This window comes from Flavobacterium psychrotolerans (assembly GCF_003097635.1).
Taxonomy (GTDB): Bacteria; Bacteroidota; Bacteroidia; order Flavobacteriales; family Flavobacteriaceae; genus Flavobacterium; species Flavobacterium psychrotolerans.
This window is the reverse complement of the sequence record NZ_QCZI01000003.1, coordinates 57,672-115,342: the sequence shown is the minus strand read 5'-3', so window position 1 is coordinate 115,342 and position 57,671 is coordinate 57,672. Positions and strand designations below refer to the sequence as shown.

The 57,671-nt window shown below is 36.2% G+C and carries 48 protein-coding genes, 2 tRNA genes and 1 riboswitch (2 of these 51 cut by a window edge); of the genes, 28 read left to right on the top strand and 22 right to left on the bottom strand.

Features of this window, described 5'->3' with window-relative positions; genetic code table 11:
• From murD to DB895_RS03440, 11 genes are all read left to right on the top strand, one after another.
• Positions 1-1,177 carry the 3' portion of a UDP-N-acetylmuramoyl-L-alanine--D-glutamate ligase gene (gene murD / locus DB895_RS03490; RefSeq protein WP_116723967.1) on the top strand. Its footprint begins 158 nt before the window's first position, so only the last 1,177 of its 1,335 coding nucleotides appear in the window; the start codon falls outside the window, past its left edge; the stop codon is at positions 1,175-1,177.
• A 46-nt stretch (positions 1,178-1,223) separates the two neighbouring features.
• The gene (locus DB895_RS03485; protein WP_116723966.1) at positions 1,224-2,519 is read left to right on the top strand and encodes an FtsW/RodA/SpoVE family cell cycle protein; all 1,296 of its coding nucleotides are present in this window, start codon (positions 1,224-1,226) and stop codon (positions 2,517-2,519) included.
• Positions 2,520-2,538: 19 nt separating this feature from the next.
• Entirely contained in the window at positions 2,539-3,630 is a 1,092-nt protein-coding gene (gene murG / locus DB895_RS03480) for an undecaprenyldiphospho-muramoylpentapeptide beta-N-acetylglucosaminyltransferase (RefSeq protein ID WP_116723965.1), read from the top strand.
• A gap of 71 nt (positions 3,631-3,701) precedes the next feature.
• Positions 3,702-5,051, top strand: coding sequence for a UDP-N-acetylmuramate--L-alanine ligase (gene murC / locus DB895_RS03475; protein WP_116723964.1), 1,350 nt, complete (start codon positions 3,702-3,704; stop codon positions 5,049-5,051).
• Positions 5,038-5,760 carry a cell division protein FtsQ/DivIB gene (locus DB895_RS03470; protein WP_116723963.1) on the top strand — a complete coding sequence of 241 codons (723 nt, stop codon included), beginning with the start codon at positions 5,038-5,040 and terminating at the stop codon, positions 5,758-5,760. The genes murC and DB895_RS03470 overlap by 14 nt, the downstream gene beginning before the upstream one ends.
• Before the next feature lie 6 nt (positions 5,761-5,766).
• A complete protein-coding gene (gene ftsA / locus DB895_RS03465; protein WP_116723962.1) occupies positions 5,767-7,158 on the top strand; it encodes a cell division protein FtsA in 1,392 nt (463 codons plus the stop codon).
• A gap of 71 nt (positions 7,159-7,229) precedes the next feature.
• Positions 7,230-9,185, top strand: coding sequence for a cell division protein FtsZ (gene ftsZ, locus DB895_RS03460; protein WP_116723961.1), 1,956 nt, complete (start codon positions 7,230-7,232; stop codon positions 9,183-9,185).
• 321 nt (positions 9,186-9,506) lie between these two features.
• Positions 9,507-9,956 carry a GatB/YqeY domain-containing protein gene (locus DB895_RS03455; RefSeq protein ID WP_116723960.1) on the top strand — a complete coding sequence of 150 codons (450 nt, stop codon included), beginning with the start codon at positions 9,507-9,509 and terminating at the stop codon, positions 9,954-9,956.
• 62 nt (positions 9,957-10,018) lie between these two features.
• Positions 10,019-10,092 (top strand) — tRNA-Arg (locus tag DB895_RS03450).
• A gap of 401 nt (positions 10,093-10,493) precedes the next feature.
• Positions 10,494-14,081: a T9SS type A sorting domain-containing protein gene (locus tag DB895_RS03445; protein WP_116723959.1), complete on the top strand. Its 3,588-nt coding sequence runs from the start codon at positions 10,494-10,496 to the stop codon at positions 14,079-14,081.
• Positions 14,082-14,199: 118 nt separating this feature from the next.
• Positions 14,200-14,622, top strand: coding sequence for a CBS domain-containing protein (locus DB895_RS03440; protein ID WP_116723958.1), 423 nt, complete (start codon positions 14,200-14,202; stop codon positions 14,620-14,622).
• 33 nt (positions 14,623-14,655) lie between these two features.
• Here DB895_RS03440 and rpe read toward each other — a convergent pair whose 3' ends face one another.
• The 7 genes from rpe to DB895_RS03405 all read right to left on the bottom strand — a co-directional run bounded on the left by rpe (position 14,656) and on the right by DB895_RS03405 (position 21,880).
• Positions 14,656-15,318 carry a ribulose-phosphate 3-epimerase gene (gene rpe, locus DB895_RS03435; RefSeq protein ID WP_116723957.1) on the bottom strand — a complete coding sequence of 221 codons (663 nt, stop codon included), beginning with the start codon at positions 15,316-15,318 and terminating at the stop codon, positions 14,656-14,658.
• Positions 15,319-15,852: 534 nt separating this feature from the next.
• Positions 15,853-16,716: a sigma-70 family RNA polymerase sigma factor gene (locus tag DB895_RS03430; RefSeq protein WP_007137700.1), complete on the bottom strand. Its 864-nt coding sequence runs from the start codon at positions 16,714-16,716 to the stop codon at positions 15,853-15,855.
• A gap of 131 nt (positions 16,717-16,847) precedes the next feature.
• Complete coding sequence (locus tag DB895_RS03425; RefSeq protein WP_116723956.1) at positions 16,848-17,543, bottom strand: hypothetical protein; 696 nt, start codon at positions 17,541-17,543, stop codon at positions 16,848-16,850.
• A gap of 155 nt (positions 17,544-17,698) precedes the next feature.
• Entirely contained in the window at positions 17,699-18,397 is a 699-nt protein-coding gene (locus tag DB895_RS03420) for a hypothetical protein (RefSeq protein WP_133242636.1), read from the bottom strand.
• A 325-nt stretch (positions 18,398-18,722) separates the two neighbouring features.
• Positions 18,723-20,873 carry a polyribonucleotide nucleotidyltransferase gene (locus DB895_RS03415; protein WP_116723954.1) on the bottom strand — a complete coding sequence of 717 codons (2,151 nt, stop codon included), beginning with the start codon at positions 20,871-20,873 and terminating at the stop codon, positions 18,723-18,725.
• Between the two features lie 144 nt (positions 20,874-21,017).
• The gene (gene rpsO, locus DB895_RS03410) at positions 21,018-21,284 is read right to left on the bottom strand and encodes a 30S ribosomal protein S15 (RefSeq protein ID WP_116723953.1); all 267 of its coding nucleotides are present in this window, start codon (positions 21,282-21,284) and stop codon (positions 21,018-21,020) included.
• Positions 21,285-21,406: 122 nt separating this feature from the next.
• The gene (locus DB895_RS03405; protein WP_116723952.1) at positions 21,407-21,880 is read right to left on the bottom strand and encodes a GAF domain-containing protein; all 474 of its coding nucleotides are present in this window, start codon (positions 21,878-21,880) and stop codon (positions 21,407-21,409) included.
• Positions 21,881-21,952: 72 nt separating this feature from the next.
• On the opposite strand from DB895_RS03405, the gene xrtF reads away from it, so the two are divergent.
• The 8 genes from xrtF (at position 21,953) to DB895_RS03365 (ending at position 29,063) form a co-directional block, all read left to right on the top strand.
• Entirely contained in the window at positions 21,953-22,510 is a 558-nt protein-coding gene (xrtF, locus tag DB895_RS03400; RefSeq protein WP_116724084.1) for an exosortase family protein XrtF, read from the top strand.
• On the top strand, positions 22,488-22,931 hold the full coding sequence (locus tag DB895_RS03395; protein ID WP_116723951.1) for an exosortase F system-associated membrane protein: 444 nt from the start codon (positions 22,488-22,490) through the stop codon (positions 22,929-22,931). Before xrtF ends, DB895_RS03395 begins: the two co-directional genes overlap by 23 nt.
• Before the next feature lie 57 nt (positions 22,932-22,988).
• Positions 22,989-23,819 (top strand): restriction endonuclease, encoded by an 831-nt coding sequence (locus DB895_RS03390; RefSeq protein ID WP_116723950.1) that lies wholly within the window; start codon positions 22,989-22,991, stop codon positions 23,817-23,819.
• Positions 23,820-23,856: 37 nt separating this feature from the next.
• Entirely contained in the window at positions 23,857-25,212 is a 1,356-nt protein-coding gene (locus tag DB895_RS03385; protein ID WP_116723949.1) for an MBL fold metallo-hydrolase RNA specificity domain-containing protein, read from the top strand.
• Positions 25,213-25,265: 53 nt separating this feature from the next.
• Positions 25,266-25,670, top strand: coding sequence for an HYC_CC_PP family protein (locus tag DB895_RS03380; RefSeq protein ID WP_116723948.1), 405 nt, complete (start codon positions 25,266-25,268; stop codon positions 25,668-25,670).
• A 73-nt stretch (positions 25,671-25,743) separates the two neighbouring features.
• Entirely contained in the window at positions 25,744-27,762 is a 2,019-nt protein-coding gene (locus DB895_RS03375; RefSeq protein WP_116723947.1) for a TonB-dependent receptor plug domain-containing protein, read from the top strand.
• A gap of 19 nt (positions 27,763-27,781) precedes the next feature.
• Entirely contained in the window at positions 27,782-28,186 is a 405-nt protein-coding gene (locus DB895_RS03370; protein WP_116724083.1) for a heavy-metal-associated domain-containing protein, read from the top strand.
• A 166-nt stretch (positions 28,187-28,352) separates the two neighbouring features.
• Positions 28,353-29,063: a DedA family protein gene (locus DB895_RS03365; protein ID WP_116723946.1), complete on the top strand. Its 711-nt coding sequence runs from the start codon at positions 28,353-28,355 to the stop codon at positions 29,061-29,063.
• A gap of 72 nt (positions 29,064-29,135) precedes the next feature.
• Here the strand turns inward: DB895_RS03365 and groL are convergent, their stop codons facing one another.
• From groL to miaB, 7 genes are all read right to left on the bottom strand, one after another.
• A complete protein-coding gene (gene groL / locus DB895_RS03360; protein ID WP_116723945.1) occupies positions 29,136-30,764 on the bottom strand; it encodes a chaperonin GroEL in 1,629 nt (542 codons plus the stop codon).
• A gap of 42 nt (positions 30,765-30,806) precedes the next feature.
• A complete protein-coding gene (locus tag DB895_RS03355; protein ID WP_116723944.1) occupies positions 30,807-31,082 on the bottom strand; it encodes a co-chaperone GroES in 276 nt (91 codons plus the stop codon).
• A gap of 139 nt (positions 31,083-31,221) precedes the next feature.
• Positions 31,222-31,587, bottom strand: coding sequence for a preprotein translocase subunit SecG (gene secG, locus DB895_RS03350; protein WP_116723943.1), 366 nt, complete (start codon positions 31,585-31,587; stop codon positions 31,222-31,224).
• A gap of 2 nt (positions 31,588-31,589) precedes the next feature.
• Positions 31,590-32,558, bottom strand: a complete 969-nt coding sequence (locus DB895_RS03345; protein ID WP_116723942.1) for a tetratricopeptide repeat protein — start codon at positions 32,556-32,558, stop codon at positions 31,590-31,592.
• Between the two features lie 37 nt (positions 32,559-32,595).
• The gene (locus tag DB895_RS03340; protein ID WP_116723941.1) at positions 32,596-33,099 is read right to left on the bottom strand and encodes an LptE family protein; all 504 of its coding nucleotides are present in this window, start codon (positions 33,097-33,099) and stop codon (positions 32,596-32,598) included.
• A gap of 61 nt (positions 33,100-33,160) precedes the next feature.
• The gene (locus DB895_RS03335; protein WP_116723940.1) at positions 33,161-34,411 is read right to left on the bottom strand and encodes a sigma 54-interacting transcriptional regulator; all 1,251 of its coding nucleotides are present in this window, start codon (positions 34,409-34,411) and stop codon (positions 33,161-33,163) included.
• A gap of 262 nt (positions 34,412-34,673) precedes the next feature.
• Positions 34,674-36,119 (bottom strand): tRNA (N6-isopentenyl adenosine(37)-C2)-methylthiotransferase MiaB, encoded by a 1,446-nt coding sequence (miaB, locus tag DB895_RS03330; RefSeq protein ID WP_116723939.1) that lies wholly within the window; start codon positions 36,117-36,119, stop codon positions 34,674-34,676.
• A gap of 580 nt (positions 36,120-36,699) precedes the next feature.
• On the opposite strand from miaB, the gene DB895_RS03325 reads away from it, so the two are divergent.
• Positions 36,700-37,407 (top strand): murein L,D-transpeptidase catalytic domain family protein, encoded by a 708-nt coding sequence (locus DB895_RS03325; RefSeq protein WP_116723938.1) that lies wholly within the window; start codon positions 36,700-36,702, stop codon positions 37,405-37,407.
• A gap of 271 nt (positions 37,408-37,678) precedes the next feature.
• Positions 37,679-37,751 (top strand) — tRNA-Gly (locus DB895_RS03320).
• 292 nt (positions 37,752-38,043) lie between these two features.
• Here the strand turns inward: DB895_RS03320 and DB895_RS03315 are convergent.
• The 5 genes from DB895_RS03315 to DB895_RS03295 all read right to left on the bottom strand — a co-directional run bounded on the left by DB895_RS03315 (position 38,044) and on the right by DB895_RS03295 (position 43,356).
• On the bottom strand, positions 38,044-39,456 hold the full coding sequence (locus DB895_RS03315; RefSeq protein ID WP_116723937.1) for a peptidoglycan DD-metalloendopeptidase family protein: 1,413 nt from the start codon (positions 39,454-39,456) through the stop codon (positions 38,044-38,046).
• A 444-nt stretch (positions 39,457-39,900) separates the two neighbouring features.
• Positions 39,901-40,725, bottom strand: coding sequence for a thymidylate synthase (locus tag DB895_RS03310; protein WP_116723936.1), 825 nt, complete (start codon positions 40,723-40,725; stop codon positions 39,901-39,903).
• Positions 40,726-40,780: 55 nt separating this feature from the next.
• Positions 40,781-41,407 carry a bifunctional nuclease family protein gene (locus DB895_RS03305; protein WP_116723935.1) on the bottom strand — a complete coding sequence of 209 codons (627 nt, stop codon included), beginning with the start codon at positions 41,405-41,407 and terminating at the stop codon, positions 40,781-40,783.
• 121 nt (positions 41,408-41,528) lie between these two features.
• Entirely contained in the window at positions 41,529-42,494 is a 966-nt protein-coding gene (locus tag DB895_RS03300) for an electron transfer flavoprotein subunit alpha/FixB family protein (RefSeq protein WP_116723934.1), read from the bottom strand.
• A gap of 115 nt (positions 42,495-42,609) precedes the next feature.
• Positions 42,610-43,356: an electron transfer flavoprotein subunit beta/FixA family protein gene (locus DB895_RS03295; protein ID WP_116723933.1), complete on the bottom strand. Its 747-nt coding sequence runs from the start codon at positions 43,354-43,356 to the stop codon at positions 42,610-42,612.
• A 270-nt stretch (positions 43,357-43,626) separates the two neighbouring features.
• Between DB895_RS03295 and DB895_RS03290 the strand changes: the two genes are divergently transcribed.
• From DB895_RS03290 to DB895_RS03275, 4 genes are all read left to right on the top strand, one after another.
• Positions 43,627-44,604, top strand: coding sequence for a pyruvate dehydrogenase complex E1 component subunit beta (locus tag DB895_RS03290; protein ID WP_116723932.1), 978 nt, complete (start codon positions 43,627-43,629; stop codon positions 44,602-44,604).
• 132 nt (positions 44,605-44,736) lie between these two features.
• Positions 44,737-47,217 (top strand): DUF5686 and carboxypeptidase-like regulatory domain-containing protein, encoded by a 2,481-nt coding sequence (locus DB895_RS03285; RefSeq protein ID WP_116723931.1) that lies wholly within the window; start codon positions 44,737-44,739, stop codon positions 47,215-47,217.
• A 216-nt stretch (positions 47,218-47,433) separates the two neighbouring features.
• Complete coding sequence (locus DB895_RS03280) at positions 47,434-47,964, top strand: inorganic diphosphatase (RefSeq protein WP_116723930.1); 531 nt, start codon at positions 47,434-47,436, stop codon at positions 47,962-47,964.
• 114 nt (positions 47,965-48,078) lie between these two features.
• Positions 48,079-50,631: a sodium-translocating pyrophosphatase gene (locus DB895_RS03275; protein ID WP_116723929.1), complete on the top strand. Its 2,553-nt coding sequence runs from the start codon at positions 48,079-48,081 to the stop codon at positions 50,629-50,631.
• 72 nt (positions 50,632-50,703) lie between these two features.
• On the opposite strand, the gene DB895_RS03270 is transcribed toward DB895_RS03275, so the two are convergent.
• The 3 genes from DB895_RS03270 to metK all read right to left on the bottom strand — a co-directional run bounded on the left by DB895_RS03270 (position 50,704) and on the right by metK (position 53,498).
• The gene (locus tag DB895_RS03270) at positions 50,704-51,318 is read right to left on the bottom strand and encodes a deoxynucleoside kinase (RefSeq protein WP_116723928.1); all 615 of its coding nucleotides are present in this window, start codon (positions 51,316-51,318) and stop codon (positions 50,704-50,706) included.
• Positions 51,318-52,109 (bottom strand): hypothetical protein, encoded by a 792-nt coding sequence (locus tag DB895_RS03265; protein WP_116724082.1) that lies wholly within the window; start codon positions 52,107-52,109, stop codon positions 51,318-51,320. Before DB895_RS03265 ends, DB895_RS03270 begins: the two co-directional genes overlap by 1 nt.
• 138 nt (positions 52,110-52,247) lie before the next feature.
• Positions 52,248-53,498, bottom strand: a complete 1,251-nt coding sequence (metK, locus tag DB895_RS03260; protein WP_116723927.1) for a methionine adenosyltransferase — start codon at positions 53,496-53,498, stop codon at positions 52,248-52,250.
• Positions 53,499-54,237: 739 nt separating this feature from the next.
• Here metK and DB895_RS03255 point away from each other — a divergent pair.
• From DB895_RS03255 to thrA, 3 genes are all read left to right on the top strand, one after another.
• Positions 54,238-55,518 carry an O-acetylhomoserine aminocarboxypropyltransferase/cysteine synthase family protein gene (locus DB895_RS03255; RefSeq protein WP_116723926.1) on the top strand — a complete coding sequence of 427 codons (1,281 nt, stop codon included), beginning with the start codon at positions 54,238-54,240 and terminating at the stop codon, positions 55,516-55,518.
• 76 nt (positions 55,519-55,594) lie between these two features.
• On the top strand, positions 55,595-55,804 hold the full coding sequence (locus tag DB895_RS03250) for a hypothetical protein (RefSeq protein ID WP_116723925.1): 210 nt from the start codon (positions 55,595-55,597) through the stop codon (positions 55,802-55,804).
• A gap of 170 nt (positions 55,805-55,974) precedes the next feature.
• A riboswitch (SAM riboswitch) is annotated at positions 55,975-56,082 on the top strand.
• An 80-nt stretch (positions 56,083-56,162) separates the two neighbouring features.
• A protein-coding gene (gene thrA, locus DB895_RS03245) for a bifunctional aspartate kinase/homoserine dehydrogenase I (RefSeq protein ID WP_116724081.1) crosses the window boundary here: on the top strand, positions 56,163-57,671 show its 5' portion. The gene runs 1,881 nt beyond the window's last position; the window shows 1,509 of its 3,390 coding nt (coding positions 1-1,509); it begins with the start codon at positions 56,163-56,165; its stop codon lies beyond the right edge, outside the window.

Genomic DNA, 57,671 nt, shown 5'->3' with positions numbered 1-57,671 from the left:
AACCCATACGGAAAACAAGATTTTGAATGCCGACATCGTCATGAAAAGTCCCGGAATTCCAGACAAAGCTCCGATAGTTAAAAAACTATTAGAAAAAAAAATACCAGTAATTTCTGAAATTGAATTTGCAGCCCCGTTCACCAAAGCAATAACAATAGGAATTACAGGAAGCAATGGAAAAACGACAACAACCATGTTAACCTATCATTTGCTAAAATCAGCGGGATTGAATGTAGGTTTGGCTGGAAACATTGGAAAGAGTTTTGCCCAACAAGTTGCTGAAGAACAATATGATTATTATGTGTTGGAATTAAGTAGTTTCCAGTTGGACGGAATCGTAAATTATAAGCCCCACATTGCAATTGTAACCAATATTAGCCCCGATCATTTGGATCGATATGAGTATAAATATGAAAATTATATCGCCTCTAAATTTAGAATAACCATGAACCAAACGCAAGGAGATTTTCTTATCTACGACGCAGATGACGAAGCGATTGCAGAATGGTTCAAGAACAATAAAACAAAAGCCCAATTAATTCCTTTTTCATTGACAAAAACGTTTGAAAAGGGAGCATTTATAAAAGAAAAGAAAATGGAAGTAAACATCAACGACGACGAATTTATCATGGAGACAGAATACATTGCATTAGAAGGGAAGCACAACATGAAAAATGCGATGGCAGCAACGTCTGTAGCTAAATTGCTGCAAATTCGGAAAGCCACCATTCGAGAAAGTTTGTCCAGTTTTCAAGGGGTGGAACATCGTTTGGAAAAAGTGTTGAAGATACAGAATGTGCAATACATTAACGACTCTAAAGCCACTAATGTGAATGCTACCTATTTTGCGCTAGACAGCATGAATACACCCACAGTTTGGATTGTTGGAGGGGTTGATAAAGGGAACGATTATTCGGAATTGATGTCATTAGTGAATGAGAAAGTAAAAGCAATTATCTGTCTGGGTGTCGATAATAAAAAAATAATCGATGCCTTTGGGAATATAGTTGATGTCATGATTGAAGTGGATTCGATGAATGATGCTGTAAAAATGGCGCAGCGCTTAACCGAAAAAGGAGATGCTGTTTTGTTGTCACCCGCTTGTGCAAGTTTTGATTTATTTGAAAATTATGAAGATAGGGGAAAACAATTCAAACAGGCGGTTCAGAATTTATAAAAAACTCAATTAAAATCGAACTAACTAAAACAATAACTCATATAAAATGAAGCAATTAATAAACAGTCTTCAAGGCGATAAAGTAATCTGGTCATTCGTGGCTTTATTAGCCCTTTTTTCGTTTATGCCTGTTTTTAGTGCGAGCAGTAATTTGGCATATATTGGCCACGGAACTGGAAATACGTTGGGTTATTTACTCAAACATTTAGCACACATTTGTATCGGATTTTTAATCATCTATTGGGTTCATAAAGTGCCGTATCATTATTTTAGAGCTATTTCTAAAGTGGGATTACCCGTAGTTTGGATTTTATTGGGTTATACTTTGGTTAAGGGAACTGTAGTCGCTGGTGCAAATGCGAGTCGCTGGATTCAAGTTCCGTTTATTGGGATTACTTTTCAAACATCAACTTTGGCGTCTATCGTTTTATTGATTTTCGTTGCAAGATATTTGTCTAAAAAAAGAGAAACACCAGTCACTTTTAAATCTTCATTATGGGAACTTTGGTTACCCGTATTTGTTACCCTAATGTTTATTTTGCCGGCGAATTTATCTACTTCGGCATTGATTTTCACCATGGTTTTAATGCTGACTTTTATAGGTAATTATCCTTTAAAATATATAGGACTAATCGTTGGTGCCGGAATTGTAAGCCTGACTTTTTTTATTTTTGTTGCTAAAGCTTTTCCCGATGCTTTTCCAAACCGGGTTGATACTTGGATTTCCAGAATAGATAGTTTTACTAGTGACAAACCAAATGAGGACGATTACCAAATAGAAAAAGCAAAAATAGCCATTGCATCGGGAGGAGTTTATGGATTAGGGCCAGGAAAAAGTGTTCAGAAGAACTTTTTGCCTCAATCATCGTCTGATTTTATTTACGCCATCATTGTAGAAGAATATGGACTCATAGGGGGTATTGGTGTTTTGTTGATGTATTTGCTGTTGTTTTTTAGATTTATAGTTGCATCCCACAAGGCAAATTCCCTTTTCGGTAAATTATTGGTGGCAGGATTGGGTTTTCCAATGATTTTTCAAGCCATCGTAAATATGGGTGTTGCGGTAGAATTATTGCCCGTTACAGGGCAGCCGTTACCTTTAATCAGTAGTGGGGGAAGTTCCATTTGGATGACATGTATCGCATTGGGAATCATTATCAGCGTGACCAAAAAAGATGAAGAAATTGCTCAAGAAAAAGCGGAAAAAGAAAGCCGGGATGAAACGTTAAAAAGGATGATTGACGAGCAAATTGCCAAAGAAAATGCTATCGAAGAAGAAGGCCTTTATTCTATTGAGGACAAAACGGCCAATCCAATGGCAGCGGTTTTAAACAAAAAGTAAAATTAGTTTGTTAAATAAAATGAAGAAATTAAAATTCATATTAAGTGGTGGCGGAACTGGAGGACATATTTATCCTGCCATTGCCATTGCAAATGAATTAAAATCGCGTTTTCCTGATGCGGAGTTCCTTTTTGTAGGCGCCAAAGACAAAATGGAAATGCAAAAAGTGCCACAAGCGGGTTACCCAATAAAAGGACTTTGGATTGCGGGCTTACAACGAAGATTGACTTTAGACAACACCCTCTTTCCTGTTAAATTATTCACTAGTCTTTTAAAGTCCAGAACCATAATAAGAGAATTTAAGCCCGATGTTGTTATTGGAACCGGAGGTTTTGCAAGTGGTCCCTTATTGCAAGTGGCAAATATAGCCGGAATTCCAACAGTGATTCAAGAACAAAATTCGTATCCAGGAATTACTAATAAATTATTGAGTAAAAAAGCCAGCAAAATTTGTGTGGCTTACGAGAATCTAGAGCGCTTTTTTCCTTCGTCCAAAATGGTTTTGACAGGAAATCCCGTTCGTCAGGATTTAATTGAAATCGACAACAAAAGAGCAGAAGCAATTCTGTATTTCAATTTGGATTCCAATAAGAAAACTCTTTTGGTGCTTGGTGGAAGCCTTGGATCCAGAAGAATTAACCAATTAATCGCAAAAGAAATTGTTGATTTTGCTTCCCAAAATGTGCAGGTAATTTGGCAATGCGGTAAGTTTTATTTTGAAGAATACAAACGCTTTAATGACAATAAAAACATTCAAGTAGTTGCATTTATTGACAGAATGGATTTGGTTTATGCTGCCGCAGATATCGTGATTTCCAGAGCCGGAGCTTCATCGGTTTCGGAGTTGTGTCTCGTTGGGAAACCGATCATTTTTATTCCGTCTCCCAATGTTGCCGAAGACCATCAGACCAAAAACGCAAAGGCAATCGTTGATAAAAAAGGAGCATTGTTGATAAAGGAAAGCGAGTTGGATTCACAATTCAATACCGTTTTCAATACTTTATTATCCAATGAAGAGCTACAAAAAGAGCTGTCTTTAAATGTCAAAAAATTAGCAATGCCAAACGCAACAAAAGAAATCGTTGACGAAATTATAAAATTGATAAAATAGCAATGTCAATTTAAAAATATTAAATAAAAAACTTTGTGTCTTAGCGCCTTTGTGGCAAAACAATATAAAAAATGAATCTAAATCAAATACATAACGTTTATTTTATCGGAATCGGTGGAATCGGGATGAGTAACTTGGCGCGGTATTTCAAAACCATCGGAAAAAACGTCTCGGGCTATGACAAAACGCAAACCGAACTAACTAAAGAATTGGAAAGCATAGGTATTGTGATTCATTTTGAAGACAATATCAGTTTAATTCCAAAAGAGTTTTATCATGAAAATACGTTAGTCATTATAACGCCGGCCGTACCTACTTCGCATTCGGAATGGAATTATTTCATTGAAAGAGAGTATGAAGTTAAAAAAAGGGCTGAAGTTTTAGGGATTATTACTAAAGACACATACTGTTTCGCCGTAGCGGGAACTCACGGAAAAACAACGACTTCCAGTATTTTGGGACATATTTTGTATGAAAGTGGAGCCGACGTAACGGCTTTTATTGGAGGGATTGTAGAAAATTACAATTCCAATTTAATTGGAAACGGGAAAACAATAACTGTTGTTGAAGCAGATGAATTTGATCGCTCTTTTTTGCACTTGCATCCCAATATTGCTTGCGTGACTTCTACAGATGCAGATCACTTGGATATTTACGGAGATAAAAAAGCTATTGAGGCTTCTTTCCATGAATTTGCCGATAAAGTCTCCGATAAAAGCAAGATGTTTGTTGCAAAAGGTTTGGAGTTAGAAGGGATTACGGTTGCTGTAAATGAAGAGGCCAATTTTAAAGCATTCAATGTTAGAATAGAAAACAGTCAATATGTTTTTGACGTGCAGACTCCAACAGAAATCATAAAAAATTTGCGTTTTGGATTGCCGGGAAAACACAATTTAACTAATGCATTGATGGCTTTAGCAATGGCAAAAACGTATGGTATCCCGACCGAGGCGATTGCTAGTGCATTATTCTCATTTAAAGGAATAAAAAGAAGATTTTCTTACCAGATAAAAACAGAAGGTTTGGTTTATATCGATGATTATGCACACCATCCAACGGAAATAAATGCGGTGCATCAGGCGGTTAGCGAATTGTATCCTGGCCAGAAAGTATTGGCCATTTTTCAGCCTCACTTGTTTAGCCGAACCAGAGATTTTGCCGACGATTTTGCTAAAAGTTTGTCTGCCTTTAGCGAAGTACTATTGTTGGACATTTACCCTGCTCGGGAATTGTCAATGGAAGGCATTACTTCACAATGGCTGATGGACAAAATGACAAATGAAAACAAAAAATTAGTGTCAAAATTGGATTTGATCCCAGCAATTTTGGCAAGCAATGCTAAAATCATTGTGACTATAGGGGCCGGTGACATAGGTGAATTAGTGAAACCCATTAAAGAGGCTTTAAATGAAATTATTTAATTGGACCAATATTAGGTTAGTGTTGATGTTCGCATTGGTTATTTTTCTGTTTTCATTCACTTCCATAAGGAATAATGACAGAAAATTAACTAAATCGAGGGTGGTTTTTCTGGATGCCGACAACCTTTTTGTAAAGAGTGAAACGGTTAATAAATTGTTAATAGAAAATAAAAAAGAGGCGCAAAGCATTCAAAAAGATAAATTAGCTTTGGACAAGCTAGAAAAATCCATTAACGCAAACGCAATGATTGAAAAATCAGAGGTTTTTGTGAGTATTGATGGCGTTTTAAATGCTGTTGTAAAACAAAAGACCCCAATAGCTCGAGTGTTTGATGAAAGTGGTTCTTTTTATATTGACTATCAGGGAAGTGTAATGCCATTGTCAACAGAATTTACAGCAAGAGTTCCAATCGTTTCTGGTGAAATTAGCAAGGAATATAAGGCGGGAATATACAAGTTATTGCGTTTTGTTTATGACGACGATTTTTTGAAAAAAAACATCATTGGAATTCAAGTTTTGCCAAATGGAAGCCTAATGATGATGAATCGAAATTTTAATTATGAGATTGATTTTGGTCGAACTATTAATGTGGAGCTAAAATTCAATAATTATAAGGCCTTTTTTCAAAAGGCAGTTTTAGATAGTTCGTTATACAATTATAAAAGAATAAATCTGAAGTTTACTCAGCAGGTGGTGTGTACAAAATAAAAGAATATGGAAAAAGAGAACATTGCAGTAGGCTTAGATATTGGTACAACAAAGATTGTTGCCATGATAGGCAAGAAAAATGAGTATGGAAAGCTAGAGATTTTAGGTGTTGGTAAATCAAAAAGCTTGGGTGTGGCTCGTGGTGTGGTTAATAATATTACACAAACCATACAGTCCATTCAGCAAGCCATCCAAGAAGCAGAGGATAATTCAGGATATAAAATTAAAGACGTGGTCGTTGGAATTGCTGGGCAACACATCCGAAGCCTTCAGCACAGCGATTACATTAGCAGAGAAAATCCTGAAGAAGTAATTGGAGGTAAGGATATCGACTTGTTAATCAATCAAGTACATAAATTAGCGATGCTTCCGGGTGAAGAAATTATCCATGTTTTGCCACAGGAATTTAAAATCGACGGACAGTCGGACATCAAAGAACCAATTGGTATGTATGGCGGACGATTGGAAAGTAGTTTTCATGTTGTTGTAGGACAAGCCTCTTCTATCAGAAACGTTGGAAGATGTATTCAAAGTTCTGGTATTGAATTGTCAGGATTGACTCTAGAACCATTAGCTTCGGCAGATGCGGTTTTAAGTCAAGAAGAAAAAGAAGCCGGAGTTGCCTTAATTGACATTGGAGGAGGAACAACCGATTTGGCTATTTTTAAAGATGGAATTATTCGCCATACTGCCGTGATTCCTTATGGAGGTAACGTAATTACTGATGATATTAAAGAAGGTTGCTCTATTATAGAGAAACAAGCGGAATTGTTAAAGGTAAAATTCGGATCGGCTTGGCCAGGAGAAAATAAAGACAATGAGATTGTTTCAATTCCAGGATTGAGAGGTAGAGAACCAAAGGAAATTTCTTTGAAAAATTTGTCAAAAATTATCCATGCTCGGGTGGTTGAAATCATAGAGCAGGTGTTTTTAGAAATAAAAGCCTACGGACACGAAGATCCTCGCAGAAAATTAATAGCTGGAATAGTATTGACGGGTGGCGGTGCTCAATTAAAGCATATCAAACAGTTAGTGGAATACATTACTGGGATGGACACAAGAATCGGATATCCAAACGAGCATTTGGCTGGAAATTCAGACGAAGAGATTTCGAGTCCCCTATATGCTACGGCCGTAGGATTGGTAATGAACAGTATTGAAAATAAAACCCAAAGTGCGGTAAAGATTGAAACGGCTGTTGTTCCTGAAAAAACGACTCCCCAAAGAGAACGATTTGTTGAGCCAGTTCCTGAATTTAAGGAGGAAGTGTCCTTTGAGCGGGTAGAGAAAGTTCAGGAAACAGTTTCTAAAGTGGAATCTACGGAGACCAAGATAAGAAGGTCATTTTTTGACAAATATGTAGACAAGATTAAAGATTTTTTAGATAACGCAGAATAATTTATATAAATTAACATTATCTCTGTTCCTTCTCTTTTGGAGAGGGTTGGAGAGAGGAAAAACCAAATATTATGACAAGCAACTCAGATTTTGGAAGTATTTCATTTGATTTACCGAAAAACCAATCGAATGTAATTAAAGTGATTGGAGTAGGTGGCGGAGGGAGTAACGCTATTAATCACATGTTTAAACAAGGAATAAAAGGGGTCGATTTTATTGTTTGTAATACTGATTCTCAAGCATTACAGACAAGTCCTGTCCCAAACAAAATCCAATTAGGTGTAAACCTGACAGAAGGATTGGGAGCTGGAGCAAATCCAGAAGTAGGACATCAATCTGCTATTGAAAGCATTTCCGACATCGAAAAAATGTTAGACAGCAACACCAAAATGGTTTTTATCACCGCAGGAATGGGCGGAGGAACTGGAACGGGTGCGGCACCGGTAATTGCTCAATTGGCTAAAGAAAGAGACATCCTAACAGTAGGAATCGTGACCATACCTTTCCAATTTGAAGGAAAAGTACGTGCGGAACAAGCCTTGATAGGTGTTGAAAGACTAAGGAAACAAGTGGATTCGCTTATCGTAATTAACAACAACAAATTAAGAGAAGTTTATGGGAACCTAGGTTTCAAAGCGGGTTTCTCTAAAGCGGATGAAGTATTGGCGACTGCCTCTCGCGGAATTGCGGAAGTAATTACGCACCACTACACGCAAAACATCGATTTAAAAGATGCTAAAACTGTGTTGTCAAACAGCGGAACGGCCATCATGGGATCCTCGACTGCAATTGGTGAAAACCGTGCTAAAGAAGCGATTGTCTCTGCCTTAGATTCTCCTTTATTGAATGACAACAAAATCACAGGAGCCAAAAACGTATTGTTGCTTATCGTTTCTGGGTCTAATGAAATCACCATTGATGAAATTGGAGAAATCAGTGACCACATTCAGGCCGAAGCAGGTTTCAATGCCAATATTATCATGGGAGTTGGTGAGGATGAAACGCTTGGTGAATCAATAGCGGTAACTATTATTGCTACGGGTTTTAACATAGAGCAGCAAAATGAAATTGTAAATACAGAACCTAAAAAAATAATCCATTCTTTAGAAGGGGAACAAAAATTAGAACGCGAATTAATCAATAAAACAATAGAAACTTTTCAGTTCAATAATGAACAAGTAACTTCAATTTCAGAAGAAAAAATTGTTTTTGAATTGGTAGAAAATAATCCAATCGATAGCCAAAATGTTGAAGTGCCAACGGTTAGCGAGCCTGTAATCAATGAAAACGAATTGATAGTGATTTCTGAATTCATGAAGAGTTTAGACGTAACTTTCGAAATCGTTTCGCCAGAGAAACCAACCGATTTTATTATTTCGGCCCCAATATTCGATGTCAAAGAAATTAAAGTGGCGGATCATACCTTGGTAAAAGAACCACAGCAAGTTGCGTTTTCTTTTGAAATGCCAATAGCCAATGAAATCGAATCAACTATTGATGAAAATACATTGGTATTCGAATTGACCAATGAAACTAAAAACATCATAGTAAACCAACCCGTTCACGTAGTTCCAATGACGGAATTAAATGAAAACGGTGTCATCAAATATTCATTGGAAGAATACATGGAAATCGAAAACGATTTGATGAATTCTAAACCGGCAGATATACCAGTGGTAGAACCTGTGGTTGCAGAATTAAACATCACGATGAAAAAAGTAGAGGAAGTTCCTGCCGCACCATCGGCTTATGAGGACATCTCTCCAATAGAAATGTCAATCGAGGAAACTTTAAAATTCAGAGCTGACGAAAGAAGAAGAAAGTTGAAAGACTTCAACTATAAATTTCACAACAACCCTTCCCGAGTGGATGAGTTAGAGAAAGAACCCGCTTACAAAAGATCAGGAGTTGACCTTTCTAGTCGACAAATGAACAACAATACGTCTCGCACATCTTTAGGAATAGACAGCAATAACGATACCCAGTTGCGGTCTAACAATTCGTTCCTTCATGACAACGTGGACTAATCAAGTCAAATAAACCTGAATAACCCGAAAAGTTCCTAGAAGTTTTCGGGTTTTTTATTTCTCGTTGCCACAAACAAATCAGTTGCAAATTTCAGTAAATTGTATTAGATTTGTCGGGCCTTAATCCAGCTGTTCATTACAAGTTTTTTTTCTAAAATGCTTTTTTCTAATAAACTTCAAAGAGCTCCTAAAGTCGCTTTTTAAGTTCAAGAAAAAATACATTTTCTCTAAAAAAAGCTTTCCATTTCCATCTGGGGCATTCAGGAAATGTTCGATTTTCAAAACGAATCGACAATAATCAAATTAAAGAATCAACAATAAATGAGTTTATCAACACAAATCATGGAGGATATCAAAACCGCCATGAGAGCTAAAGATACCGTTGCCTTAGAAGCGCTAAGAGCCATCAAGTCAGAAATCCTATTGGCGCAAACCGCCACGGGATCAAAGGAAGAAATCACGGCTGCCGACGAAATCAAATTGCTTCAAAAATTAGTAAAAACAAGAAAAGATAGTGCTAAAATCTTCACGGAACAAAACCGTATGGACTTGGCCGAACCCGAGTTGGCACAAATTGCCGTAATAGAAAAATTCTTGCCGGCGCAATTAAGCGAAGCAGAAGTAGAAGCCGTAATCGCAAAAATAATCGCAGAAACGGGAGCTACAGGAATCGCTGCCATGGGTAAAGTAATGGGATTGGCCGCTGCACAACTGGGCGGAACCGCTGAGGGAAAAACCATTTCATCAATAGTGAAGAAATTATTAGTTTAGATTTGTAGTTAACGTTTTAGATCACAAATCTAAAATCGTTAATCAACAATCTAAAATTAATTGGCCTCGTAGTTCAACTGGATAGAATATCAGATTTCGGCTCTGATGGTTGGGGGTTCGAACCCCTCCGAGGTCACAAATAAATGGAAACATTAGAAAAACAGCCAAGCTCGCTTGAGCTGTTTTTTTTGTTTTTATTTTCAAGGCGAAGCTTTGAGGGTTAGACGGAGTCAATCCCTCCGCAGTCACAATTTTTCTAAAACCTTTGTCAAAGTTTCAAACTTTGACAAAGGTTTCTGTTTTTAAGCTCCCATCAAAATCGTAGGAGCTCCTATTAAAACTATAGGACGGTGAGACTGTACGGAATTTTGTGTAAATTCTAAAGAAGAGTTAATATATAATTTTACCCCTGTTTCCAAATATATTAGAAGCATTTATCACTATTGTTGGCTTTATAATTCATAAATAAATTTAACAGGAAATTTTTAACTAAATTTGAAACGTCTTTTAAATCGAAACCCTTAAAATAATAGTTCCATGAAATTAAAATTATTTATTACGCTTGCTTTACTCTGTAATATGCTGTTTGCGAATGCAGTTCCAGATGTTGTTAATAGGAAATACGATTTAAGAGAGGAAGTTGCAGTTAACCAAATTACATGCTCCGCTTCTTCAACTTCACTTTGCCAGGGAACTTCAGTTGCATTAACATTTATAGCAAACGGAACCTATAATACGGGGAATGTATTCACAGCTCAATTAAGTGATGCTTCGGGTTCGTTTGTAAGCCCGGTAAACATTGGTACAAAATCCGCCTTGGTAAGCGGGACTATTCCGGCTATAATTCCATCTAATGCAATTGCGGGAACAGGATACAGGATTAGGGTTGTAGCTTCAAGTTTAGCTACTATAGGATTGGATAATGGGACAAATATTACAGTTTTTCAAGCTCCAATTGCATCCATATCAGGAATGTCAACTATTTGTTCGGGCTCAAGAGGGACAGTTACTTTTACGGGAACACCTAATGCAACAGTAACTTATGCTATAAATGGTGGGCCAAATCAAACCATTGTTTTAGACGCAACGGGAAATGCAACTTTAATGACTTCACCATTATCGGTAAGTAGTACTTATAGCTTAGTCAGTGTAGCTTCAAGTGGTTCGGTTTGTAGTAAGATACTATCAAAAAGTGCAATGATAAATGTTATACCATTGCCTGTAGCTGCTATTTCAACATCAACACCAACTGTTTGTTCGGGCTCAACGGGTACAGTTACATTTACGGGAACACCTAATGTAACAGTGACCTACAAAGTAAATTTCGGAGCAAACCAGACAATATTATTAGGCACAGGAGGAACGGCAACTATAACCACGCCAATAGTAACAGATAGTACCACTTATAGCTTAGTTAGTGCTACTTCAAGTGGTGGGTGTAGTCAGGCATTATCAGGAAATGTTACCATAGCAGTTTATTCGGCTCCAACTGGAAATTCCCTTCAAGGGCCCTGTGTTTCGGATCCCAGTGATGCAACACTTGCCAGTTTTATTCTAGTGGGAACTAACATAAAGTGGTATGATGCCTCCAGTGGAGGATTACTTTTGCCTTTAACCACGGTTTTGACTGATGCTAAAATATATTGGGCTAGCCAAACCAACCCGAATACGGGTTGCGAGTCTTCTAGATGTCCTGTTAAGGCAACGGTTATGTTAGTTCCTGTTCCCACAGGTAATGCGCTACAAATGTTTTGTAACGACCCATTAAATCCGCCAACCGTGGCCAGTTTGGTGGCGAGTGGAAATAACAATTGGTATGCGGTTGCTACCGGCGGATTTCGATTGGCACCAACAACACCATTAGTAGACGGACAAAGTTATTATGCCACTACCGTAAGCTTGCCGTGTGAAAGTACAACTCGGTTTAAGGTTACTGCTCTGGTAACTAATAATGCAGTAACCTTAAGCGGAAATCAAGGTATTTGCGTGGGTTTAACGACTGTGTTTTCACCATCGGCAGCCGGGGGAACTTGGATTTCATCAAGTCCTGCGGTGGCGACAATAAATCCTGCAACAGGTGTAATAACAGGGGTTTCAGCGGGTACTGCTACGATGATTTACTCTGTTACGGGTACTGGTGGTTGTCCAGATGCTACTTCAACTAGAAATGTTACGGTAAATTCAGCTCCAAATGCTGGTAGTAATGCTATAGTAAGTATTTGTTCGAATTCAGGACCGATAGATTTATTTTTATTTCTTGGTGCGACAGCACAACCTGGAGGAATATGGACGCCAGCTTTGGTTAGCGGTAAGGGGATTTTTAATCCTTCAGTTGATGCTGCTGGACAATATGTTTATACAGTTGCGGGGAGCTCTTCTTGTCTTGCTAATACGGCCATGGTAACAGTAACAATCCGTCCAAATGAAATGCCAATATTTACACCAATTGCCCCAATTTGTTCTGGTAGTACTTTAGCTCCTTTACCTACGACTTCAACAAATGGTATTTCAGGAACTTGGTCGCCATCTTTAAATAACATAGCTACAACAACCTATACTTTTACTCCAGATGCAGGACAATGCGCAACAAGAACTTTATTAACTATTACTGTAAGCTCTAATCCTGTAATGGCTACATTTAATTGCGATCCAACTCTAGCTACATCCTCAAATTCAGTTTTTTTTGATTGGAGTAATGTTGTTGGCTATATAAAATACAATTATACCTATTCTATTAATGGAGGAGCATCAATTACTGGTAGTACTCAAGTGTCTCATTATGAGGTATTCGGTGTGTCTGAGGGGCAGAATGTTACTTTTGGAATTGTGTCAGTAGAAGGAGTGCCTTGTTTTTTACCATCTTTAATAACTTGCAGTCTCCCTTGTAAGACCAATGTAACTCCAATATTTCCACCAATTGCCCCAATTTGTTCTGGTGGTACTTTAGCTCCTTTGCTTACGACTTCATTAAATGGTATTTCAGGAACATGGACGCCAGCTTTAAATAATACCGCAACAACAACCTATACTTTTTCGCCAAATGCAGGGCAATGTGCAACATCAAGTACATTAACGATTACTGTAAATTTAAAGCCAAAATTTATTAAACTAACCAATTACTTTTTATGTGATAATGATAATGATGGTTCAGTTTGTTTTAATTCGAGAGCCAAAGATGCTGAAATAACAGGAGGGAATACGAATTTAATAGTTGAGTATTACACCTCTCCCAATGGAGGTAATATTCTTCCGAATACAATATGTATGAAAACAGGTTTTATTCAGTTGTTTTTTGCAAAGGTATATGATCCTTTATTTCCAGATTGTTATTTGATAAATTCTTTTAGCGTAAATGCAATTCCATTGCCAATACCAAAAATCACAACCGTAAATGATATGCATGAAATTTACGTAGATAACACCACAGTGGCTCAACCCTTGTTATTAGACAGCCAACTTTCAGGAATTTATTCCTTTCAATGGTATGAAGATGGTGCTGCAATTATAGGAGCGAACAGTGCCACGTATTTAGTGAATATATTTTCCCCAAATGGAATACGAAATTATACAGTTGATGTCACCAATAGTGCTACCGGTTGTATGGGAACTTCTTTAGTATTTACCGTAAGCCAATCGCCAGTTCCCGCGCCATCGGGTAATCGGTTGCAGTATTTTACGGCTGGGCAAACGCTAGCTAATTTGGAGGTTGCGGGAAGTGGTATTCTATGGCATTCCGGACCTACGAATAGGAGTGCTTCATCCAATGTTTTGCCAATGAATACATTACTGGTAAATGGCATGACGTACTATGCCAGTCAAACTATAAACGGGTATGAAAGCCCAACACGACTGGATGTAAAGGTTCAAGTTACATTAAGCAACAATCAATTTAAATTCAAGGATTTAAAATACAGTCCCAATCCAATTGTGGATGTCCTCCATATTCAATCGGAGGATGTCATTAAAAAAGTTTCCGTTTGCAACACCTTGGGGCAGGAAGTGTACCGCCAAAAATGCAATACTCTAGAGTTGCACTTGGAATTGTCCTATTTGGTTTCCGGGAATTATTTCATAAAAGTGGAATCGGATAGTAAACAGCAAGTCTTTAAAGTGATTAAGAAGTAATTCATTATAGGTTTAAACAAAACAATATAGCAAAATACTTCTTACCACTTACTGATAAACATCATGTTTTTAGTTTTTTTTATGCGATAATTTTGAGTGTAATTTAAACCAAAATACCATGAAACACAAAGTCCCAGTGTCGGCCATAATGACCAAAAATGTCATTAAATTGAAGATTTCAGATAATTTAACCAAAGCGGAGGAACTTTTTAAAAAAAATAAAATCAGGCACATTCCGGTGATGAATGGCAACATAATCATAGGAATGTTAAGCTATACAGATTTGTTGCGAATCTCTTTTGTGGATGCCGTTGATGATGATGCTGAAATAGTCGACACCACCGTTTATAACATGTTTACCGTGGAGCAGGTGATGGCAAAAAAGGTAGTAACAATTTCTCCGGAAACAACTATTAAGGAGGCTGCCGAAATTTTGTCCCATAATGAATTTCATGCCTTGCCTGTTTGTGAAGGGAATTTACTGGTGGGGATTATAACCACTACAGATTTAATTAGATACCTGATAGATCAGTATAAATAAAAAAATCCCAATTTTTTTGGGATTTTTCTGTTTTTATAGTGTTGTAAGTTTCTTTAATGCCGCAATGGTTTCGGTGGGGTTTTGCGCTTTAAAAACAAAACTTCCGGCAACCAATACATCGGCTCCGGCTTTTACTAATTGTACTGCATTTTTATCAGTTACTCCTCCGTCAATTTCGATGATTGTACTTGCGTCTTTTTTAATTATTAAATTTTTCAATTTTTCAATTTTAGAATAGGTGTTTTCTATGAATGATTGTCCGCCAAATCCAGGATTCACACTCATGATGCAAACCAAATCAATGTCGTTGATCACGTCTTCTAAAAGGGTAACACTTGTATGCGGATTGAGAACGACCCCAGCTTTCATTCCTTCGGCTTTTATCGCTTGAAGCGTTCTGTGGAGATGGGTGCAGGCTTCATAGTGTACCGATAAGATATTGGCTCCCAAATCAGCAAAGGTTTTGATGTAACGGTCTGGATCCACAATCATCAAATGGACGTCGATGGTTTTTTTTGCATGTTTTGTTATCGCTTCTAAAACTGGCATTCCAAAAGAAATATTCGGAACAAAAACGCCATCCATGATGTCAATATGAAACCAATCGGCTTCACTGTTGTTTATCATTTCGATGTCGCGTTGCAAATTGGCAAAATCCGCTGCTAGAACAGAGGGGGCAATTATTGTGTTTTTCATTCTATAGTTATTTTGTTGAGACGCACTGCAGTGTGTCTTCACAGTTGAGTTGTTGGTGCAAAAGTAGTTTTTTTTGAGCAATTGGCGAAGGTTTTTTTGGGAAGAAGGGACTACTCGTCAGCACATATTGCGTAAGGGATAGAGGCGGTATCCTCGAAGTGCAACGGAGAGATAAAGCCGAAAGCCCGACCCGAAGTTTTTACGGAGGGTTACGCCGCCCAAAAAATAATGATGAGATTGCTTTGCTTCGTGTCTCGCAACTCCTTGCAATGACAAAAAAACATAATTTTGGATACCCGAGCGAAGCGAACTGACCGGAGTTTTACTGAAAAAAGAAAAACTCCGGATACCCGAGCGAAGCGAACTGACCGGAGTTTTACTGAAAAAAGAAAAACTCCGGTAATCAGCCGGAGTTTTAATCATCAATCAAAAAACGAACAGTTAATCAGACCGTCGTTACTTTTATTAGTCGAAAGTCAAATGTCATAATTTCGCTCGGCTTTATAACTTTTGGCTTTAAGACATTCGACTGTTTTATCCTAAATAGGTTTTTAATATTTTACTTCTGGAAGTGTGTTTCAATCTGCGAATCGCTTTTTCCTTGATTTGACGCACACGCTCGCGGGTAAGGTCAAAAGTTTCTCCAATTTCTTCTAATGTCATTGGGTGTTGATCTCCCAAACCAAAATACAAACGAACTACGTCTGCTTCTCTTGGTGTTAAGGTTTCCAAAGAACGTTCGATTTCGGTACGCAAGGATTCGTGGATTAATTCTCTGTCTGGATTAGGTGATTCGCCAGAACGCAAGACGTCATATAGGTTAGAATCTTCTCCTTCAACCAAAGGCGCATCCATAGACAAGTGACGACCGGAGTTTTTCATGCTCTCTTTCACGTCATTTACGGTCATGTCCAATTCTTTTGCTATTTCTTCAGCAGATGGTGGACGCTCGTTAGATTGCTCCAACAAGGCATACATTTTGTTGATTTTATTGATGGAACCAATCTTGTTCAATGGCAAACGAACGATACGGGATTGTTCCGCTAATGCTTGAAGAATCGATTGACGAATCCACCATACGGCATAGGAAATGAATTTGAAACCACGGGTTTCGTCAAAACGCTGTGCTGCTTTTATCAGTCCTAAATTTCCTTCATTAATTAAATCGGGAAGGGTTAATCCTTGATTTTGATATTGTTTTGCTACCGAAACCACGAAACGCAAGTTGGCTTTCGTCAATTTTTCAAGGGCTTTCTGGTCTCCGGCTTTAATTTTCTGTGCTAATTCTACCTCTTCGTCAGCGGTAATAAGGTCAACTTTACCTATTTCTTGTAAATACTTGTCTAATGATGCAGTTTCACGATTGGTTACCTGCTTGGTAATTTTAAGTTGTCTCATAGTTTTGTCTCCTTATTTTTAAGTGTACAAGTGATTATACGTAGGGGGTTGTGAAAAAGTTACAAAAAAGAATAAAAAAAAACCTTGAAGAAGTATTCTTCGAGGTTTAATGATTAAAATAAGAAAAGAATTTATAATTTTCTTATTCCAGACCAAGTGCCATTTTGTGGTTCTGAATTTTGCCATGTGCCACTAATGGTAGTGTTGCTGTTTACGGTACCCACAAAAGTTCCTCCCGAAAATTGTCCTGAAATAGAATTATTTATCACTGTTCCGTTAAGTTCAATGCTATTTGTGCTTCCAGTAGGTTTCGCCAATCCTTTTAACATTCCATTATATGTTATTACGTTTAGAACGCCAGTATCTTGCCCTAAATAGGTACCTTCGTAACATTTAACCAATAAGTTGGAAAGTTCTTTAAATACAGAAATTGTTGCATTTGGATGACCACTTATAACAATATTTGATATAATAGGATTACTTCCTGAAGCATCCACGTTGAAATCAAATGAAGAACTTCCGTTGGTAAATGTCAAACCACTAATTGCTTGATTTGATGTTGCGTTTTCTGTTGTTGTAAAATTATAAGTAATCCCGTCAATAATTAATTTAGCAGAAAAACTACCGTCATTTTTTATGTTAATTAAAACATTTCCGGAAGAACCAACAAAAACACCTTTGTAAATTCCGTAATTATTACCGTCAAATTCTGATTTTGCCGATGGGGTATCCGATAAAGCCAAAACAGGACTAGATGTCGAATTAGAGTCTTTAGAACAAGAATTGAACAACAATGCCGTGATCAAAATTAAAAATACTTTTTTCATAATGTTATAATTTTTAGATTGGTTGATTATAACAAATATATGAGTAAATACTTTATAATGTTAAAAAATCATAAAATAATAATAAAAATCGACATTAATGCTTAGATATACCTTCAAATTAATTGATTTCATCTTTTTTTGGTATCTCGGTAATTTTACAGTGTCCTTTGTCCTGACCAAGTGCCAGTTTCGGACGAATCAGCATTTTTAAAAGTACCACTGATATTATTTTTGTTGATTCTTCCGCTAAAACTTCCTCCCCCATAAATTATACCTGTGATTATTTTGTTACTAACCGTGCCTGAAAGTGGTACAGTCGAGTTACCACTATTTGACGCTGCCAGTCCATAGATATTGTTTCCAGAAATCAGTAAATTAAATACGCCCGTACTCCCATTGGCACCATTATCTAAATAAGTTCCTTGATAACATTTTACAATAGATGTTGATTTTTCTTTAATAAGGCTAATATACACGTTAGGGTGTCCTGGTATTACAATGGCGTTAGTATATGGATTGACTCCATTTGTAGATACATTAAAATTGAAAGACATATTACCACTTGTAAATGTAAGTCCAACTATATCATTGTTTTCTATTACATCTTCTACAGTAGTGAAATTGTAGGTTGTTCCATCAATTATAAGTGTTGCCGAAAGTATATTGTTATTCTTAATGTTGACCATAACAACACCTGTAGAGCCTACTAAGACTCCTTTGTAAATTCCGAAATTGGTGTTGTCAAATTTTGCTTTTGCTAGCGGGGTTTCTGACAAATCAGAACTTGAAGAATTGTCGTTTGAACACGAAAGGAAGAGTAATCCCGTTAGCGCCAACATAATAAGTGTTTTCATAATGATTTTGGTTAATGGTTTGAAAATCAATATTAAATTTAAATTAAATGGGGCACTATTCAATTCACATATTTAGATAATCGATATAATTGTATAAATAATCGATTAAAGTATAAAAAAGTCCCAATTCAAATCAATGAATTGGGATTTTCTATTTCTCTTCCTTCGGAGGGATATGAGGGGATTAATGACGATTTTCTTCTCTTGCAGGTCTTTGTAAAAGTGTTTTCTAAAACATGGAATCTAGCTTCATATTTTTCGATATAAAACTAAAAACCCCAATTCATTGATTTGAATTGGGGTTTTCTATAAAATATAAAATGAATTATTCTCCTTTAGGGACAATTTTATTCTCTTCTCTTGCAGGTCTTGGTAAAAGTGCTTTTCTTGACACTTTTTCTTTTCTGGTTTTTGGGTCAATTCCTAAGTATTTCACTTGGAAAACATCACCCATTTTTACCACATCAGCAACGTTTTCGGTACGTTCCCATGCCAATTCCGATACGTGAAGCAATACTTCGTTTCCTGGAGCTGCTAAGTATTCTACCACCGCACCAAAATCAAGCATCTTGATTACTTTCACTTCATACGCATCTCCAACAACCGGTTTAAAGGTCAAGGAATCAATTTTGCGCAATACTGCTTCAATTCCGTCAGGATCTGTACCAAGAATTTCAACAACACCTTGCTCGTTTTCTTCGTTGATAACGATAGTTGTTCCGGTAGATTTTTGTAATTCTTGAATCACTTTTCCACCAGGTCCAATCAAGGCACCAATGAATTGTCCAGGAATAGTTACCTTGATAATTTTTGGAGCATATTTCTTAACTGTAGGTCTTGGAGCCGCTAAGGTTTCAATTATTTTTCCAAGGATATGCAAACGGCCATCACGGGCTTGAGCCAAAGCCGCCTCCATGATGTTGTATTTCAATCCTTCAATTTTGATGTCCATTTGACATGCGGTAATCCCGTCAGCAGTACCGGTTACTTTAAAGTCCATGTCTCCCAAGTGATCTTCATCACCAAGAATGTCAGACAATACAGCAAAACGATCTCCATCAGTAATCAATCCCATAGCAATTCCTGAAACGGGTTTAATCATTTGGATACCGGCATCCATCAAAGATAATGTTCCGGCACAAACCGTCGCCATAGAAGAAGAACCGTTAGATTCCAATACTTCTGAAACAATACGGATGGTATAAGGACAATCGGTAGGAATCATGTTTTTTAACGCTCTTTGCGCCAAGTTTCCGTGGCCTACTTCTCTTCTTGAAGTTCCTCTTAGAGGTTTTGCTTCGCCAGTTGAGAAAGGAGGGAAGTTATAGTGCAAATAGAATTTTTCTTCGCCTTGTTGAGATGGTGAATCAATTTGGTTCGCTTCTCTTGAAGTTCCCAATGTGGCTGTAGCCAATGCTTGCGTTTCTCCCCTAGTAAATAAGGCAGAACCGTGAACTGATGGCAAATAATTTACTTCAGCCCAAATTGGTCTGATTTCGGTAGTTTTTCTTCCGTCAAGACGCGTGCCTAAATCTAGGATTACATTTCGAACGGCTTCTTTGTTTACTTTATAGAAATATTTAGAAACCAAGTCTCCGTTTTGAGCTAATTCTTCTTCGGTAAACAAAGATTTTACCACTTCTTTTACTTCCGCAAATTGAGCCGTTCTTTCGTGTTTTGCTGTTCCTTGTTTCGCAATTGCATAACACAAATCGTATGAGGCCTCTTTTACTTTAGCGTAAACAGCTTCGTCTTCTTTCTCTTCTTCGTAAGTGCGGACTTCTTTTTTGCCAAAAGCAGCAACCAATCTTTCTTGAGCTTCGATTTGAGTTTTGATGGCTTCGTGAGCAAATTTAATGGCCTCTACCATTTCTGCTTCCGAGATTTCCTTCATTTCCCCTTCTACCATGGCGATAGAATCTTTTGAAGCACCAATCATCATGTCGATATCCGATAATTCTAATTGGGTACGACTTGGATTGATGATAAATTTACCGTCAACACGTGCCACACGCACTTCAGAAATTAATGTAGAGAATGGAAGGTCAGACAAAGATAAAGCTGCCGAAGCGGCTAAACCTGCTAATGCATCTGGCATTACATTTTCGTCATGAGACATTAATTGAATCATTACTTGTGTTTCTGCATGATAATCATTTGGGAAAAGCGGACGTAATACTCGATCCACCAATCTCATGGTTAAAACTTCGCTATCGCTAGGTCTTGCTTCTCTTTTGAAAAAACCACCAGGAAAACGTCCTGCTGCCGCAAATTTTTCGCGGTAATCTACCGTTAAAGGTAAAAAATCAACACCTGGACTTGCTTTTCGGGCAGAAACTACTGTTGCAAGCAACATGGCGTCTCCCATTTGTACTACTACTGAACCGTCGGCTTGTTTGGCCAATTTTCCGGTCTCGATTGAGATGCTTCTTCCATCTCCTAAATCGATTACTTCTCTTGATACTTTTGGAATCATAATTCTGTTTTTGTGATTAAACAATGGGTTCTAGTTGTGTTGTTGTTGCGTAGTTAATGCCTAAAACCCAATGAAAAACCAAACTTTTTTCTGCAATACGTATAAAAACAAAAAGAGGCACTTTCGCACCTCCTTTTTTATTGATTATTTTCTGATATTCAATTCTTTGATAATCTCACGGTAACGGTTAATCTCTGTTTTCTTTAAGTAATCTAACAAAGCTCTTCTTTTACCTACAAGCAATACTAACGAACGCTCTGTGTTGTAATCATGACGATTTTTTTTCAAGTGCTCAGTTAAATGGCTAATTCTAAATGTGAACAAAGCAATCTGACTTTCTGATTTCCCTGTGTTTGTTTTTTCTCCGTGTTTAGCGAAGATCTCTTCTTTAATCTCTTTAGTTAAATACATTCCAATATTGGTTTAATGATTTTTATGTATGTCGTACAGCTATTGTAAGACGGGTGCAAAAGTACTATTTATTTTTTGATTTGCAAGGAAAAACAGGAATTAAACGATTCCTTCTTTATTTGTTAAAAGTTGGGATTATTTTGAAATAATTGCGCAATCTCTTGGTTCACAAATTCTAAAAAACGCTCGTCTAACTCCGTAAATGGATTCAATACATTGGAGTCAATGTCTATTTGCCCAATATTTTCGCCATTCACAAAAAGAGGCACAACAATTTCTGACTTTACTGTAAAGCTGCACGCAATATAATTGTCCTGAGCACGAACATCAGGTACCACAAAATTTTTGTTAGAAACAGCCACTTGTCCGCAAATGCCTTTCCCAAAAGGAATAACAGTATGGTCTGTTGGTTCGCCAGCATAAGGACCAAGAAGGAGTTCTTGTTTTTTGCCATTTCGGAAATAAAACCCAACCCAGTCATAATAGGCAATGGAGTTCCTTAAAAGTGCACAAATTTGAAGTAGTTTGTCTTCTCTGGAAGGTGTTTTTTGTTGTAAAATAGCCAGAACTTTAGGTTTTAATGCTTCAAAAATCATGGAAGTAAATTTTTAAAACAAAAGTAGTATTTGCAAACCATTTAAATTTGTATAAATTTGTTAAAAAATGAATTGAAAACCTACTTCAAGCAATACCGCCCTTTTTTTGTTTTTCTCATCAAGTTTTTTTCAGTGTATGTTGGATTGACATTGCTATATCAATTCTACCTGAACCAGTTTGATAATCTTATCCTTTTTCAAGTAGATGATTTTACGCAATTGGTTGCTCGCCAAGTTCAAAAAACATTGCTTTTTTTTAATTACGATTCAAGTTTAGAGCTTCATGATAATCAGGCATCGGTTAAATTATTTCTGAATCAAGTTTATGTGGCTCGTGTTGTCGAAGGATGCAACGCATTAAGCGTCATGATTCTTTTTACAGCTTTTATAGTTGCGTTTTCAGGAAGATGGATGCACACGGCATTGTTTGTTGTTGCCGGATGTATCTTGATTCATGTTCTGAATGTTCTGCGAATAGCCCTTTTATGTCTTGCATTATTGCATTATCCGGAGCAGGAACATCTTTTACACGGTGTGGTTTTTCCATTGTTTATTTACGGTGTTGTTTTTGGGTTATGGGTTATTTGGGTTAATAAATTTTCGTTACATGCTGAAAAAAATGCGAAATAACAAACTAAAGATAGTTTTGGTTCTTTTCCTTGTGCTGCTTTTGGCAATTGTTAGAGCGTATGAAGACGAACTCTTTTATGACCCGTTTTTATCCTATTATAGGGGAGACTATCTAAGTTTACCCTTTCCTGAATTTGATGGTTTTCAATTGTTTCTAGGATTAACTTTCCGCTATTTTTTAAACACGATTATTTCTTTAGGAATCATTCAAATCCTTTTTTCTGATTTAAAAGGAACCAAATTTGCTGCTATTTTATACTTTCTTCTTTATTGGATTTTAATTGGGGCACTTTTTTTAGTACTTCATTTTTTCGATAAGGGAAATAATTTTATTCTGTTTTATATTCGAAGGTTCCTTATTCAGCCATTGTTCCTGTTGCTTTTTGTTCCTGCCTTTTTCTATCAAAAACAAAATAAGTAATCTTTTTTTCTTACCTTTATTAGGTTATTTGTATAAGGCAATCTAATGGCTTAGGATATGAAAATAGTAAAACATTCTGGAGACATCGTCGATTTTAATTCTGAAAAGCTTAAAAAATCACTCTTGAAATCGGGTGCTGGTAAACTGGTGGTCGAGAATATTTTACAGGCGATTCAAAGTGAAATTTATGAAGGAATTTCTACCAAGCAAATCTACAAAAAGGCTTTTGGATTATTGAAAAAAACGGCTAATTCCCATGCTGCACGGTACAATTTAAGAGAGGCAATTCGGATGTTGGGTCCGTCAGGATTTTTCTTTGAAAAATATATCGCCAGACTCTTCTTATCTGAAAATTATGAGGCCAAAACTAATTTGTTTTTGCAAGGCAAATGCGTTTTGCATGAATTGGATGTTTTAGTAAAAAAAAACAACCTTCTCGCTATGGTAGAATGCAAGTTTCATGCGGGACGGGAAGCTTCATCGGATGTAAAAGTACCAATGTATATCTTATCCCGATTTAATGATTTGAAGGTCAGACAACATGCTGTTTTTTCGGGAAATGAAACAATTTCAAAATGTTGGATAGTCACCAATAACCGGTTTACCACAGATGCTATCACTTTCGCTAAATGTTCGGGATTGAATTTATTGAGTTGGGATTTTCCGGAAAACAATAATTTGAAAACCAAAAATGACAATGAATACCTTTATCCGGTAACTTGTTTGACCACTTTATCTATCGCCGAAAAAGACAAGTTGTTGATCTTAGACGTGATTTTAGTAAAAGAGATCATAAACAATTCAGAATGTTTGGAAAAAATCGGATTGAGTCCTAGTCGAATCAAAAATGTAATGAAAGAAGCGTCGGAGTTGTGCAGCTATATTTAAGCATTCACTGTTTGTCCCATTATTAAAAATTAATCACATGAAAGTTAAATTCATCGGTGGCGCAGGAACTGTTACGGGCTCAAAAACATTAATTGAAAGTAATGGAATTCGAATTTTGATTGATTGCGGACAATTTCAAGGAATTAAACCGCTGCGTGAACTCAATTGGGAACCGTTACCCATTTTGCCATCCACCATAGATTTTGTTTTGCTTACCCACGGTCATCTCGATCATTGCGGTTGGTTACCTAGATTAGTAGATCAGGGTTTTAAAGGGAAAATATACTGTACCAGTACTACAAAAGACGTTGCCAAGCTCATTTTGCTTGACAGTGCCAAAATTCAGGAAGAAGAGGCCAGTATAGCCAATAAAGGACGATATTCTAAACACGAAATTGCAGAGCCCTTATACACGGTGGCACAAGCCCAAAAAGTATTACCCCTTTTTAGAGTAATCAAGCCTAACGAGTCCATTTCTTTAGATGCTGAAATTGAGGCGGTTTTTACCAACGCTGGGCATATTATTGGAGCTTGTACGATTGAACTGCAGCTCGAAAACAAAATTTTGGTTTTTTCAGGAGATATTGGTCGCGATAATGATGTCTTAATGTATCCGCCAACCAAACCCAAAAAAGCCGATTATATATTTCTAGAAAGTACGTATGGTAATCGGCTCCATCCCGATACTGATGCTAAAGCAGAACTCGAAAGGTACATCAACAATACCATTCAAAATGGAGGTACTGTCATTATACCTAGTTTTGCAGTCGAGCGAGCCCAAATGTTGATGTATTTGTTATGGCAACTTAAAGAGGAAGGCAAAATTCCAAACATTCCTTATATAATTGACACGCCAATGGGAATTAGTGTATTGGATATTTTTGAAAACAATAGGAAATGGCACAAATTGTCTGAAGCAGAATATACGGGCATGTGCAAAATGTTTTCCATGGTTTCAGATTATCAGGAAACAATAGCGACAATTTATGACAAGCAGCCAAAAGTGGTTATTGCTGCCAGCGGAATGGTTACCGGCGGAAGGGTTTTAAGCTATTTAGAACGGTATATTGGATTGCCGGAAACTACTGTGATAATTATTGGTTTTCAGGCCGAAGGAACTCGGGGAAGGAAATTATTGGAAGGTGCCCAAGAAATAAAAATTCACGGAAAATACTATCAGGTACTAGCCAATATTCTGGAAATTGATAGTTTGTCCGCTCATGGTGACCAAAAAGACTTGCTCAATTGGCTTTCAAATTTGGAAAACATACCCAAAAAAATATTCTTGGTTCATGGCGAAAACGAGCCATTAGACGAACTTCGGATAAAAATCATAGAAAAATACGGATTCGACTGTATCATTCCCTTGATGGGTTCGACGTTTGAATTGTAAACTTTTAACAAGAAATTGGTTTGAGAGTTTGATTAAATCTGTAGTTTTGTAGCATGAAATTTAAAAAACATATAAGTATATTTCTTGCCTTTTTCCTGTTGGTGTCCAATGTGGGATTGGCTTTTAATGTGCATTATTGTGGAGATGTAATTGCCTCGGTTTCTATAAAAACAGAAATTTATTTACAAAACACTGAAAAAGGATGTTGTAAAAAAAACACAGCAAAAAAATACAGTTGTTGCAAAGATAAAGTATTTCAATTTCAACAAAAATCAGACAATTTAATCGCAAAAGCGTTTGCTATCCATGCTGATTATTCTTTTTTAATGGAAGAATGGAGTCTGATTGTTTTTACTTCCGGTTCCAATTTCAAAAATTCCCAAATTACGACTTACTATTGTGATGCAAATGCACCGCCATTATTTAAGCTGTACAACCAATATATTTTCTACGCCTGATTTTAATGTTTTTTAAAAGTAAAATCATTTTTATGATTTGAACACACTTTAGATAAACATTAAAATTATTATCATGAAAAAAACAATCACGATTTTTGTACTTTTTGTGCTTTCTACCTCTGTTTTTTCGCAAGAAAAACAAGAGAAATTAGAAGAAGTGAAAATAGTAAATAAGCGAAAAGGAATTCAAAAATCATACACCATAACAGGCAATACAACAATAATTACAAGCAAAGAGCTCCTTAAAGCCGCTTGTTGTAATCTGGCAGAAAGTTTCGAAACCAATCCATCCATTGATGTCAATTTTTCAGATGCATTAACCGGAACAAAACAAATCAAAATGCTCGGATTAACGAGTCCGTATTTGATGATTACCGAAGAAAATATTCCCTCCGTCCGTGGTGCGTCTCAAGCTTATGGATTGTCTTTTACGCCAGGAACCTGGGTAGAGAGCATCCAAATTACAAAAGGTGCTGGAAGCGTAGTGAATGGTTACGAAAGTATTTCGGGGCAAATAAATACGGAATTGATTAAACCAATAAATGACATCCCGTTTTTCCTAAATGCATATGGATCTTCGGATTCACGATTTGAATTGAATACCCATTTCAACAAGAAAATTTCAGACAAGTGGAGCAGCAGTTTGTTTCTTCACAGTAATACACGAGATGTTAAAATGGATATGAATAATGATGGATTTCTAGATAATCCATTGGCAAAACAAATCAATATTCTCAACAGATACCAATACTACAATGCTGAAAAAGGGTGGGTAAGTTTTATCAATTTCAGATACATGAATGACCAAAAACAAACTGGGGAAGTCAATTTTAAACCAAGTAGAGATAAGGGGACAATGAATTATTGGGGTTCGGAAATCAATACAGAGAGAATGGACGTTTCGGCTAAAGTGGGTTATATTTTTCCGGAGATGCCTTTTCAAAGCATTGGTTTTCAAAATGCGTTTAATAGTCATAATCAGAACTCTTATTTTGGACTAAACCAGTACAACATCAAACAAAGCAGTTATTATTCGAACTTAATTTTCAATTCGATTATTGATAATACCATGAACAAATTTGCAACGGGTTTGAATTTTACTTACGATAAATACCAAGAGTTTGTTAATGTCAATGATTATAGTAGAATGGATAATTCATTGGGTGCTTTTTTTGAATATACCTACGATAATACCGATAATTTTAGTGTGATTCTTGGCGGTAGAGTGGATGCCCATAATCGATTAGGAACTTTTCTTACACCAAGGTTACATGTAAAATATAATCCTTGGGGAAAAGGGGTTTTGCGATTTTCAGCAGGGCGGGGAAAACGATCGGCAAATATTTTTGCCGAAAACCAACAGCTTTTTGCGAGTTCAAGATTATTCGATATTTTAAATTCTAATGGAAAAATTTACGGATTAAACCCTGAAATTGCTTGGAATTACGGGCTGAGTTTTTCGCAAAGTTTCCTGTTTTTTGGTAAAAATGCCGATGTCGGGTTTGATTTTTATCGAACCGATTTTCAAAACCAAGCCGTTGTCGATTTAATTGAAAGCCCACAACAAGTTTTGTTTTATAACTTAAATGGGAAGTCGTATGCTAATAGTTTGCAAATCGAATTCAATTATGAAATTGTAAAACATTTGAACTGGCGTTCTGCATATAAATTTTATGATGTAAAAACGGATTATATTTCTGGTAGTTTTCAAAAACCGCTACAGGCTAAAAACCGATTTTTTGGGAATTTAGAATATGAAACCCATATTAGCGATAAGGGGCAGCAATGGAAATTGGATTATACATTCAATTGGATTGGCAAACAACAATTACCCAATACAGCATCAAATTCAATAAATGAGAGATTGCCGGAATTTTCATCTTCCTATTCTTTGATGAATGCTCAAATTACAAGAACTTTTTCTTCTACTTTTGAAATGTATGTTGGAGGGGAAAATATTGGAAATTACAAACAAGAAAAAGCAATTCTTGGCAGTGATAATCCATTTGGTTCTAATTTTGATGCGTCAATTATATATGCACCAGTTTTTGGACAAATGTATTATGCTGGATTGCGTTTCAAAATTAAATAAACAATTAAAAATAAAAAAAATGAAATTGAAAACTCACGAACCTCAAAAGAATAACAGAAAAGTATTGGGTAAAAATATAATTATAACATTACTGATGACTTTTCTAGGATTCGCTACTCAAGCTCAAGATTTAAATAGTATCCCAAAAAAGAATAAAAATGCAAAATATACCATTGAAGTCAATGGCAATTGTGAACAATGTCAAAAGCGAATTCAAAAAGCAGCGTATTCCGTTTCAGGAGTAAAATCAGCACTTTGGAGCATAGAAACACATCAATTAAGTTTGGTTATAAATGAAGAAAAATGCACCGTTTTAGACGTTAAAAAAGCAATAGCCAAAGTAGGACATGATACCGATGAGGTAAAAGCAACCAATGAAGATTATGAAAAGTTACATAGTTGCTGCTTGTATGAAAGAAACTAATTCAGGATCTTAATTTTTGGACCTCTAATTCTATATTTTTTAATTTTTCAATTGTGATTTCATTATCAGTTGAAGTTAATAAAACTTTAAAAAATAGCAATAAATTGTGGTTCAGCTAAATTATACTTACTTTCACAACCTTAAAACAAACCCCTAATACCGTTATATGAACAATTTTGATTGGACACAATTACTGAATCCCGAGTTTTATATTACCTTAAAAATAGCCGGTATTCATATTGGTTTGTATATTGTTTTATTTATTGTTTTTGCAGAGACGGGTCTTTTTGCCGGGTTCTTTTTGCCAGGTGATAGTTTGTTGTTTTTAGCGGGAATTTATGCGGCTGGTTCTGAAGTGAATGGGGTGTATCATCCAGGTTTGGTCGATCAATTCATACATATTAATAATGAATTCATCAATGTCCTAATTTTAGTTTCCTTTGTAGCCCTTGCTGGAATCCTGGGAAATATGGTTGGCTATTGGTTTGGGTCTAAAAGTGGGTATTACTTATTTAAAAAGGAAGACAGTTTTTGGTTCAAGAAAAAGTATTTGCTGCAATCGAAAGACTTCTTTGAAAAATATGGAGGAAAAGCAATCATCTTCGCTCGTTTTTTGCCCATTTTCAGGACTTTTGCTCCGATTATTGCGGGAATTGTATCTATGGAAAAAAAGAAGTTTATGTTTTTTAATATTGTTAGTTCTTTTCTATGGTCTTTTATTTTAATATTTTCGGGACACTACTTGTATGGAATATTTTTGGAATATGGTATAGATTTAAAAGAGCATATTGAAAAAATTGTAATAGGAATTATACTAATATCAACAGTACCCGTTTTTGTGAAATTGTTGAAGAAAAGACCTGCAGACAAAGTATAATTTATCTAAAACAAAAAAATCCGTCTCAAAAAAAAATGAGACGGATTATAATTTATTTCAGAATATTTAATATTACATCATTCCTGGCATACCTCCACCCATTGGGTTTCCTCCGCCATTTTCTTCCTTAATATCTACCAAAGCACATTCTGTAGTCAGAATCATTCCAGCCACTGAAGCTGCATTTTCTAAAGCGACACGAGTCACTTTTTTAGGATCGATAATTCCGGCTTTTAGCATATCTACATATTCATCCGTTTTAGCGTTGTAGCCAAAATCGCCAGAACCTTCAGCTACTTTTGCAACAACTACTGAACCCTCTAAACCTGCATTTTCAACAATAGTTCTCAACGGAGATTCAATGGCACGGGATATAATTTGAATTCCAGTAGCTTCGTCAGCGTTATCTGCTTTTAAAGTAGCAAGAGCACTTTTAGCTCTTAGTAAGGCAACACCTCCACCTGCAACAATTCCTTCTTCAACAGCAGCGCGAGTAGCGTGTAAAGCATCATCTACTCTGTCTTTTTTCTCCTTCATTTCTACTTCAGAAGCAGCTCCAACATAAAGAACAGCAACTCCACCAGCCAATTTAGCTAAACGTTCTTGCAACTTTTCTTTATCATAGTCGGAAGTCGTTGCTTCCATTTGACCTTTAATTTGGTTCACACGATTTTTAATTAAATCAGCTTCACCAGCACCACTCACAATGGTGGTATTGTCCTTATCGATGGTTACTCTTTTAGCAGTTCCCAACATTTCGATAGTTGTATTTTCTAAGGTATAGCCTCTTTCTTCAGAGATTACAGTTCCACCAGTTAAGATTGCAATGTCCTCTAACATTGCTTTTCTTCTGTCTCCAAAACCGGGTGCTTTTACTGCAGCAATTTTTAAAGCTCCGCGTAATTTGTTTACTACCAATGTAGATAATGCCTCACCATCAACATCTTCAGCAATAATTAACAATGGTTTTCCGGATTGCGCTACTGGCTCTAAAACGGGAAGTAATTCTTTTAAAGAAGATACTTTTTTGTCGTACAAAAGGATGTATGGATTTTCCAATTCTGCTTCCATTTTTTCTGGATTGGTCACAAAATAAGGAGATAAATAACCTCTGTCAAATTGCATTCCTTCCACAACATCTACATAGGTATCCGTCCCTTTGGCCTCTTCAACAGTGATCACGCCTTCTTTACCTACTTTTGCGAAAGCATTAGCAATTAATTCACCAATCACTTCGTCGTTATTTGCAGAAATAGAAGCGATTTGTTTTATTTTCTCCGAATCGCTACCGACCACTTTTGCTTGTTTAGACAAATCAGCAACAATAGCTTCTACAGCTTTGTCAATTCCTCTTTTCAAGTCCATTGGGTTTGCTCCAGCAGCAACGTTTTTCAATCCTTCTTTTACAATGGCCTGTGCCAAAACTGTAGCGGTTGTAGTTCCATCACCAGCCAAATCATTAGTTTTAGAAGCTACTTCCTTCACCATTTGAGCCCCCATATTTTCTAATGGATCTTTCAATTCTATTTCTTTCGCAACGGTGACACCATCTTTGGTAACTGTTGGTCCGCCAAATGATTTCCCAATAATTACATTACGACCTTTTGGCCCTAGGGTTACTTTTACAGCATTTGCTAATGCGTCAACTCCACGTTTTAAACCGTCACGTGCTTCAATATCAAATTTTATATCTTTTGCCATCTTAATTTTAATTTGTTGATTTGTTTAATTCGTTAATTCGATTTAGATGATTGCAAGAATATCATCTTCACGCATTATCAAATAATCCTTTCCTCCCAGTTTTAATTCTGTCCCGGCATATTTTCCATAAAGAACCGTGTCGCCAATTTTAACGGTCATAATAAGGTCTTTTGTGCCATTACCTACTGCAACAACAGTTCCTTTTTGAGGTTTTTCTTTTGCTGTGTCAGGGATGAAAATACCCGAAGCCGTTTTAGTTTCAGCAGCAACTGGTTCAATAAGAACCCGGTCTGATAGTGGTTTGATGTTTAAAGCCATAATAATATTTTTTTTTTGTTATAATTTATTTGTTGCAAATTTGATTTCAGAAACTATGCCAAGCCCAATAAAACTGACAATTTTGCTTAAAAAAAATGCCAGCATTGTCAAGCTGGCATTTGATTTATTTATAAGAAAATTATTTTTTTACAGGCTCCTTAGCTGCTGGTGTAGCGGGAGTTTCAGGCGTAGCATTAGTTGCGGCCGCTGGAGTTGCTGGTTTTGGAGCTGAAGTATCCATTTTATCAATAATTTTAGAATCATTATCGCTTAGGCTTCCAGTAAAACTTAGGCTTGATAATAAAATTAAGGCAATTAATACAGTTGCTAATGTCCAAGTACTTTTGTCTAAAAAATCCGTAGTTTTTTGTACGCCACCCATCATTTGCGATCCTCCCAATGAAGAAGATAATCCGCCTCCTTTAGGGTTTTGAACCATAATTACTATGATTAAAAGAAAACAAACTATTGTGATTAAAACTAAGAAAATTGAAAATGTGCTCATTGTTATGTATTATTTTGTTGTAAATTTTTTATGTCTAGAATATGGTCTGCAAAGAAACTACTTTTTTCTGGATATTTCAAAATTAATATCTCATAAGCTTGAATTGCTTTTTGATATTTTTTTTGCTCCAAATAAACCCGAGCCAAAGTCTCGGTCATTAGGTAAGAATTATCAGGTTTGCTGGGTTCAAAAATAACGTTAGTTGGGACAACATCTCTTTTTACTGGTGGGATTTTAGGATTTTTTTCAATAAACGTATCAATCAATTCGCTTTTTTTTTGCTTGTCTAAATCTGATTCAGAAGTATGTTCTTGAATCGGAGTAATCTCTTCTCGAACAATAGGTTGGAATTTAGATAGTTGTAGCCATTCCTGAAACGAATGCTTTTCTGATTTAGAAAATTCTAATGGTTTTCCTATGTCCAGTTTTTTGGGAAAAATTTCTTCCGTTTTTTTGGCTTCAATAACAATCTCATCAATCTCAATTGTTTGTTCCTGGGCTGTTTCAGGAATTTCTAATTCTGTTTTACTGTCAAGTATTGAAACCGCAACCTCAACAATTTCACTTTCTGAGGTGGGAGATGCATTTTTAATTGAAATAAGAATCGATTCTTCAATCGTATTTATTCTTGGTTCCAATCTTGATTCTTCTGGAGTTATGATTTCACTTTCCACAACTGTTATTTCAAGTAATTCCGCAATTTTCTTTTCATACAATCCTTTTTGAATGGCTGTAAAACTACTGGAAGTAATAAAATCGAACAGAATGCTTCGGTCTGTGGTATGTGCGGCGGTAATCTTTAAAGCGTAATTATATTTGAAACTATTTTGATTGTACAGCCCTTTCAAATATAAGGCTCTTGCGCTTTGGAAATAGGGGAATTCCTGAACAATTTTTTCCAAAGAAATGCACTGAATGTCATTAATGGCATCCGGTTTGTTTATTAAAGAGGTATATTCTGTTACGTTCAAAATTAGTTTTTTCTGATAAACAAATTAACTTTAAAATTTACCATTTCGCAAGGGATTCATTGAAAATATCTTGGGTAATCCTTTCAAAAATTTCTTTTAAGGCTTCGGTCAGTTTTGCACCAACCAATTGTTCTGTTCCGCTGTAATCGTAAAAAAAAGAAAATCGTTTTTCAAAATTATCCGTTTCTTTGTTTTTATTGGTAAACCGGCACAAAACCGTGACAGTCAATCGGTTTTGTGCCGCTTTTATGTCGGCAGTTGCTGTAGTGGGGGTAATTCGATAATCGACAATCTCGCCTTCATATAGTAAATCGCCTCCGGAACCTACCAAATTCAAATTGGTTTGATTTTGGATTAAATTTTGTAATTCTTGCGTAAAAGTACGTTCAATTCCGGGTTGAATTAAAGGTGCCGTATTTTGAAAATAATTAACTTGAAAGGTCTTTGCGTCAATTTTTCCGGTTCCTGTAAAGTTATAAACGGAACAACTGTTGAATGTTAAAAGGATTGTAAGCGCAATTATATAGTGTAAGTATTTCATTTTAAATTTTAAAAGCCAAAGATATTCATTTTCAAATCATAATTTACAAACCATAACTATATTAAAGGTCAAATTGCTTTATTTTTCGGTACAACGTTCTTTCTGAAATCCCTAGTTCATCGGCAGCTGCTTTTCGTTTTCCTTTGTTTTTCTCCAATGATTTTTTAATCATTTCCACTTCCTTTTGTTCTAAACGCAGTACCTCTTCCTCTTCTACAGTTTCGGCAAACATATAATTGTCGTCCTGTTCTTCATAATTGGATTCATTATTCTGAGTGGCAATTATGGATGTTCGCGGTTCTTCTTCAAAATCTATTTCACTTTCCTTTTGCCCGTATATTTTTTTAATCAAATTCGGATTGGTTTCCTGCACTTTAGAACTGCCGTTTTCCATCAACTCCAAAGTCAGTTTTTTTAAATCATGCAAATCGCTTTTCATATCAAAAAGCACTTTGTATAAAATTTCCCTTTCCGTGCTGAAATCACTTTCTATTTTTTTGTTTTTAATTACTGATGGTAAATTGCTGCCTTCGGTTGGTAAATAGGATTGTAATGTCGCTCCTGAAATATCTCGATTGGTTTCTAAAACCGAAATTTGTTCGGCTACATTTCGCAACTGACGAATATTTCCGCTCCACCGAAATTTCTGTAATACCTGAACAGCATTTTCGTCTAATTTTAAAGGAGGCATTTTATATTTGTGCGCAAAATCTGCAGCGAATTTCCGAAATAACAAATGAATGTCGTCTTTTCGGTCCCGTAATGGCGGCAGCATAATATCTACAGTACTCAGTCTATAATACAAATCTTCTCGGAATTTTCCTTTTTCGATAGCGTCAAACAAATTCACATTGGTGGCAGCCACGATTCTGACATTGGTTTTCTGTACTTGAGAGGAACCTACTTTTATGAATTCACCATTCTCGAGAACGCGAAGCAACCGTACTTGGGTAGTCAAAGGCAATTCGCCCACTTCATCCAAAAAGATGGTGCCGCCATCAGCCACTTCAAAATAGCCTTCTCGGGTATTGGTTGCACCGGTAAAAGATCCTTTCTCGTGGCCAAAAAGCTCACTGTCAATGGTTCCCTCAGGAATGGCTCCGCAATTTACGGCAATGTATTTTCCGTGTTTCCTGTGGGAAAGGGTGTGTATGATTTTAGGAATACTTTCTTTTCCAACACCACTTTCTCCTATGACCAACACCGAGATGTCGGTAGGGGCAACCTGAATGGCTTTTTCTATTGCACGATTGAGTTTTGGGTCATTCCCTATAATTTCAAATCGTTGTTTTATAGCTTGAACTGTTTCCATGTTTTAATGTTTAAAGTTTTTCCCCTTTTATGGTTTAAAGTTATAGGGTGGATTTTAAACCTAAACTTTTTAAATTTTGTTTTTGAAATATATTATAAGATACTATTATGGTTTAGTTGAAATAACCTTTGTAGTAGTTGTTTTTTCAACCTTTTGTTTTGGAAAACAAGTTCTAATAATATAGAAAGTACCGCCAAATCCTACTATAAAAGCAATTAAACCAATTATTATGTTTTTTTTCGACATTTTTTTTCAAGCTTTTTTAATTCATATCACTCCATCCTACAGCTTCACCTTTTAAAGTACCACTCGTGCAACTCACGATTTTTACATTTACAAAATCTCCAATTTTATAGTGCTCTTTCGGGAATACCACTGTGATACTTTGTGAATTCCTTCCGGAAAACTCTGAAGTCGATTTTTTGGATACTTTCTCTACTAATACTTCAACGGTTTGTCCAATGAATTCTTCGGAGCGCAACCAAGCATGCTTTTGTTGTAAATCGACTATTTCTTGTAACCTGCGCAATTTTGTCGCTTCAGGCACATCATCTTCCATTTTTCTTCCGGCCAAGGTTCCCGGACGTTCCGAATACGAATACATATATCCAAAATTATACTTCACATATTCCATCAAACTTAACGTGTCTTGGTGCTCGTCTTCGGTTTCAGTAGGAAAACCCGAAATCATATCTTGCGATATCGAACTGTTTGGTACTATCGACCGGATTTTATCAATTAAGGTCATGTACTCTTCGCGCGTATGCAAACGATTCATTGCTGCTAGGATTCTGTTGCTTCCTGATTGCACGGGCAAGTGAATGTGTTTGCAAATATTAGGATGTTTCGCGATAACGTGTAAAATACTTTCGTGCATATCTTGCGGATTGGAAGTCGAAAACCGAATGCGCATTTTAGGAAATCCAACAGCCACCATTTCCAATAGCTGATCAAAATCTACTGCTGTTGCTTTTTGCATTTCGGTAGCGTTTTCGAAATCTTTTTTCAAACCCCCGCCGTACCATAAATAACTATCCACATTCTGACCCAAAAGCGTAATTTCTTTAAAACCCTTGTCCCATAAATCCTGAATTTCCTTCATGATGCTTTGCGGTTCCCGGCTGCGTTCGCGTCCTCGGGTAAAGGGAACCACGCAAAACGTACACATGTTATCACAACCTCGGGTGATTGAAACTAAAGCCGTAATTCCGTTGCTCATCAATCGTACCGGTGAAATATCTCCGTAAGTTTCATCCTTTGATAAAATCACGTTTATAGCATCACGGCCTTCTTCGACTTCGCTCAGTAAATTTGGTAAATCTTTATAGGCATCAGGACCTACAACCAGATCCACAATTTTTTCTTCTTCCAGAAACTGACTTTTTAAGCGCTCCGCCATGCAACCCAAAACACCCACTTTCATTTTAGGATTAATCCGTTTCACGGCATTGTATTTCTCCAAACGTTTTCGAATGGTTTGCTCTGCCTTGTCCCGAATGGAGCAGGTGTTGACCAAAACTAAATCGGCTTCTTCGAGAATTTGAGTTGTATTGTACCCATTTCCAGATAAAATGGAAGCCACAATTTCACTGTCCGAAAAATTCATCGCACAACCATAGCTTTCTATAAAGAGTTTTTTGGTATTCTCGGGTTTGTGTTCTAGAACAAGACTTTCTCCTTGTTTACTTTCTTCTATTATCTTTTCCATCATGTGTCTTCAAAGCACAAAGATAAGGGAATTTCAATATATATGACAAGATGTCAGACTAAGAATTAACATTGTTTTAAGTCGTTTTATGGATGGAGCAATTTCCCGCTTTCCGTTTCAAGTCCTCACCATAAAAGCGAAGTTTCCAAAGTTCTAAAAAGAGCTTCCGTTGGTCGCTTTTTTAGGACAGGAAACTTTTGCTTTTTTGTCTCCGGGCTTTTCTCTTTAATCGGGGCTAGGCCATTTGACAGTGTTATAGTATTGGGTTTGTATATTTACTTATGAAGTTTGTTGACTGGAGTTTTTTTTGGATAGTTTGATTTTAAAGTTAAAATTCACAGAATTTCATGACAATTAACGGATTTATATAATAAATTTCAGATGCTTTCGTTTTTATGATGTAGAAATGTGTTTTTCGCCCACGCTATTGGGGTGGTTCGTTTTTTGGGTAGTGGAAAACATGTATTTAGTCGATTTTATTTGCCGATAAACGTAATTTTTTCTTAAATAATTTTGAGTTGCATTATATTTTTTTTTATCTTCGCAATCCCAATTCTATCATATAACTTAAACGTAATCAATGATTTATAAGATTTTTCCCGCAGTGCTGTTTTTCTTGATGTCATTCGCGCCAAATGAAAACCGATCCGTTAATTCCAAATTAGTAGCAGATAAAACCACTTCTAACTTTGAAATGGAGGCTGCAGAAGTATACAATGGCTTACATTCCAATAATCTTGCTCTGCCTAAAGTCGACGTTTTCTCGGAAGCTTTAGAAGGTTTTTATTTATTGAAAGAAAAAGGCAAAATACAGAAAAACATTTTGACCTTAATAGACTTTAGTTTATCGTCAAATTCAAAAAGACTTTGGGTTATCGACATGACAACAAATACTATTTTGTATAATTCTCTTGTGGCACACGGCCGAAATACAGGCGAGGAATTTGCAACTTCGTTTTCTAATGAGGCTTCTTCTTTTAAAAGCAGTTTAGGTTTTTATGCTACAGGTGAAATTTATATGGGAAAACACGGAGCTTCATTGAAATTAGACGGCCTTGAGAAAGGGATTAACGACAAAGCAAGAGAAAGAGGTGTGGTTATGCATGCTGCGGATTATGTTTCTAATTCCTTTATCAAAAACAATAAAAGATTAGGAAGAAGTCAAGGATGCCCAGCAATTCCTGTAGAACTTACCAATGAAATTATCAATACAATAAAAAACAAATCGTGTTTATTTATTTTTCATCCATCGAAATACCATAAGGAATTCTCGAAATTAGTTTCATAATATAAGGCTTCCATGTGTTTTTATGGAATATTGATGGTCTTTTCTGGATTTAAATTTGTTGTTCTAAATTTCATTTTCTCAGTAAATCCACCGATTGGACAAAAAATGTTTCCTTAAAAATAAATGTTTCCCAATACTTAACAATTTAATTATAAAAACTTTACGTTCATAAAGAAGGTGGTTTAAATTAGTTTTAAAAAAACTTACTAATTTTTTTAAAAAAAACTTGCAAAAAAGTAAACTTATTGAGTATATTTGCACCGTTGTTAATGCGAAAGTAGCTCAGTTGGTAGAGCTCCAGCCTTCCAAGCTGGTTGTCGCGAGTTCGAGCCTCGTCTTTCGCTCTTCATTAAAGTCTAAACGAAAGTTTAGACTTTTTTTTTGTTTTTTTAGTAGGATTGATCCGTTGGAAAGGCTGGACTTAAAAATTTAGTCAATAATGTTTTTCGAAATCATCTTTGTTTTGTAGTAAGAGGTATATGGGTTCATTTTAAAATTTCACAACTCATACAGACATACACACACACTCAGTTTTCATATAACGGAGTATGTCTATCTTGGTATTGTTTATATTTCCAAATGTACCGTTTCCTTGGGTATATATTTCTATTTACGTTATCTTCTGCAAGTTCGTTATTATTGTTGTTTAATAATTTTTTTTACGATTTTTGTTTTTTCCATGTCAATCGTTAGAAAATAAATGCCGTCTGGCAATTCTGAAATGGAGATTTCTTTTTTGACTTCGTTGTTTTCAATCTGAGTGTTATTGTTAAATAAAAGCTGTCCAATTCCATTTGTTAAGGTAAATTTGAAATTTCCATTGACAATCCCTGAACCTGAAATATTTATGATGCCGCTTGTAGGGTTGGGAAACACCTGAATTTTAGATGAATTGGCTATATCCGTTACATTTGATAAATTGCAGTCAATTTTAAAACTTTTAGAACAAATGATGTTGTTGTAAGTTGCTTCAAAAGTGTATGTGCCTGCTATTATAGGCAATGTCTTAGTCGAAATCCAATAGGAACTTAAATGGCTGACATTACTATTGTGAGTCCAGCTCGTGAATGTCGTTCCGTCAGGATTAATTATACGCATATTTGAAACCAAGCCGCTGGTCTCATTTCTATAAAAAGTATAAAACTTAACAGATGATCCAGCTGTAAAACAAGTGTCTTCGTTTGGAATTTCGGTTGATGGACATGTCGGAAAAACGGCTAAAACTGGATGTACGGACGCCTCTATAATTGCAGGTTCGGTATATGGTTTTTGATCTATCCACCATGAATTGGCGTTTAAGGTATTGCATGTGCCAGAATAAGAATCGTTTATGGTGTTAATTGTAATTCCGCTCAGAACCTCAAAGTGAAGATGTGGTGCTGAAGAGGCTCCTGAGCTGCCAACTACGCCTAAATATTCTCCGGCAACTACAGTTTGCCCAATTTTTTTTGGAGTAAGAGAATTCTTTTTCAGGTGCCAGTACAAAGCACAAGAACCATCTTTATGTTGAATTGCAATATAATTTGCATTTGCATTATTCCAATCACAGTTCTTGTCAAAGTTTCCATCTACCCAGTTTACAATAGTTCCCGGCGCAGCTGCAATTACTTCCACCTGATTGTTGTCCATTTTATAAAATGGATATGGGAATGTACAGATGTCGGTTCCCATGTGACCATCATAGGTAACCGTGCCGCAATTCCAGTCCCTTATGCCTGGACTGGTTGGATCCTGATCCAGATAATTGCCAATATAGTAATAACTGCAGTCGTTCAATCCGTTAGCGGTTCTAAGCGGCCATATGAAAGAGGTGGTTATATTGCCTTTTTGTCTGGCATTTTGAAGTCCCAATAATTTAACATTATCAGCACATTGTTTTTCGATAATCTTATATTCTTCGGGCTTTATGCAAGGGTTGTTGGCATCATTTCTTTCAATCGGATAGCTTCCCCCACTTTCATTCGGATCAAAAGTTGAGTTCTGTGCGAAGAGAAAATACGGAAAAACAAAAAAAACTAAAAGAGCCATTTTCATAGATAGATTTCTCATGCGTTTAAAATTTAAGATGATTAGTTTTTATGTAATAATATTGATTGCACTGCTTTTTGCTCGTCTGTCGTAATGTTTACTGGCAGTTGTAATGGGATTGCCAACAATTTCAGCCCCCTTAAAAAACTTTCAGAAGAACTTAAATCCAGCTTGTTAGAATGTAAATATATATAGATTTAATATACAATGATATTATTTTTTCAAGGTATTAGATTAAACCCAATTTTTTTTTACGTCTAAAAGCCAAAATAACGACACGCATGGCGTCAGCAACCCCAAATTTGGCATTTTTTCGCAAAAAAAGGGACTTGTCTCATGACCTGAATGGTGGGCATCTAACAGTTTTGAGAATCATGCTCCAAGAGAGCATTGACAATGCCATTATGAGGAGCCATTAATTCTGAAAATTGAAAAGAATAAAAAGAAACGAATTTTATTACGGAATTATACCGCAACAGTTCCCTTAATATGGGCATGGGGTTCATATCCTTCTAAAGTGAAATCTTCAAAAGTGAAATCAAAAATATTTTTGATTGCAGGATTCAAAATCATTTTTGGCAATGGTTTTGGGTCGCGTGAAAGTTGCAGTTCCAACTGTTCAAAATGATTGTTGTAAATGTGAGCGTCTCCAAAAGTGTGAATGAATTCACCTACTTCCAAATTGCATACTTGGGCAATCATCATTGTTAGCAAGGCATAAGAAGCGATGTTGAAGGGTACTCCGAGGAAGATATCGGCACTTCGTTGGTATAACTGACAGGATAAATTTCCGTTAGCCACATAAAATTGAAAAAAGGCATGGCAGGGAGGTAAAGCCACTTTTCCATTGGCCACATTTTCTGAAAAAGAAATGGTTGTATCAGGTAAAACGGATGGATTCCAAGCAGAAATCAGCATGCGTCTGCTGTTTGGATTTGTTTTTAACGTTTCAATTAATTCAGTAATTTGGTCAATTTCTTCGCTATTCCAATTGCGCCATTGATGTCCGTAAACGGGACCCAATTCGCCATTTTCATCTGCCCAGTCGTCCCAAATTTTTACGCCGTTTTCTTTAAGATAGGCAATATTGGTTTCTCCTTTCAAAAACCAAAGTAATTCATATACAATCGATTTTAAATGCAACTTTTTTGTGGTAACCATTGGGAATCCCTCGCTCAAATCAAAACGCATCTGGTACCCAAAAACGCTTTTTGTTCCGGTTCCGGTTCGGTCACCTTTCGGGGTTCCGTGGTCTAAAACATGTTGTACTAAATCTTGGTATTGTTTCATTTTTTGGGTATCTAGGTTCTGGGTTTTAGGTAAATTATTAATCCCAAAGGCCTTTTTATGATTCTCTTTTGGAAATTTCGTCTCTAATTTTGGCGGCTTTTTCGTAATCTTCGTCCTGAACGGCTCCATCCAATAGTTCCATTAATTCGGATAAACTTTGCTTACTATAAGTTCCTTCTGATTTGTTGCTTTCCTCCTTGCCAAATGTTTCGGGAGTTGAAAGTATGCCGCCTAAATCTTTCGAAGGGTTTTGGGCTTCAAGTGGGTTTGATTTAAGGTAGATTCCCGCTTTTTCTAATATGTTTTTATAGGTAAATATGGGTGCGTTAAAACGCAGGGCCAAAGCTATGGCGTCTGAAGTTCGTGCGTCTATAATCTCTTCAATTTTATCTCTTTCGCAAATGATACTAGAGTAAAAAACACCATCTACTAATTTGTGAATAATGACTTGTTTTACCACGATATCAAACCGGTCGGCAAAATTTTTAAATAAATCGTGAGTAAGTGGTCGGGGTGGCTTGATTTCTCTTTCTAAAGCAATGGCAATAGATTGCGCCTCAAAAGCCCCAATAACAATGGGTAATTTTCGCTCTCCGTCCACTTCGTTCAGAATTAGGGCATAAGCACCGTTTTGTGTCTGACTGTATGAAATTCCTTTTATAGTTAATTTTACTAGACTCATAGTTGCAAAAGTACATTGTATTAAATAAAATTACAAAATTTTTTGCAAATAATAATATCAAAAAGGCTTTCTGAATTTTGTGATTTAGAAAGCCTTTGGATAGAACTATAAAAGTATTTTATTAATTAGCTGCTTTAAACACTTTTAATTTTTCGATTAATTTAGGAACGATTTCAAACGCATCACCAACAACGCCGTAATCGGCCACTTTAAAGAATGGGGCTTCTGGATCGGAGTTGATTACCACTTTTACTTTTGAAGCGTTAATTCCAGCAATGTGTTGTATGGCTCCAGAGATTCCAATGGCAATATATAAGTTGGTGGATACCGGTTTTCCTGTTTGGCCTACGTGTTCCCCATGTGGTCTCCAGCCTAAATCAGAGACTGGTTTTGAACAGGCAGTTGCTGCTCCTAAAACAGCGGCCAATTCTTCAATCATTCCCCAGTTTTCAGGGCCTTTTAATCCGCGACCGCCAGAAACAACAATATCGGCATCGGCAATGGTTACTTTTCCGGATGATTTTTCTACGGTTTCCACTTTTATTCCAAAGTCGGCATCGCTAAGGGCTGGGTTAAAAGCCTCTTCGGTTGCTGCGGATTCATTTTCAATAATGCCATACGAGTTTTTAGACAAACTCAATACTTTTACCTCTGTGCTGATTTCGGTTATGTTAAACGCTTTGTTGGAAAATGCGGTTCTTTTTACTTGAAAAGGGGAAGTACTCACGGGCAAACCTACCACATTTGAGGCAAAACCCGCTTCAAGTGCTACTGCAACTAGTGGGGCTAAATACAAACTGTCGGTTGTGGAAGACAATAGAACAAGTTTTACATTTTCTTTTTGAGTAGCTTGTTTGATGACGTTGGCATAGGCTTTGGCATTGAACCCCGTTAATTTGGGGTCACCTGTCTTTAAAACTTTATCAACACCATATTTTGATAATTCTGAAACATCAGCAATATTGAAGGTAATTGCTGTAACAGTGGTTCCTAATGATGTGGCTACTTTTTTTGCGTAAGAAGCCAATTCATAAGTGACTTTCTTAAATTTTCCTTCTGCGGATTCTGCGTATATTAATATAGACATAATGATTTTAGATTTTTATCCTCACCCCAACCCCTCTCAAAGGAGAGGAACTAAAGCTCGGCATATTGCTTTTTATTTTTTTTATTCCCCTCCTTTGAGAGGGGTTAGGAGAAGATTAAATCACCTTCGCTTCGTTGTGCAATAAATTAATTAATTCATCCAAATTGTCGGCACTCACTAATTTTACTGCCGATTTTGGGGCTGGTTTTTCAAATTTCACCACTTTAGTTTCAGAAGAAGCCGCTATGGGTTCAAGAATGGTTAATGTTTTGGTTCTTGCCGTCATGATACCTCTCATATTAGGAATTCGCAAATCTTTTTCTTCCACCAATCCTTTTTGTCCTCCAATAATTAAGGGTAATGTGGTGGAAACAATTTCTTTTCCGCCATCAATTTCACGAGCCGCTTTTGCAGTAGTTCCTTCAACGGTCAATGCAACACAAGAGTTCAAGAAATTATACCCTAAAAGTCCGGCTAACATGCCTGGAACCATTCCGCCGTTATAATCCAGTGATTCTTTCCCAGCTATAATTAAGTCATAACTTCCCGTTTTTATGACTTCGGCTAATTGTTTGGCAACAAAAAAACCGTCTGTAGGAGTTGAATTTATTCTAATGGCTTCGTTTGCACCTATTGCTAATGCTTTTCTTAGAGTAGATTCGGTTTCAGGACCGCCAACATTCACAACAGTTACATGGGCTCCTTGTTGTTCTTGAAACCAAATGGCTCTGGTTAGGCCAAATTCGTCGTTAGGATTTATCACATATTGTACACCATTAGTGTCAAATTGAGAGTCGTTATTGATGAAGTTAATCTTGGAAGTAGTATCAGGAACGTGACTGATGCAAACTAATATTTTCATATTTTCAGAATTATATATTTCTAATAAAGTAGACACAAAAATAGGATAATAATTCGAATAATATATTATGCGTGCATAATATTTTTTAATGTTGTATCGATTTATTTATGGTGATTATTCAATAATATGATGACTCTGTATCAACTGGAAAATCGAAGATGGGGCAGGGATAAATGGGTTGCATATTAATTTAAACTATTTTATGCATTTAAGTGATTTTAAATAATTATTTTTGCTTTTCGAAAATTAAAGACATACAATAAATAAAATATGAGAACGATACAATTTAGAGAGGCAATTTGCGAAGCAATGAGTGAAGAAATGCGTCGCGACGAGACCGTATATTTAATGGGTGAAGAAGTGGCGGAATACAATGGTGCTTACAAAGCATCAAAGGGAATGCTTGCGGAATTTGGGCCAAAAAGAATCATTGACACGCCCATTGCAGAACTAGGTTTTGCTGGTATCGCCGTAGGTTCAACGATGAACGGTTGCCGACCAATTGTAGAATACATGACCTTTAACTTCGCTTTAGTTGGAATCGATCAAATTATCAACAATGCGGCAAAAATGAGGCAAATGACTGCTGGACAATTTCCTATGCCAATGGTTTTTCGTGGTCCTACTGCTTCTGCGGGACAATTAGGCGCAACACACTCCCAAGCTTTTGAAAATTGGTTTGCCAATACTCCTGGGCTAAAAGTTATTGTTCCGTCTACAGTTTATGATGCTAAGGGATTGCTGAAAGCGGCGATTCGTGATAACGATCCAGTTATCTTCATGGAGTCAGAACAAATGTATGGTGATAAAGGCGAAGTTCCAGATGGTGAATACATCATACCAATTGGAGTTGCCGATGTAAAAAGAGAAGGAACCGATGTTACAATTGTATCTTTTGGAAAAATCATCAAGGAAGCTTTCCATGCTGCCGATGAATTAGCCAAAGAAGGTATATCTTGTGAAATCATCGATTTAAGAACGGTTCGTCCGATGGATCATGAAACAATTTTAACTTCGGTAAGAAAAACGAACAGATTGGTGATTCTTGAAGAAGCTTGGCCATTTGCTAGTGTATCTTCAGAAATTACATATATCGTTCAAGAGCGTGCCTTCGATTTTCTGGATGCACCAATTCAAAGAATCACTACCGCAGACACTCCGGCTCCTTATTCGCCAACTTTATTGAAAGAATGGTTACCAAACGCAAATGATGTGATTAAAGCAGTTAAAAAAGTAATGTATAAATAGATTTGTTCCATTTCAGGATTTTGATTTGCTTAAACTTTAACGTTGTAAAAATCTAAAAATCTAGGGATTCAGAAATCAAAATAACTATATTTGAAACTTCATCAGTATAATTCTGGTGAAGTTTTTTTGCTTATGAAAGATAAATTATTTTTAGGATTGGTATTGTTAATAGTCAATTTTGCCTTGGCCCAAACCAAGGTTAGCGGAATTGTTGTAGACAATACAAATCATCCTGTGCCTTATGCGAATGTGATTTTTAAAAATTCTAATGAAGGAATAGTTACTAATGAAGATGGTCGGTTTTACCTCGAGTCCGCAAAAACATATACTTCAATAATCGTTTCTTTTATAGGTTTTGAAACCAAAGAAGTACCGCTGACAAAATCCATCAACTACAATTTTAAGATTCAGTTAAGTGACGGGCAACAACTAAAAGAAGTAGTTATCTATGCAGGGAAAACATCAAAAAAGAATAATCCCGCATTAGATATCTTAAGAAAAATATGGGAACGCAAACGTAAAAACGGCTTGAACATGTTTGACCAATATAAAATGGAAAAATATGAAAAAGTCGAGTTCGATATGAATTCAATTGATAGTGCTTATATGAAAAATAAGATTTTCAAAGGCATGGAGTTTATTTTTAAGCAGGTAGATACTTCTGAAATCACAGGAAAAACATATTTGCCTATCTTTATTAATGAATCACTTTATGATGTTTATGGAGACAATACATTAAAGAAGGTAAAGGAGAAGTTGAAAGCCAACAAGAATTCAGGTTTTGAAAGCAACCAGCAAATTCTGTCTTTTGTTAAAGATTTATACTCGGATTACGATATTTACAGCAACCATCTTACCTTTTTCGACAAAAGTTTTACCAGTCCTCTGTCAAAAACGGGAATTGATACTTACAATTATGTGTTAAGAGACAGCGCTTTTGTAGATAAAAAATGGTGTTATAATATTGTTTTTTATCCAAGACGAAAAAACGAATTGACTTTCAAAGGCGATTTTTGGGTAAACGACACCACTTATGCCATAAAAAAAATTAGCATGGCAGTAACAAAAAGTGCCAACATTAACTGGATAAAGGACATTTATATCGAGCAGGAATTTGAAGTTATGAACGACTCCGTTTTTCTTATGACCCGTGATTATATGATGTCTGACTTTGCATTAAATAAAAAAGAAAATTCTAAAGGGGTTTACGGAAAACGGACTTCCCTTTACAGGAATCACGAATTCAACAAGAAAAAACCAACTTCGTTTTATAAAGATGAGGTCAATTTTATTGACAACGAAGTCTATAACAAGCCAGAGGAATATTGGAAAGAAAATCGTTTTGAAAAACTAACTAAAGACGAGTTAGGAGTTTATAAAATGTTGGATACCTTGAAAACGGTCAAAAAATTCAATCAGATATATGATTTAATTACGATGCTTGATAGTGGCTATTTTCATAACGGGATTTTTGATTACGGCCCTCTTTTTACGATTATAGGGAATAATGAAGTAGAAGGATTGCGTTTGCGGGCAGGAATGAGGACTTATTTTGGAGCTAGTGACCCTTGGCGTTTACAAGCCTATACAGCTTATGGATTTAAAGATAATAAATTCAAATATGGCATTTCCGGAAAATGGATGATTGAAAAGCAAAACAGAATCATTATTTCAGCAGGTAACCGAAGGGATATTGAACAAACTGGGGCTTCACTCACTACCTCAAACAATATTTTGGGCCGCAGTTATGCTTCTTCAGGATTATTTACCTTTGGAAGCAATGGAAAACTCACCAATGTCAATTTGACCAATCTGGAAATAGAGGTAGAACCCGTAAAAAATTTGATTTTCAGAACCGGATTTTCGTATCGCACTTTAGAATCGGCTTCTCCCACGTTTAGCTTGGATTATTATACGGATTTGTCACAAACTAATACGAAAAGTAAAGTCAACCAGTCTGAGGTTAATTTTCAGATTGAATGTTTACCAAACAAAAAACCAATTGGTTACGGAGTGGAAAGAGATCATGCCGACAGTCCTTTTACAACTATTTTTATAAATTATAATCAGGGATTTAAAGATGTACTCGCTAGTGATTTTAATTATAAAAAGGTGCAGTTATATTATAAACAGCCCATTATAATTGGGCCTTTGGGAAGATCGAATCTGACAGTTGAAATGGGAAAAACTTTTGGGAACGTCCCTTTAGGTCTTATGAACGTCGTGCCGGGGAATCAATCCCTTTTTGGAATTTCAAATACTTTTAGCAATTTGAAGTATTACGAATTTGTGGCAGATCAATACATGACTTTAAAATGGGATCATAACTTTGGAGGCAGGTTGTTCTCCAGAATTCCATTCATGGGAAAACTAAATTGGAGGGAGATTGTAGGCATAAAGTCAGTATATGGAACTGTCTCAGAAAACAATAAATTAATTAATGCCTCAGGATTAATATACAATGCACCTGATAAAGTGTATTGGGAATATAATGCCGGAATTGGGAATATTTTCAAGGCATTTCGTATTGATTTTTCTTGGAGAGGCAATTATTTGAATATGCCTGATGCCAATCGATTTTCTATAAAGGGATCATTTGGGTTTTATTTTTAGTCATCAGTAAGGAATAAAATCATTTGGTAAAAACTCAGGTGTTCAGCAAAAGGGACAGTTTTTTAGAAATAAATGACTGGCTTTCAAATTCTCCTAATGCATAATGTTTTAGTGTGGTATTTATATAGACTTAGCAAATAGATAATGCTTTTTTAATTGTTAAAGTGTATTATTTGTTTATTTTTGCACACGTAATTATAGAAAAAAATAAATAAAATGACCGCAGCAAAATTAAAATCTTTCGACGTTTTAATCGAAATACCACGAGGAAGCAGAAATAAATACGAATATGATTTCGAAATAAAAAGAATGCGTTTTGACAGAATGTTATTTTCGTCTATGATGTATCCTGCTGATTACGGATTTATTCCGGAAACATTAGCTTTAGATGGGGATCCATTAGATGTTTTGGTTCTAATTAATGAACCAACTTTCCCCGGATGCGTAATGGAAGTGAAGCCTATTGGGGTTTTTCACATGGCTGATGATAAAGGACCAGACGAAAAAATAATCTGTGTACCGGTTTCAGATCCGATTTGGAATTCATTAGAAAATCTGACGGATATTAATCCACACCTCCTGAAAGAAATTGAACATTTTTTCCAAGTTTACAAAGATTTGGAACACAAGCAAGTAGATGTTGAGGGTTGGGGGGACTTGAGTGAAGCTCATGCGATTATTACGGAATGTACCGAGCGTTTTGATCAAATTAAGAATAAACCAGAGGGATTATTTAGTATAAAATAATTTTTTAGGATAAATATTATATAAAAAGCAATATTCTAATTAGAATATTGCTTTTTTATTTGTAATCATTTTGGTACATTTACAATCAAATATTTAATAACCAATAATTATAATATGGAATCATTGATGATTTATGTGCCAATAGTTATGGCATTAATTGGACTGGCTTTTATGGCCGTCAAAAAAGCTTGGGTTTTGAAACAAGATGCCGGTGATGGTAAAATGAAAGAGATTTCGGATCATATCTACGAGGGGGCTTTGGCCTTCCTTAAGGCTGAATATAGATTACTGGCCTTGTTCGTTTTAATTGCAAGCATTGTTTTAGCTGTGATTTCATTCGTAGGTCCAACTACACATATATTAATAGTAGTCGCTTTTGTTTTGGGAGCTTTTTTCTCAGCCTTGGCGGGAAATATGGGGATGAAAATCGCCACAAAAACTAACGTGAGAACTACACAAGCCGCTCGGACGAGTTTGCCGCAAGCTTTAAAGGTTTCTTTTGGGGGTGGTACCGTAATGGGATTAGGTGTTGCAGGTTTGGCTGTTTTAGGACTAACTTCTTTCTTTATTTTCTTTTACCATTTTTTCATGAACGGGGTTTGGACTTCTAATGAAGACATGACCAAAGTGTTGGAAACATTAGCTGGTTTTTCTCTTGGAGCCGAATCAATCGCTTTGTTTGCGCGTGTTGGAGGTGGAATTTATACTAAAGCTGCCGATGTGGGAGCGGATCTAGTGGGTAAAGTAGAAGCCGGCATTCCAGAAGACGATCCTCGAAACCCTGCTACAATTGCAGATAACGTTGGTGATAACGTTGGTGATGTTGCTGGTATGGGAGCCGATTTATTTGGGTCGTACGTAGCAACTGTTTTAGCGGCAATGGTTTTAGGGAACTATGTCATTAAGGATATGGGCGGAAAAATTGAAGATGCTTTCGGAGGCATTGGGCCAATTTTGTTGCCAATGGCAATTGCTGGTTTTGGAATATTATTTTCTATCATCGGAACGATGTTGGTTAAAATTACGGATGCTAACGCAAAAGAGGCGCAAGTTCAAAAGGCTTTGAACATTGGTAACTGGGTTTCAATAGCCTTAACTGCTGTTGCTTGTTTTGTCTTGGTTAAATTTATGTTGCCGGAAACCATGAAAATGAATTTCTTTGGTGAAGGGTTGCAAGATATTTCATCAATGCGGGTTTTTTATGCAACAATTGTAGGTTTAGTTGTTGGAGCAACAATTTCATCAGTAACGGAATATTACACGGGTTTAGGTACAAAACCAGTTATGGCTATTGTGCAAAAATCAAGCACTGGAGCAGGAACTAACGTTATTGCTGGTTTGGCAACAGGGATGATTTCTACTTTTCCAACCGTACTTTTGTTTGCTGCTGCAATTTGGTCTTCTTATGCCTTGGCTGGATTTTATGGTGTAGCTTTGGCTGCTTCGGCAATGATGGCTACTACAGCGATGCAATTGGCGATTGATGCTTTTGGACCAATATCCGATAATGCGGGTGGAATTGCCGAAATGAGCGAATTACCTAAAGAAGTTCGATCAAGAACAGATATTTTAGATTCAGTAGGTAATACCACTGCAGCAACGGGAAAAGGTTTTGCTATTGCTTCGGCAGCTTTGACCTCATTGGCTTTATTTGCGGCTTATGTAACTTTTACAGGAATTGATGGGATTAATATTTTTAAAGCTCCCGTTTTGGCCATGTTATTCGTTGGTGGAATGATACCCGTGGTTTTCTCCGCTCTAGCGATGAATTCCGTAGGGAAAGCAGCTATGGATATGGTATATGAAGTGCGTCGTCAGTTCAAGGAAATTCCGGGGATTATGGAAGGAACAGGTAAGCCAGAATATGCAAAATGTGTTGATATCTCTACTAAAGCAGCGTTACGTGAAATGATGTTACCTGGAATCATGACCATTGGTTTTCCAATTGTAATTGTATTGTTAGGCAAATTGGTTTACGGAGATAACAATCAACTAATTGCAGAAATGTTAGGAGGATATATGGCTGGGGTTACCGTTTCAGGCGTGCTTTGGGCTGTGTTCCAAAATAATGCCGGGGGTGCTTGGGATAATGCCAAGAAATCTTTTGAAGCTGGGGTTTTAATAAATGGAGAAATGACTTTCAAAGGTTCTGATGCACACAAAGCAGCGGTGACTGGAGATACAGTAGGAGACCCTTTTAAAGATACTTCGGGGCCATCAATGAATATTTTGATTAAATTAACGTGTTTGATTGGATTGGTAATTGCTCCAATTTTAGGAAACGGTAATAAGGGAGAAGATAAGACTGTGCAAATGAGAATGGAGTGCTCGGAAGGGAACATGATGATGGGCAAATGCGACATGAGCAAATGTGCAACCATGACCAAAGATGAATGTGCTGTTATGTGCGAAGAAATGGGATGTTCGCCAGAGGATAAAGCCATGTGCATGTCTCAATACGATACAAATGGAAAGTTTATAAACAAAGAAGAGAAAGCGTGTTGTGCCAAAAAAGAAACTTCCGGGAAAGAGGTCAGAGTAGAAATTACCAACACGAATGGGAAATCAAAAGCGACGGTTGTGACTACCGTTGACGGAAAATCTGAAACAAAAACATTTGAGGGAACTGAAGATGAAGTAAAAGCTAAAATAGTCGCTTCCAAATAATATTCACAAGTAATTTAAAACAAAATGCCTCATGAAAGTGAGGCATTTTTGTTATAATAAAAATTGTAAATATTAAAACAATCCGTTTATTTCGGCATTAATTTTATTAATTATAAATCCTAAATCTTCGGGATTATCCACAAAATTCAATTGGTCAACATCTATAATTAAAAGTTTACCTTTATCATACGTGTGTATCCATGCTTCGTAGCGTTCGTTCAAACGACTTAAATAATCAATAGAAATTGTGTTTTCATATTCGCGACCTCGTTTGTGAATTTGCCCTACTAAATTAGGTATGGAACTTCTCAAATAGATCAATAAATCTGGAGCGCCAACCAAACCCTCCATTAATTCAAATAGTAAGGAGTAGTTCTGGAAATCACGATTGGTCATTAATCCCATGGCATGAAGATTAGGCGCAAAAATATGAGCATCTTCATAAATGGTTCTGTCCTGAATGATTTTTTTTCCGCTTTCGCGAATTTGCAACACTTGTCTAAAACGACTGTTGAGGAAGTAGATCTGCAGGTTAAAAGACCAACGCTCCATTTGGTGGTAAAAATCATCCAAATAGGGATTGTCAACAACATCTTCAAAATGAGGTTCCCATTTAAAATGTTTTGCCAATAAACGTGTTAAGGTCGTTTTTCCTGCGCCAATGTTTCCGGCTATTGCTATGTGCATTATGGTATAGTGATTTTATAATTCGTAATTCCTTTGAATGTAAAAATAGATAAAATTTGGTCTTTATAATAAAAACTTTCAAAGGTTTTTTCGTTAAAATGAATTATGGTAGTCTTATTTCCGTTCAAAGTATAATAATATAAAGTATCTCCTTTTTTGTAAACTATCTCTGAGTCAGAAATTGCTTGGATAAGGTCAAATTCGGGAACTTTACCGAGAACAGTAACTTTGCCAAAAATATTGCATCGGGACCAATTTTGATTTTCGTCTATCCATTGAAAATAATTGTAATTGGTATCGTATGGTTTTATGTTTCCAATAAAAGGAACTGTTATAGTTTTAAATTCTGATTTCAGATAATCATAGAGTCCAATTTGTTGTGCTAAACTGTTGTATATCCAAAGTCGGTTTCCAAACGCCAATCCTGTTGCCGTGGCTAATATTGGAATGGTATTTTCGGAAAAGTTAATTTTCTGAATTTCGTTAAGTTGATTGTCGAGTAATACTACAGTATTGAAATTTTCATAGAATACAACAAGATTCAATGGGTTTTGCAAATCGACTTTCGAAATTTTATTCAAGGAAAGGTTTTTGTATTGCCAGGTTTTAGTTTTGTTTTTTTTGATCAAAACATTATTTTTGATGTAGTAGTAGGCGCCAAATGTATCAAAGCCAATAAAAGAATCGGCTTGAAATTGGAGGGTGTCTATTTTTGTGGCAAGCCATTTTTTCTCCTGACAAGAAACGGTTCCCATTTGAAAAAAAAGAAACAAACAGAGTAGATTTTTCATACATGCTAAATTACGATAAAAGGCAACAAGATTGATTTTTGTTTTGGCTTTGAAATCTAGATCCAAAAAAAGAACCATTCGCCGTAACGAATGGTTCTTTGAATTTATTGTAAATGCTCAAGATCTGTAAGTTGAATTTTATAGACCAAAAGCCGTTTTGACCTGATCTACGAAATCTAATTTTTCCCAAGTAAACAATTCTACAGTTACTGTTTTTTCAATTCCACCTGGGGCATAAAAGGTTTTGGTAACAGTTTCGGGTTTGCGCCCCATGTGTCCGTAGGCAGCAGTTTCGCTATAGATTGGATTTCTTAATTTCAAACGTTGCTCAATAAAATAAGGGCGCATGTCAAAAATAGCCTCCACTTTCTTAGCGATTTCTCCGTTGGTCAAATTTACTTTTGAAGTTCCATAGGTGTCAATAAAAATCCCCATTGGTTTTGCAACTCCGATAGCATAAGAAACTTGAACCAAAATTTCATCGGCAACACCGGCGGCAACAAGGTTTTTGGCGATATGGCGCGTGGCATAGGCCGCACTTCTGTCTACTTTACTTGGGTCTTTTCCAGAGAATGCACCACCACCGTGAGCCCCTTTTCCACCATAAGTATCAACAATGATTTTTCTTCCTGTTAATCCAGTATCACCATGTGGTCCGCCGATGACGAATTTCCCGGTTGGGTTAATGTGGTAGGTGATTTTGTCATTGAATAAATGAGCATATTGTGGATTACTTTTGATAATTCTTGGAATTAAAATCCCAACCAAATCACTTTTTATTTTTGCCAACATCGTTTGCTCTTCGTCAAAATCATCATGTTGTGTAGAAATTACAATAGCATCAATTCGAGTTGGTTTGTTATTATCGTCATACTCTAAAGTTACCTGTGATTTTGCATCAGGACGCAAATAGGTAATTTCGTTGTTTTCACGACGTAAAACAGCTAATTCCTGCAATAATTTATGAGACAAATCTAAAGCCAGAGGCATAAAGTTTTCTGTTTCATTTGTTGCGTAACCAAACATCATTCCTTGATCACCAGCTCCTTGCTCTTCTTTACTAGCTCTGTCAACGCCTTGGTTAATGTCTTGAGATTGTTCGTGTATGGCAGAAAGAACGCCGCAAGAATTGGCTTCAAACATATACTCACTCTTAGTGTAACCAATTTTTTTGATGACATCTCTTGCAATAGTCTGAACATCCAAGTACGTTTCAGATTTTACTTCGCCAGCAAGAATCACCTGTCCCGTTGTAACCAAAGTTTCACACGCTACTTTTGACTCAGGGTCAAAGGCCAAGAAATTATCAATTAATGCATCTGATATTTGATCAGCTATTTTGTCTGGATGTCCCTCACTCACTGATTCTGACGTAAATAAATAAGCCATAAGATTTGTTTTTTTTTAAATTAATCGAGAAAAGATGGATTGCTTGGGAAAAAAGCTAAAGGAGAGATTTTCTGCTTTAGCATTTTTTAACGAGGTTGCAATCAGTTCAAATTTTCCTCTAAAATAGTTTGCAAATGTATGAAACCAAATTGAATTGCAAATTTTTCTTTACTTTTTTTGGTGTTAAAAATTAAAGTAGTGGTGGCATTAATAAATTACTTATTTTCAGATAACTGTTACATCGCTGTTAATTTTTTTTAAAACTATTTGGTTATCTAAATAATAGTTTGCAAATTTGTACCAAGAAACAGAAAAAAATGAAATTAAATGTTTGCAATATTTCTAAAGCCATGCAGGAAAAATCCTGTGGGTCGTTTATTGCTTAAATTTTAAATCAAAATGATATAGCAAAAGCCTCCCACAAAACGGGAGGCTTTTTTTTTGAATTATATCAATTACAAAATAATATAAACTATGAATAACTTAAAACAAAAACAAATGAACACATGCAATGTCAAATCGATGATTTGTGCAAAAGCCATGATGTGCGTTTGTGTCTGTTGATTCCGAAAGTATAAGTTATAAAACAACTTAAAAAACCCTTTTGGATACGCTTCTAAAAGGGTTTTTTGTTTTTGTAAATCGAATGTCGGGATATTTCAAAATCTAAAATCAAATTAAAATGAAGCTGAAACGAATTCAGTTTTAAAATCTAAAATCAAATCTAAAAATTAAAATTATGAGCACTCAAAAATTTGCAACAAACGCATTACACGCAGGACATGATGTTACTAAAACGGCGGGAACCAGAGCAGTACCCATTTATCAAACCAGTTCTTATGTGTTCAATAATTCGAATCATGCGGCTAATTTATTTGGCCTTGCCGAAGCGGGATTTATATATACAAGATTAAATAATCCAACAAATGATATTCTGGAACAACGATTGGCGGCTCTCGAAGGTGGAATAGCAGCTGTAGTTACAGCCTCGGGAACTGCAGCCATCGCCACTTCACTGTTGGTGTTGCTCAAGACGGGCGATCACATTGTGGCTTCCAATAGTTTGTATGGTGGAACGTATAATTTGTTGAGTGTTACTTTGCCAAGGTTAGGAATTACCACCACGTTTGTGGATCCATCGGATGCAGCCAATTTTACCAAAGCGGCCCAAGAAAATACCAAAGTGTTTTTTATAGAAAGTTTAGGAAACCCAAAATTAGATGTGTTGGATTTGAAAGCCATTTCGGCGGAAGCCAAAGCATTTAAAGTTCCATTTATTGTTGATAATACCGTTCCGTCGCCTTATTTGCTTAATCCAATTGAACATGGAGCAAATATTGTGATTCATTCCCTGACCAAATACATTGCAGGAAACGGAACTTCACTTGGCGGAGCCATTATTGATGCTGGAACATTCGATTGGAGTAGCGGAAGATTTCCTGAATTTACGGAACCATCAGCAGCATATCACGGATTGGTTTATCACGATGCGCTAGGAAACGCCGCCTTTATAGCCAAAGTTCGTATCGAAGGTTTACGGGATTTTGGAGCGGCTTTGAGCCCGTTTAATGCTTTTCAAATTATTCAGGGACTCGAAACCTTACCGATTCGTATCCAGAAACATAGCGAAAACGGATTGGCTTTGGCTCAATGGTTAGAAAGTCAGGATCAAGTAGCTTGGGTAAATTATCCCGGATTAAAGTCTAGTAAGTATTATGATTTGGGTCAGCAATATTTGCCAAAAGGACAAAACGGGTTGCTAACTTTCGGTCTAAAAGGAGGTTTTGAAGCCGCAAAAAAAGTAGCTGATGAAACGAAATTATTTTCGCTTTTAGCCAATATCGGCGATACAAAATCATTGATTATTCATCCGGCGAGTACCACGCACCAGCAGTTGTCAGATGCGGAACAGGTCGCTACAGGAGTAACCAAAGATTTAATCAGACTGTCAGTCGGATTAGAAGACATCGAAGATTTGAAAGCCGATTTGCAGTCCGTTTTCGAAAATTTAAAAGTATAAAAAGTAACATGTTTGAACTTAGGGAAACTGAATTCAATATGTTTTAAAATAAAATGAACAACTAAAATAAAACATTATGAAAATACTAAAATACATATCAAAAATAATTCAGTTTCTTAAAAGTTTGAATAGAAGAACAAATGGGAATGTTCCAAATCAGGACAACTATGAAATAACACATACCAGATTTGGAATCAATTTACATCAACCTTCAGTTCCTAATCCTGCATCAAATTCTTTGTTGTTTCACATGTATTCTGAAGAAAATGAATTTCTTTTCATTTAAAAAAGTAAGTGTGAACGCATTGGAATTAAAGTAGGCAACAGTTGGAGTCGGTTCATCGGCTCTAAACTGTTGTTTATTTTGATTTAAAATCAAAAACCAATCAATGCAAAATTTGGTTGTTTAAGAAATTAGTAGTTAATTTGTGCCTTTAAGTTCAGACACGTATTGAAATGTTATAAAGAAAGGACGAGGGATTAGACCCGATGAAGCCTTAGCAACCCTTCGGTAAATCGAAGAAGGTGCTGCATTCTACCACGACCAACGTGGAAAGATAACCATAAGAATCCTTCTAGTTTTCCCTAACTTTTTCTTTTTAATATTTCCAGACGCAAATCAAAAAATCAAAAAAGATTTGAAATTGGAAAATAAACCAACATCTATTACCATACAAAATTTTACTACCGAAAGTGGTGCATTTTACGCAACCCTAAATTTGAGTTTCCAAGTTTTTGGTTCAGCCCTCAATACCGGCCCTATTGTTTTGGTTAATCACGCACTGACTGGAAATTCCCAAGTTATTGGGACAAACGGTTGGTGGAACGATTTAATTGGTAAAAACAAAACAATAGATACCAATATTTATACAATACTAGCTTTCAATGTTCCGGGAAATGGTTACGATAATTTTATTATAGAGAATTATTTAGACTTTAACACCAGAGACATTGCCAGACTTTTCATTGAAGGGATTAAATACCTTAAAATTAAACAATTATTTGCCATTATTGGAGGTTCTGTTGGTGGAGGGGTTGCTTGGGAAATGGTAGCTCTAGAGCCCAAATTAACTCGTAATTTGATTCCCATCGCTTCTGATTGGAAATCGACCGATTGGTTGATCGCCAATTGTTATTTGCAAGAAAAAATACTGAATAATTCTTCACACCCTATTGAAGATGCTCGTATTCACGCAATGATGTGTTATCGTACCCCAGAATCTTTCAAAGAAAAATTTCAACGAACTTCAACTGATTCTTTAGAATCATTTCAAGTAGAAAGTTGGTTGAATCATCACGGAGAGAAATTGCAAAAGCGTTTTCAACTTTCGGCATATAAAATGATGAATCAGTTGCTGAAAACCATCGATATTACCAGAAACAGAACTTCTTTTGAAAAAATAATTTCTGAAATGGATGCTAATATCTATATTATTGGAATCAATTCAGACTTGTTTTTTACAGCAAATGAAAATCGGGAAACATACCAAGAAATAAAAAAATTTAAAAACAATGTGTTTTATAGCGAAATTGATTCGCAACACGGTCACGATGCATTTTTAATGGAATACGATCAATTAAGCAATTTACTGGATGTTGTTTTTAAAAATAAAAAAGATAAAATGAAAATATTAAAATTTGGCGGGAAATCATTAGCCAACGGAGAAGGGATAAATAAAGTATTGGATATTATTACCGATAAAAAAAGCAAAGGCGAAAACATCGCTATAGTTGTTTCGGCAAGAGGAAATGCAACAGATGAATTAGGGGATATTTTGACAATTGCTGTAAAAAACGGAAATTACAAGCCGCTGTTGGAAAGCTTCAAAAGCTACCAGCTAAACGATTTTACGGATGTTGATTTGTCAGAAGAATTTGCAACTTTAGACAAACTTTTTGAAGGTGTAAGTTTGATTGGCGATTATAGCGAAAAAATAAAAGATCAAGTGCTGTCTCAAGGGGAGGTGATTTCGGCCAAAACAATCACTTCCCTTTTAAACAAAAAAGGAATAAAGGCTCAATTTGCAGATTCTCGTGAATTGATAAAAACCGATTCGAAATTTGGCGATGCACAACCCTTGGAACAAGTTTCAAAGAAAAATATAATTCAATACTTTAAAAAGAATAACGATAGTGTAAACGTAATCACCGGT

What these genes read in the sequence shown, in the direction of transcription:
- DB895_RS03275 (WP_116723929.1), top strand. Translation starts at nt 48,079, where the DNA reads ATGGAATCATTGATGATTTATGTGCCAATAGTTATGGCATTAATTGGA.
- secG (WP_116723943.1), bottom strand. Translation starts at nt 31,587, where the DNA reads ATGAGCACATTTTCAATTTTCTTAGTTTTAATCACAATAGTTTGTTTT.
- murC (WP_116723964.1), top strand. Translation starts at nt 3,702, where the DNA reads ATGAATCTAAATCAAATACATAACGTTTATTTTATCGGAATCGGTGGA.
- DB895_RS03365 (WP_116723946.1), top strand. Translation starts at nt 28,353, where the DNA reads ATGAACAATTTTGATTGGACACAATTACTGAATCCCGAGTTTTATATT.
- rpsO (WP_116723953.1), bottom strand. Translation starts at nt 21,284, where the DNA reads ATGTATTTAACTAAAGAGATTAAAGAAGAGATCTTCGCTAAACACGGA.
- DB895_RS03420 (WP_133242636.1), bottom strand. Translation starts at nt 18,397, where the DNA reads ATGAAAACACTTATTATGTTGGCGCTAACGGGATTACTCTTCCTTTCG.
- ftsA (WP_116723962.1), top strand. Translation starts at nt 5,767, where the DNA reads ATGGAAAAAGAGAACATTGCAGTAGGCTTAGATATTGGTACAACAAAG.
- DB895_RS03315 (WP_116723937.1), bottom strand. Translation starts at nt 39,456, where the DNA reads ATGAGAAATCTATCTATGAAAATGGCTCTTTTAGTTTTTTTTGTTTTT.
- DB895_RS03440 (WP_116723958.1), top strand. Translation starts at nt 14,200, where the DNA reads ATGAAACACAAAGTCCCAGTGTCGGCCATAATGACCAAAAATGTCATT.
- DB895_RS03335 (WP_116723940.1), bottom strand. Translation starts at nt 34,411, where the DNA reads ATGGAAACAGTTCAAGCTATAAAACAACGATTTGAAATTATAGGGAAT.
- DB895_RS03430 (WP_007137700.1), bottom strand. Translation starts at nt 16,716, where the DNA reads ATGAGACAACTTAAAATTACCAAGCAGGTAACCAATCGTGAAACTGCA.
- DB895_RS03265 (WP_116724082.1), bottom strand. Translation starts at nt 52,109, where the DNA reads ATGAAAAATCTACTCTGTTTGTTTCTTTTTTTTCAAATGGGAACCGTT.
- DB895_RS03455 (WP_116723960.1), top strand. Translation starts at nt 9,507, where the DNA reads ATGAGTTTATCAACACAAATCATGGAGGATATCAAAACCGCCATGAGA.
- DB895_RS03340 (WP_116723941.1), bottom strand. Translation starts at nt 33,099, where the DNA reads ATGAAATACTTACACTATATAATTGCGCTTACAATCCTTTTAACATTC.
- DB895_RS03310 (WP_116723936.1), bottom strand. Translation starts at nt 40,725, where the DNA reads ATGAAACAATACCAAGATTTAGTACAACATGTTTTAGACCACGGAACC.
- groL (WP_116723945.1), bottom strand. Translation starts at nt 30,764, where the DNA reads ATGGCAAAAGATATAAAATTTGATATTGAAGCACGTGACGGTTTAAAA.
- ftsZ (WP_116723961.1), top strand. Translation starts at nt 7,230, where the DNA reads ATGACAAGCAACTCAGATTTTGGAAGTATTTCATTTGATTTACCGAAA.
- DB895_RS03305 (WP_116723935.1), bottom strand. Translation starts at nt 41,407, where the DNA reads ATGAGTCTAGTAAAATTAACTATAAAAGGAATTTCATACAGTCAGACA.
- DB895_RS03270 (WP_116723928.1), bottom strand. Translation starts at nt 51,318, where the DNA reads ATGCACATAGCAATAGCCGGAAACATTGGCGCAGGAAAAACGACCTTA.
- DB895_RS03250 (WP_116723925.1), top strand. Translation starts at nt 55,595, where the DNA reads ATGAAAATACTAAAATACATATCAAAAATAATTCAGTTTCTTAAAAGT.
- DB895_RS03255 (WP_116723926.1), top strand. Translation starts at nt 54,238, where the DNA reads ATGAGCACTCAAAAATTTGCAACAAACGCATTACACGCAGGACATGAT.
- DB895_RS03300 (WP_116723934.1), bottom strand. Translation starts at nt 42,494, where the DNA reads ATGTCTATATTAATATACGCAGAATCCGCAGAAGGAAAATTTAAGAAA.
- DB895_RS03285 (WP_116723931.1), top strand. Translation starts at nt 44,737, where the DNA reads ATGAAAGATAAATTATTTTTAGGATTGGTATTGTTAATAGTCAATTTT.
- DB895_RS03380 (WP_116723948.1), top strand. Translation starts at nt 25,266, where the DNA reads ATGAAATTTAAAAAACATATAAGTATATTTCTTGCCTTTTTCCTGTTG.
- DB895_RS03445 (WP_116723959.1), top strand. Translation starts at nt 10,494, where the DNA reads ATGAAATTAAAATTATTTATTACGCTTGCTTTACTCTGTAATATGCTG.
- DB895_RS03415 (WP_116723954.1), bottom strand. Translation starts at nt 20,873, where the DNA reads ATGATTCCAAAAGTATCAAGAGAAGTAATCGATTTAGGAGATGGAAGA.
- DB895_RS03385 (WP_116723949.1), top strand. Translation starts at nt 23,857, where the DNA reads ATGAAAGTTAAATTCATCGGTGGCGCAGGAACTGTTACGGGCTCAAAA.
- rpe (WP_116723957.1), bottom strand. Translation starts at nt 15,318, where the DNA reads ATGAAAAACACAATAATTGCCCCCTCTGTTCTAGCAGCGGATTTTGCC.
- murG (WP_116723965.1), top strand. Translation starts at nt 2,539, where the DNA reads ATGAAGAAATTAAAATTCATATTAAGTGGTGGCGGAACTGGAGGACAT.
- DB895_RS03370 (WP_116724083.1), top strand. Translation starts at nt 27,782, where the DNA reads ATGAAATTGAAAACTCACGAACCTCAAAAGAATAACAGAAAAGTATTG.
- DB895_RS03295 (WP_116723933.1), bottom strand. Translation starts at nt 43,356, where the DNA reads ATGAAAATATTAGTTTGCATCAGTCACGTTCCTGATACTACTTCCAAG.
- DB895_RS03485 (WP_116723966.1), top strand. Translation starts at nt 1,224, where the DNA reads ATGAAGCAATTAATAAACAGTCTTCAAGGCGATAAAGTAATCTGGTCA.
- DB895_RS03375 (WP_116723947.1), top strand. Translation starts at nt 25,744, where the DNA reads ATGAAAAAAACAATCACGATTTTTGTACTTTTTGTGCTTTCTACCTCT.
- DB895_RS03425 (WP_116723956.1), bottom strand. Translation starts at nt 17,543, where the DNA reads ATGAAAAAAGTATTTTTAATTTTGATCACGGCATTGTTGTTCAATTCT.
- DB895_RS03290 (WP_116723932.1), top strand. Translation starts at nt 43,627, where the DNA reads ATGAGAACGATACAATTTAGAGAGGCAATTTGCGAAGCAATGAGTGAA.
- miaB (WP_116723939.1), bottom strand. Translation starts at nt 36,119, where the DNA reads ATGGAAAAGATAATAGAAGAAAGTAAACAAGGAGAAAGTCTTGTTCTA.
- DB895_RS03470 (WP_116723963.1), top strand. Translation starts at nt 5,038, where the DNA reads ATGAAATTATTTAATTGGACCAATATTAGGTTAGTGTTGATGTTCGCA.
- DB895_RS03325 (WP_116723938.1), top strand. Translation starts at nt 36,700, where the DNA reads ATGATTTATAAGATTTTTCCCGCAGTGCTGTTTTTCTTGATGTCATTC.
- DB895_RS03355 (WP_116723944.1), bottom strand. Translation starts at nt 31,082, where the DNA reads ATGGCTTTAAACATCAAACCACTATCAGACCGGGTTCTTATTGAACCA.
- DB895_RS03390 (WP_116723950.1), top strand. Translation starts at nt 22,989, where the DNA reads ATGAAAATAGTAAAACATTCTGGAGACATCGTCGATTTTAATTCTGAA.
- DB895_RS03280 (WP_116723930.1), top strand. Translation starts at nt 47,434, where the DNA reads ATGACCGCAGCAAAATTAAAATCTTTCGACGTTTTAATCGAAATACCA.
- metK (WP_116723927.1), bottom strand. Translation starts at nt 53,498, where the DNA reads ATGGCTTATTTATTTACGTCAGAATCAGTGAGTGAGGGACATCCAGAC.
- DB895_RS03395 (WP_116723951.1), top strand. Translation starts at nt 22,488, where the DNA reads ATGCTGAAAAAAATGCGAAATAACAAACTAAAGATAGTTTTGGTTCTT.
- DB895_RS03405 (WP_116723952.1), bottom strand. Translation starts at nt 21,880, where the DNA reads ATGATTTTTGAAGCATTAAAACCTAAAGTTCTGGCTATTTTACAACAA.